The sequence below is a fragment of the Nocardia sp. N2S4-5 genome (assembly GCF_044628355.1).
GTDB classification, from domain to species: Bacteria; Actinomycetota; Actinomycetes; order Mycobacteriales; family Mycobacteriaceae; genus Nocardia; species Nocardia wallacei_B.
The window spans coordinates 2,284,143-2,341,504 of the sequence record NZ_JBIUPM010000001.1 but is presented as its reverse complement, the minus strand read 5'-3'; the positions used below and the strand labels follow the sequence as shown (position 1 = coordinate 2,341,504).

Sequence of the window (57,362 nt, the reverse complement as noted above, 5' to 3'; positions counted from 1 at the left end):
TATGTGCTGAGTTGTGCCCCCTCGGACGATGAGGTTCGAGCCGCGCTGTCGTACTGGCGTGCGCGGCTGCCGCAATTGCCGCCGGGACCGCAACTGCCACTGCGAATCTCACCCGCCGCGGTGGAGCATCCCCGCTTCCGCCGCCGTGAAGCGCGGCTGAAGCCGGAAACCTGGCACCGGATCGTCGCACGTGCCAGGAACTTCGGCGTGACACCGAGCGTGGTGCTGCTGGCGTGCTACACGTGGGTGCTCGGCGGGTGGAGCGCCCAGCGCGACCTGACCGTCACCTTGACCCGCTTCGACCGGCGTGACGTGCACCCCGACATCATGCGGGTGGTCGGCGACTTCAGTTCGCTGCTGCTGGTGGCGGATCGCCCGGCGGAGCGCGAAAGCTGGCTCGCACGCGTCCGCCGATTGCAGGAACAGTTGTGGAGCGACCTGGACCATCAGCAGATTTCCGCGGTGCGGGTACTGCGAGAACTGGCCCGCGACAGCGCGATACCGGCCGAACCCGTACCGGTGGTTTTCACCTCGATGCTGGGAGTGGACGACGAATTGGCGCGGTCGGTGCTATGGCCGGACTACACCCGCACACAGACCCCGCAGGTGTGGCTGGACCATCAGGTCATCGAATTGCCGGACGGTCTGTTGCTCAGCTGGGATTCGGTGGACGAATTGTTCCCCGACGGAATGGTGGACGACATGTTCGCCACCTACCACCGGCTCCTGAACCGGTTGGGTGAGGTGGATTGGGAGCGACCGCTGCACGAGGCGTTACCCGTGTTGCCGCCGCATCAGCGGGTGATTCGCGATCAGGTCAACGACACCGCGGGGCCGGGCGATCTTCCTGGCGGCGGGTTGTTGCATACGGCGATGTTCGATGTCGCGGCGGCGGATCCGGAACGGGTAGCGGTGATCGACGGGGACGCGGTCGTCTGTTTCGGTGAATTGGCCGAACACAGTAGGCGAGTCGCGGGACTCCTGATCGCGCGTGGGGTGCGTCCGGGTGACGCGGTCGCGGTGTCTCTGCCTCGGGGTGCGGTGCAAGTGGCGGCGTTGTACGGCGTCCTTGCCGCGGGTGCCGCGTATGTCCCCGTCGCCAAAGATCAACCGGCGCAGCGTCGTCACGCGATTCTCGAGCAGGCGGGAGTCGCGGTCGTGCTGACCGACGACGCCGGAGAACCCGACCAGCGCTCGGGCGGCGTGCCGGTGGCGGTGATCACCGATGCTCGGCACCACGATCCGGCCCCGGTGTATCGGGGTGTGGCAACCGATCTCGCGTACGTCATCTTCACCTCCGGTTCCACGGGAGTGCCGAAGGGAGTCGAAATCGAGCACGGCAGCGCGGTGAATACCCTGTACGACCTCCGACACCGCTACGACCTCGGTGCGCGGGATCGTGTGTTGGCTGTTGCGGCAGTCGATTTCGATTTGTCGGTGTTCGACTTGTTCGCTGTGTTGGGTGCCGGTGGCAGTGTGGTGGTCGTCGCGGAGGAGGACCGGCGTGATCCGGGCCGGTGGCTGGCGTTGGCGCGGGAGCATGGTGTGACGCTGTGGAACAGCGTTCCGGCCATGCTGGACATGTTGCTCACCGTCGCCGAAGCAGGTCCGGGACTGCCGCCGAGCATGCGGTTGGCGCTGGTGTCCGGCGACTGGGTGGGATTGGACCTGCCGGGCCGTCTCGCCGCCTCGTCCGACCGTTGCCGTCTGATCGCCTTGGGCGGCGCGACGGAGGCTTCGATCTGGTCGAATTTCTTCGAGGTCGACACCGTGGATCCGGAGTGGACGTCGATTCCTTACGGTCGTCCGTTGCGTAATCAGTGTTTTCGGGTGGTGGACGAGTCCGGCAGAGATCGGCCCGATTGGGTACCGGGGGAGTTGTTGATCGGCGGCGCGGGAGTGGCCCGCGGCTATAGAGGCGAGCCCGGCCTCACCGCGGCCGCCTTCTCCGAGTACGCCGGTATCCGCTGGTACCGCACCGGGGATCTGGGCAGATATCGCCCGGACGGCATTCTCGAATTCCTCGGCCGCGCCGACCGCCAGGTGAAGATTCGCGGGCACCGGGTGGAACTCGGCGAGATCGAGCAGGCGATCAGCGCACACCCCGAGGTCCGTCGGGCGATCGCGCTCGCGGTGGGTGAGCGTGCGCGGGCAAGGCTGGTCGCGTTCGTGGAATCCGCTGTGCCCGAGGATCTCCCGCGCTTCCTCGCCGACCGCCTACCCGCCGCCTGGCTACCCGAGTTGATCCCGCTGCTCGACCCGCCGCTGACCGGCAACGGGAAGATCGATCACGCCGCTCTGATACGGCGAGCCGAAACGGCCTTCGCCACAGCCGTTTCCGAGCAGACAGAGCCGATACGTCCGGGCCTGGAAACTCGGATAGCCGAGGTATGGGCGGACCTCGTCGGAGCCCCGCCGGCCGACCGGCACACGAGTTTCTTCGGCGCTGGCGGCGATTCGCTGTCGGCCACCCGACTCGTGAGCCGCCTCGGCCGGGAACTCGGCCTGACCGTGAGCCTCCGCGAATTCTTCGCCGCCCCGACCGTCGCCGGGCTCACCCACAACCAACCACAAACCGGTATCGACCTCGAAGAAGGTGTTCTGTGAACGTCCCCGACCTGGTAACCGACCTACGACAGCGCGGAGTTCATCTCTGGGTCGACGGCGCGCAGCTGCGGTTCCGCGCCCCTCAGGGCGTGCTGACCACCGAACACCGGGACCAGCTGGTGGCGCACAAGCCCGCCGTCCTGGAATACCTCGCCCAGGACCAGTCGGTGATCGACGTGTCCGCCGACACCGCCGCCGCACACGAACCGTTCCCGCTCACCCCGGTGCAGTCGGCGTACCTGATCGGACGCGACCCCACCTACCCGTTCGGGGGCGTGGCGTGCGCGAGCTACCTCGAAATCGCCTATGCCGGTGTCGATCCCGAGAATGTGGAACAGGCGTGGAACGCCCTCGTGCGCCGCCACGACATGCTCCGGGCGACCGTGCACGGCGACGGCTACCAGCAGGTCGCCGCCACCGTGCCGCAATACCGGATCCCGGTGACGGACGCCCGCGGCGCGGACCCGGCCACCGTCGACACCCTGCGTGACCGGCAACGAGACGAGATGCTGGGCCCGGCCACCGCCCCGGACACCTGGCCCCTGTTCGCCCTGCGCATCACCCGCACCGACACCGCGTGCATTCTCCACCTGCTGGTGGAACTGCTGGTGGTCGACGCCGCGAGCGTGCAACTGCTGCTGGCCGAACTCGACGAACTCGTCCACGCGGCCGGGGACGAAGCGGCACTGCGGCCCGCCCCGGAGATCGGCTTCCGCGATTACATCCTCGGTGTGCAGCAGCTGCGCAACGGATCTCGATACCAGCGGGACCGCGCCTATTGGCAGCAGCGGATCGAAACCCTGCCCGCCGCACCGGAACTGCCCACGCGGGCCACCGACGACAGCGCGGGCGCCGAGCCCGGTTTCGACCGGTTACATCAATGGCTGCCCGAATCCGTCCTGGTCGGCCTGGCCCGCAATGCGACACCGCACGACCTCACCCCGTCCGGCGCGGTACTCGCCGCCTACGCCGAGGTCATCGGGCGCTGGAGCCGGAAGCGGCAGTTCACGCTGAATCTGCCGGTGTTCAACCGCCTGCCCGCCCACCCCGAAATCGGTGCGGTGCTGGGCGATTTCACCTCCGTCAACCTGCTCGGCGTCGACCTCGACGAGCAGGACACCTTCGTCGGCCGGGCCCGCGGCATCGCCGCCCGGCTGTTCACCGATCTCGATCATCGATTGTTCGACGGCGTCGAGGTGCTCAGCGAACTGACCCGCCGCGCGGGCAACCCGGTACTCATGCCCGTGGTGTTCACCAGCACCCTCGGCGCCGAGGACGCCGGCGCGCGCGCCCACCGCGGCCGGATCCTGCGCGGCCTCACCCGCACGCCGCAGGTATGGCTCGACTGCCAGGTGACCCCGTACGACGACGGCCTGATGATCGCCTGGGACGTGCGCCGCGACGTGCTGGCCGGGGACACGGCGGCCGAGGCCTTCGCCGCGTTCACCGATCTCGTCACCCGGCTGGCCACCGACCCCGAGGCCTGGACCGAGCAGTACCCGGTCCCGCTGCCGTCCGCTCAGCGCGGCCGCCGCGACGCCTACAACGACACCGACGCCGCGGTGCGGCCGCGCCTGCTGCACGAGCGGGTTCTCGATCGGGCCGACACGGACCCGGACGCGCCCGCGGTATTCCACCGCGACGACGTGATGAGCTTCGCCGAATTGCGCCGCCGCGCAGCGGCTTCCGCCGCCGCCCTCCGTGCGGCCGGTGTGCGGCGCGGCGACCGGGTCGCCGTCTTGATGGAGAAGGGACCCGAACAAGTCGTGGCCGTGCTCGCGGCCCTGCTGGCCGGCGCGGCCTATGTCCCGATCGAGGTGAGTCAGCCGACGGCGCGCAGGGAGCGGATCATCGACCGCGCCGGCGTCGCGGTCGTGCTCACGCAGTCCTGGCTGCGCGACGCGGGTGAGATCCCCGCGACCGTGCGACCGGTCGCCGTCGACCTGCTGCCGGGCATCGACACCGTGCCCGAACTCGCCGGTGATCCGGACGATCCGGCGTACGTCATCTACACCTCAGGTTCCACCGGCGAACCGAAGGGCGTCGTCACCACCCACCGCGCGGCGGCGAACACCCTCGACGACATCAACCAGCGCTTCGGCGTCGCATCCGGCGATCGGGTACTCGGGGTGGCGAGCCTGGCCTTCGATCTCTCGGTGTGGGACATCTTCGGTGTGCTCGCGGCCGGCGGCGCCGTGGTGCTCCCCGAGCAGGACCGCGCGACGGATCCGTCGCATTGGCTGGAGCTGGTGCGACGGCATGCGGTCACCCTCTGGAACAGTGTGCCCGGGCAACTGCAGATGCTGCTCGATGTCCTCGGCGCCACGTCCGGCGCGGACTCGCTGCGCCTGGTCCTGCTGTCCGGCGACTGGATTCCGCTGGACCTGCCCGACCGGATGCGCGCGAACCATCCGGATTTGCAGGTGGTGGGCCTGGGCGGGGCCACCGAGGCCGCCATCTGGTCAATCCACCACCCGGTGCGGCAGATCGATCCGCAGTGGCGCAGCATCCCCTATGGCACCCCGTTGCGCAACCAGACCATGCACGTGCTGGACGACGCGCTGCAGGACTGTCCCGACCATGTCACCGGCGAGATCTACATCGGCGGAATCGGCCTGGCCGAGGGATATCTGGGCGACGACGAGCTGACGGCCCAGCGCTTCCTCCGCCATCCGCGCACCGGCGACCGCCTGTACCGCACGGGCGACCTCGGCCGGTTCCACCCGGACGGACGGCTCGAATTCCTCGGCCGCGAAGACACTCAGGTCAAGATCCGCGGCCACCGCGTCGAATTGGGCGAGGTCGAATCGGCGCTGCGCCGCCATCCCGCCGTGGCCGACGCCGCCGTGGTGGTCAACGGACAGGGCCCCGGCGCGCGGCTGCTCGGCTTCGCCGAGATCGCGGCCGATGGCTCCGGTGACCAGGGTCTCGGCGAGGCGGCCGCGAGCGACGTGCTCGCCACCGCCGAGCACGCCGCCGCCGCGGCGCACCAGGAAATCGACGGCGAAGCGTTCGTCGCGCTGATGCGAGCGGTCGACGAGATGGCCATGCTGTCCATCGCCGCACAGCTCCGCGCCGGCGGCCTGTTCGACGATCGCGAACGCGCGCACGACATCACCGAGCTCGCCGCTGCCACCGGGGTTTCCGAACGCCAGCACGGACTGCTGAAACGCTGGCTGGCGGCCTTGGCGGACGGGGGAGCGGTGGTGCACGATCCGGAAACCGGCCGCTACAGCGACCTGATCGCGGCCGGTCCGCGCGCGGTCGAGGCGGCCTGGCGGCGGATCGATGAGCTGGAGGAGATCGTCGGTTACGGCAGCGAGACCCTGTCCTATATCCGGGCGTGCAGCAGTCGCCTGGACGAGCTGTTGCGCGGCGCTCTCGACGTGCGGGAGTTGTTGTTTCCCGCCGGGAAACCCGGTGCGGCGCATGCTGTTTACCGGACGAATCTGGTGGCGCGCAGCGCGCATCGCATCGTGATCGACACCGTGCGGGAGGTGGCCCGGCGGTCGCCGCACCGGTTGCGGATGCTCGAGGTCGGCGCGGGCATCGCGGGCACGAGCACCGACCTGATCCCGGCGCTGGCCGAGTTCGAGCCGGACTACCACTTCACCGACGTGTCGGAATACTTCCTCGGCGAGGCTCGCAAGAAATTCGCGGACTTTCCGTGGATTCGCTACGGGCGCTTCGACATCAACGCCGACGCGCTCGCACAGGGCTTGCGGCCCAACTCGGTCGATCTCATCCTGTGCGCGAATGTGCTGCACAATTCCCGCAATGCCGACGAGGTGCTGGCGCGGCTGCGCGACTTGCTCGCGCCGGGTGGCTGGCTGGTCTTCCTCGAACCCACCCGGCAGCACAATTACGCGCTGCTGGTATCGATGGAGTTCGAATTCTTCAGCGAACTCACCGCTTTCACCGATGTGCGCGCGGGCACCGGGCAGGCGTTCTTCACCCGCGACCAATGGTTGCGGCAACTCGGCGACGCGGGCGCCGATCACGTGCGCGTCCTGCCCGCCGAGAACGAGCCGCTGGCGGCCTCCGGCCAGGGCGTCTTCATCGCCCGGTTCAAGGGCGAACGGCGCTCGGTAACCGAACAGCAGCTCACCGAGCATGTGGCGGCACTGCTGCCCGACCATATGGTGCCCGGCGAAATGAGTCTGCTCGACGCGCTGCCGCGCTCGGCGAACGGCAAACTGGACCGCAAGGCCTTGGCCGCGCGCGCCGCCGCGGTTCCGGCCGCCGCCGCGGACGCGTCCTTCGTGCCGCCCGCCGACGAGATCGAACAGCGGATCGCGCAATTATGGCAGGAAATGCTCGGCGTTCCGCGGGTCGGCCGCGACCAGAATTTCTATGCCCTGGGCGGTGATTCGCTGCTGCTGTCGCAGATGGTCGGGCGACTGCGGGAACGGGTGCCCGAGGTCGCCGATATCGAATGGCAGGAACTGCTGCGCGATATGCTGCGCAACCCCACCGTCGCCGCGCTCGCCGCCCGCCGCCACCGCGCCGACACCGCCGCGACACCGGCGGCCCGGCAGACGGCGGTGCGGTCGCTGGGCGGCGCGTCCGGGCACGACAGTGGCGCCTGGGTGCTCGTGCACGGTGGCACCGGGACGCTGGCGCCCTACAACGCGCTGCTCCCGTACCTGCGCTCGGCGCACCCCGGGCCGCTGCTCGGCCTCGAGGTAGCCGACCCGGAGCAGTACCTGAATCTTCCGGCGGACACCGTGATCGCCAGGCAGGCAGCGGATTACGCGACGGAGCTGCTCGAGCACGACCGCCGCTTCCGGATCATCGGGTACTCGGTCGGGGGCCTGCTCGCCGCCGAGATCGCGCGCACCCTCACCGAGGCGGGCGCGACGGTGGACGAACTCACCGTGATCGGCTCTTATCAGCCGCCCGCGGTGCACGACGAGCTGCTGATCGAGTACATCTTCGCCCAATCCCTCGGCGTCGACCCGGCCGCGGCGGGATTCCCTTCCGACACAGCGGCATTCGACACCGCGCTGCGCACGATCCTTGCCCGCACCCCCGCACGGGTGCCCGCCGGCGCACTGACGGAGCTGAACGGCGACTCGGCCCCGCTGGCGGCGAAACTCCGGGAACTGGCCGCCGTGTCGCGAGCCGACCGCCTCGCCGCCCTGCACGCCGCCGCCACCGGCGGGACCGGCCCGTACCATGCGGCCGGGCTGCCCCTGGACGAATTCCGCGGGCACTTCGAGATTTTCGCCCACAATCTGCGGGCCATGGGCGCCCACCGCGCGGAACCCTATTTCGGTCCGATCCGCGTGCTACGCAACAGTGATTCGGCGACACTGCTGGGCACTCGCGCGGAGGTGGACGGCTTCTGGTCCCAGATCGCTCTCGGCACGCTCGTCCTCGAGGACATCCCCGGCGACCACCTCACCACCATGGCCGCTCCCCATGCCGCCGCTCTCGCCACCCGAATCACCGCACCCCTCCAACCGTCCGTCTCCCGCCCGTGATCGCGCCGTGCAACGAAGGAAGTACGCAGCGGCCCTGGTCGCGTCAGCGTCGAGTGTCGGTGGAGGGAGTCGTGTTCGAGCGGAGCGCGGCAGCGACGGGTGCAGGGCCGTCGGTCGCGGTGGAGTCGTGACCGAGCGGAGCGGGAAAGCGATGGGTGCCGCATCGGCGGCGGAAACGGTTGTGAGGGAGGAGGAGTCGTGACTGTGGCGGTGCTCGGGGCGACCGGGGTGGTCGGGCGGGCGGCGGTGCGGATGCTTGCCCGGCTCGGTATCGGCGGGCTGCGGGTCGGTGCGCGGGATGTGGCGCGGGCCGAGCGCGCCGCGCTGCCGCCCGGGACCGAGGTGCGGCGGGTGGACGCCGCCGACCCGGAGTCGCTGGCGGAGTTCTGCGCGGGAACGAGGCTGGTGCTCAACTGCGCGGGGCCGTCGTATCTGTTGCTGGATCGGGTTGCGCGGGCGGCACTGTCGGCGGGCAGCGACTATGTCGATGTCTCGGGGGACGGCCCCGCTTATCGGCTGCTCGCGGGGTCGCCGTTGTCGACCGGCGGGCGGACCGCCGTGCTGTCCGCCGGTATGCTGCCCGGCCTCGCCAATGTCGTCCCCAGGGTGCTGGCCGGGGATCTCACCGGGGCTCGGCTGGTCGTCTACGCGGGCGGCATCGAGCCGTTCGCGGCGGCGTCGGCGGGGGATCTCGCCCTGTCCCTCGACAGCTCCGACGCCGCCGATGGGCACTGGTACGGCGAGACCCTGGCCGCGTGGTCGGGTGGCGGCCGGCGGCGCAACGCCCTGTCGGTCCGCGAGGACGTCGAAATCGCCGGGTTCCCCGGCCGGGTGACCACGATGCCGTTCCTGACCGCCGACGCCGAGCGGCTGGCCCGCTCGGCGGGCCTCCGAGAACTGCACTGGCACAACGTCTTCGTGGGCAGTGCGCTGCGCTTGACGCTCACCCGGCTGCGTGGCAGGGTCCCCCGCGACGCCGCGGCGCTGACTCCGATCGTCGAGGAGATCCGTGCGGCGGCCGAACTCGATCTGGCGGGGCTGGATCCGTTCTACCTGATGGCGTTCACCGTCTCCCGCCCGGATCGCACCGACACCGCCGTGCTGCGCGCCCCGAGCAGTTTCGAGTTGACCGCCGCCACCGCCGCGTACACGGTCGACGCCGTGCTGTCCGGGACCGTGGCTCCCGGTCTGCACTACGCCGACGACGTCCTCGACCCCCGCGGTCTGCTCGACGGAGTAGCCGCCCTCGGCGCGCTACCCGTCCGGCAGATCCATGCTCACGCCCACGACGAACCGATGGAGACAGGGAGCCTGTGAACGACTCGCCATACCCGCGACGTCCCGCTTCACCGCCCGCGAAACCGAAAGTCATCGTGTGCGGCACGTCGTTCGGGCGCGTGTATCTGCAAGCGGTGCACCAGGATCCGGAGGTGGAGCTGGCGGGCGTCGTCTCGCGCGGTAGCGCCGCCTCGGCGGAGTACGCGAAAGCCTATGGGGTACCGCACTTTATCGGCGTCGAGCAGGTGCCCGGCGATATCGATATCGCCTGCGTCGCCGTGCGCGCGGGCGCGGCGGGCGGCGACGGCGCGAAGCTGGCCCAGAGCCTGCTGCGCCGGGGAATCCATGTGCTGCAAGAACATCTGCTGCACCCCGACGAACTCACCGACTGCCTGCGCACCGCTCGCGAACACGACGTCTGCTACCGGCTCAACTCGTTCTACCCGCACCTGCGCCCGGTCCAGCTGTTCCTGCACGCGGCCCGGATCCTCCGGGAGCGGCAGCGGCCGTTGCACGTGGACGCCACGGCCGGTAGCCAGGTGGTCTATTCGCTGCTCGACATCATCGGCCGGGCCGTCGGCCGGTTGCGGCCGTGGGCGATCGGTGACCCGGCCGCCCTGCCGCCGGAACTGGCCGCGCTGGCGGATCCGCCGATGCCCTACACCCATTTGACCGCGGTGATCGGGGGCGTCCCGGTGTCGTTGCGGGTGCAGAACCAGATCCATCCGGCCGACCCGGACAATCACGCGCTGCTGCTGCACCGGCTGGCGATCGCCTTCGACAGCGGGGTGCTGACCCTCGCCGACACCCACGGCCCGGTGCTGTGGAGTCCGCGCCTGCACACCGACCGCGACGAGACCGGGCGATTGCGCATGGCCGGACCCGGTACCGAACGCCTGGCGGTGCCCAGCACCGAGACGCTGGATTCGGCTGCGGCGCCGACGTTCCGGGCCGTCTTCGACGAACTCTGGCCGCACAGTGTGCGTGTCGCGCTGGCACAGTTGCGGGCCGATATCGCCGACCCGAGCCGATCCGTCGGCGCGGCGCAGTGGGCGGTGACCGTCACCGCCCTCTGGCAACGACTCACGACCGTCCTCGGCCAGCCCGAACTGATCCGGCCCCCGTCGCCCGCACCGGTGCCACTGCCGGAGTTGCTCGCCGCCCGGCCCTTACGGACCGGAGACCTCCTGTGACCCTCCCATCTCGCGAATCGACCGACCTGCAGGCCTTTTCGGCGGATCCGTACACGACGATGCAGCGTCTGTACCTGGAGAACGGCGCGATCTCGCAACTCGGCACGGGCCCGATGCGCTTCTGGCTCACCCTCGGCGCCGAGGCGTGCGAGTTCATTCTCGCGAACAATCACCTGTTCAGCTGGGAACAGGCTTTCGCGGCGCTGGCTCCGCTGACCGGGCCCGCCGCCCTGCTGGTCAATGACGGCGACCGGCATCGTCGGCTACGCCGCTTGGTCACACCGGCTTTCACCGTCCGCCGGGTCGCCGATCATCTCGAGACGGTCACCCGCCACGTCGAGACGGCCATGGCGGGATGGGCCCCGGGCGATGTCATCGACGTCTACGTCCCGCTGCGCCGGGCGCTGCGGCTGGCGACTCTGGAGAGCCTGTTCGGCGCGGCCGCCATGGACCGCTCCGAGGGTCTGGACGACTGGCTGCACGACATCCACCGCGCCATCGACACCGATGTGCTCGGCGGCGCCATCGAACGCGGCTCCGGCTCACCCGTCTGGCGCCGGGCACTCCTCGCCCGCTCCTCGGTTCACCGCTGGGTCGTCGCCGAGATCGAGCGGCGCGATCGGTCCGAGCCGGGTAGCGACGTCCTCGGCGTGCTGCTGCGCGGGGTAGACGGCGACCGGCTCACGGTCGACGAGATCACCGACCAGCTGGTCAGCCTGCTCGAGGCGGGGGCCGAAACGACTGCGGCGCAACTGTCCTGGATGCTCTACTGCACGATGCGCGAGCGCGCGTTGTGGGCGGATATCCGGGCGGTGGTGTCGAATCCGGTCGCGCTGGACCGCATCGTGTCCGAGACCATGCGGCTCCACCCGGCCACGGCCGTCATCTCACGCAAGGTCGCCACCGAGTTCACGCTGGCCGGGCAGCGGTTCTGTCCCGGAGACCTGTTGCTGTTCAGCCCTTTTCACACCCACCGCGTGCCCTCGGTGTGGCCCGAGCCCGAACGGTTCGATCCCCGGCGATGGGATCCGGGCGCCGAGCGCTATCGCCGTCCGGCACCGTATGAATTTCTGCCGTTCGGGGTCGGCACGCATCGTTGCGTCGGTGCGAACTTCGCCGTAATGGCCGTCAAGGCCGCCTTCGCCGCGCTCGTCGGGCGCGTCGACGGCGAACTACTCACAACGGACGCGCGCCCGGCGGGCCTGATCGGCATGCACCCGAGGGACGGCATCACCGTGCGCATCACGGAAAAGCGCTGAGCTGCACAGGATCACCGCTCACCGGTCGGCGCCGGAACCGTGATGGTGGCGGTAGCGACCCGGCGACATGTCGAATTGCTTCTTGAACGCGTGGGAGAAGGCATAGGCGGTGGCGTATCCGACCTGCTCGGCGATGGCGGACAGGGGATCGGTGGTCTCGCGCAGCAACGCGGCGGCCCGCGTCAGGCGCCACCAGCTCAAATATCCCATCGGCGGCTGGCCCACCAGTGTGGCGAACCGGCGGGTCAGGGTGGCGCGGGAGACACCGACCTCGGCCGCGAGCCGCTCGTTGCTCCAGTGCGCGGCCGGGTCGGTGTGCAGCGCGCGCAATGCGGCGGCGGTGACGGGATCGGTGAGCGCGGCCGACCAGATACCCGTCCCGCTCTTGGTCATCCACGCGCGGATCATATAGACCAGCAACAGATCCAGCAGGCTCGGCACGGCGATGCAGGAACCGGCGCGACGCTGGTCGGCTTCCATCGCGAGGAGGTCGATGGCGGCGCGGAGTTCCGGGTGGTCGCCGAGCCGGGCCGGTAGGTGGATGATCGTCGGCAGCTCCGCCACGAGGGGATGCTGCCCGCGGCGGTCGAGCCGATACTTGCCGCACAAGGCCTCGAATCTAACTGTGCTCGAAGACTTTTCGGCCGCTACTCCCGCGCTCCACTGCTCGAACGGGATGGCCCGCGTCACCGTCGGCCCGTCGGCGAGTACATGCCCGGTTCCATGCGGCAGCAAGATTGCGTCACCGGTTCCCAATGCCACCGGATCACCCTCATCGGGCAGCACCCAGCAGTTGCCCCGCAAGACGATGTGAAATCCCGCACCGGAGTACTGGTCGAGCCGGGTGCACCAGGCGCGCTGGGTGGTGGCGAGCCGGTTCGAGGACGGTTGTCCCAAGCGCACGGCAGCGATCGCGTCACTCAGCACATCCATGGGCCCATGGTACGGACAACGCTCACTGCTGAGTCGATCGAGTATTTATTTGAGCGCTGTACGCATTGAACGGCTCGCAGGCGCGTCCATATCGTCGTCAGTATGGAGAATGCGCAGAGCATGGTGCTGGGTGATGTCGAGATCTTCCGCGTCGTCGAATGGCAGGGCACCTTGATGCCGGGTCCCGAACTGCTGCCCGGCACCACGGATCGGACCTGGCGGGAGAACGCGGACTGGCTGGCGCCGGAGCATTGGGAGCCGGGCACGGGGTTGGTCGTGGGCGCGATCCAGACCTGGGTGCTGCGCAGCGGCGGTCGCACGATCCTCGTCGACACCGGTGTCGGCAACGGCCGCGAACGCCCCAGCCGCGCATTGTTCCACCGCAGGCAGGGCGACTTCCTCGACCGCCTGACCCGGGCCGGTGTGCACCCGCACGAGGTCGATGTCGTGGTCAACACCCACGTGCACGGCGATCACGTGGGCTGGAACACCCACGACGTCGACGGCGAGTGGACGCCGACATTTCCCCACGCGCAGTACCTGATTCCGGCCGCGGACGACGCCTACTACGGTCCCGCGGGCGGCTATGCGGGCGGCCGCCGCCCCGACGACCGACTCCTCTACGAGGACAGCATCGCCCCGATCCACCGCGCCGGACTGGCTGTCCGCTGGGACGACAGCTACCGCATCGACGACAACCTGATCCTGGAATCCGCACCCGGCCATACCCCGGGCTCCTCGGTCCTGCACCTGACGTCCGGCGCCGACCGCGCGATCTTCGTCGGAGATCTGGTGCACAGCCCGATGCAACTGCTCGACCCGTCGCGGAGCAGTTGCTTGTGCGTGGATCCGCGTCAGGCCGCGGCCACCCGCCGCCGAGTCCTCGAACGCGCTGCCGACCAACGGCAATTGGTGATTCCGGCGCACTTCGCCGGGCCGGGGGCGGTGGAAATCCGTCGCGCCGGAACGGATTTCAGGCTCGGCGAGTGGGGGCGCGCAGCACACCGGCCTGCGCGGTGAGTTGCTCGCCGGGCAGGCCGGTCTCCGCGGCCAGGTCGTCGATGCCGAAGGTGTGCCACTCGCTGATGTTCCGGACCACCCTGGCGGGCGCCGCGTCGCCGCTGATTCGCCAGGTCGAAGTGATGCGGATGAGGTCGCCGCCGATCGGCTCGGCCTCGATGGAGCCCTCGTAGGTCAGGTCGCCGATCTGCTCGCGCGCCAATTCCATCCTGGGCATCGCCATGGGACGGGTGACCGGCAGCAGTTCCACCAGCACCGGGGCGCCGGGCGCCAGCCGCGGCAGGACTCGATCCCACAGTGCCCGGCGGTCTTCCGGCCCGATGTGGCCGAGGACGCCGAAAAGCACCAGCGCCGAGATGGTTTCGGGCAGCACCACCGATTCCGCCGATTCCGGCACGATGGTGACCCGGCGCCGCAGGTCCTCGTCGGCGAGCACATCGTGGGTCAGGACCGCCCGCATCGCCGGGGCGGGCTCGCAGGCCAGGATCTTCGCCGACGGAAGCGCCTCGGCGACGATGCGGCAGGTCCGCCCGGTGCCCGCCCCGATGTCGACCACCGGGCCCGCGCCCGGGTCGACCTCGGCCAAGATCTTTCGCAGGGCGGCTTCACCCTCGGCGTGGGCGCGGGGGACCAGGTCGTAGAACTCGGCGACCGGCGAGTAGAAGTCGTCCATGCACATCTCCTGTGGTGTTGCGGTCCAGCGGGACATATTAATGAAAAAGATTATCATTAAGATGTCGCTGGATGCGGTGGTGTCACCGCGAGAGTGTGGCGCGCAGGTCGGTGAGGGTGGCGCGGCGCTGGTAGGCGATCCAGGCGAAGAGTGCGGCGAGTGCCAGCGGGAAGATTCCCATCGCGGGCTCGTCGGCGATGAAGGCCTGGGTGGCGGCGGCGAGCACGGTGAGCACCGACAGGCCCGCGGCGGCCAGGGCGCTGAGCCGGGGCACCATCAGGCCGATCCCGCCGGCGACTTCGACGACACCGATGAAGATCAGCAGCCCGAGCGGGATGGTCAGGTTCTCGGGGGCGTTGTCGGCCAGGGCGGTCGGCATGACGAGTTTCGGTCCGCCCGAGGCGATCACGAAGAACAGGCCGAGCACGATCTGCAGGGTCCACAGGACACGGTTGCCGATCTTGCCGGGGCGGACGGTGGCGGGGGAAACGGTGGCGGTGGTCATGTCTGGTCCTTCTCATCGGTCGCGCCGGGTTGGTAGCGCGTTCACCCCATAGGACGGGGCGCCACCGCGAGAGTCATCGCTACCCACCGAAATTTCGGAACTTCCGCGGGGCGACGCTGTGCGGGTTACGGGGCGTGGTGTGCCGGAAACCCGCAGTGGCGGACGAGTTCCGGGTCACCGAAGACGGTGATGTGGGTGATCGCGCCGGAACCCGTTGTAAGGACGGCGATTCCGAAGGCGGCGTAGGCGCCGGTGTCGTCGCGATGGTAGGCCGCGGCTGCAGGCTGGCCGTTGACAGTGGTGGGGAGCATGCGCCAGGCGCCGGGGGCGTCGAGCACCTGGGTAGCGAGGTAGGCGACGCAGGTGCGTTTGCCGGAGAACCAGGTTCGCGACGGCGGCATCTCGATCACCGCGTCGCGGTGCAGGATGCGTTCGAGCAGGGTGGCGTCGGCGGTTTCGAAGGCCGTGATGTATTCGTCGAGCAGGGCGCGGCCGCGCGGGTCGGTCGGCTCGCTCCGATGTGCCGCGGCGTGGGCGAGACCGCCGAGGCGGGACCGGGCGCGCTGCAGAGTGCTCTTGACCGCGGCGGTACTGGTGCCGAGCAGATCGGCGACCTCGGCGGCCGGGAAGTCCAGCACGTCCCGCAGGATCAGGACGGCGCGCTGGCGTCCCGACAGGTGCTGCAGCGTGGCGATCAACGCGAGCCGGAGGCTGTCGCGGGTGGCGGCCACCGTCGCCGGGTCGTCGGCCGCGGAGGTCACCAGGGCGTCCGGCAGCGGTCCCAGCCACTCGACGCCGTTGTCGCCGGAACCCGGTGTGGCATAAGGGTTCGCGCTCGCGGTATCCAGGCCCGAGGGCAGCACCCGGCGGCCGCGGTGCGCCAGCGCCGTCAGGCACGCGTTGGTGGCTATGCGGTAGAGCCACGTGCGGACCGAGGATCGTGCCTGGAATCCTTCGTAGCCGCGCCACGCCCGCAGGTACGTCTCCTGCACCAGGTCCTCGGCGTCCTCGTGCGAGCCGAGCATGCGATAGCAGTACGCCAGCAGCTCGTGCCGGTACGGCTGCGTGAGGTCGGCGAACTCGGCGTTCGGCGTTCGGTCCTCCGTCTGCACGACGACCTTCCTTTCCGGGACATCGGACTGTAGCGCGGCGGCATACGCAAATTTTTCCCGCGCCACCCGATTCCTTTCCCACCCGGTCCTGGTCCATATCCCCGCAACCCCATACCGGAAGGACCAGACTCATGACCATCACTACGCCGGACCAGGCGGCCCGCACGCTCATCGACGGCCCGCATGCGGCGATTCTCGCGACCGCCAACGCCGACGGCCGACCGCAATCGTCGGTGATCTTCGTGAAGTACGAGGGCGACGCCATCGTGTTCAGCACCATCGAGGGCCGGTTGAAGACCCGCAACATGCGGCGTGACCCGCGCGTCAGCCTGCTGCTGTACGGCCGGGACAACGGCCGCTACGTCGAGGTCCGCGGCCGTGTCGATATCACCGCCGACCCCGACAAGGTGCTGCTGCACGAGATATACAGCCACTACATGAACGGCGCCACCCCGCCTCCCGAACCGGATGCCGAGCGTGTCATCGTGCGGATCACCCCCGAGCGCTTCTACGTCTGGCCACCCGCGAACGACTAGACCCGCCTGCTCTTTCGGCTCGCGCCGGGCGAATCGCGGGCGGCGGTCGAGGTGACCGGTGCCGTCCGCATGCCGTCCGGCGTGGGTCGGGCGTACCCGGAAAGTCCCGCGCTCACTGCGGCATTCGGCCGGCGTCGGTCAGCAAACAGGACAGGACACGCCTGCGGCGCGCGGCGCGGCGACGGCTTGCCGGAAGGCCGGACCGCCGCTATTCTGGGATTTGCTCGAAAGTTACTGAAGTGTCCTGTTTTTGGTATGTGTCCTGTATCGCCCGGCTCAGATTCCCCGCCCAGTCAGCTCCGCACGTCCGGTGACGGCTCCGGCCTCGGATTCGCCATCGTGAGTGCGGCCGATCTCCGAGGATGGACTGAGACTATGACGTTTCTGGCACTCGGCTACCTGCGCACCGACATCTCGCGACAGCGCCAGCAGTGGGACGAAGCGCAAATCCGCAGCCTGGCACGGCGTTTGGGATACAACCTGTGCAAGACGATCGCCTTCAGCCATCGCACCGACGACCGCATGCGGCAGCTGGCGAACGCGGCCCTCGTGGCCCGGGCGGACGCCGTCATCGTCCCCAGTGTCGACCACTTGGACTCCGGCGTGGTTCCCGCCGGACTCGTCGCGGCCACCGACGTCATTACGGTGACTCCGCAGCAAACCTATGCGCGGTGGTCCACGGGCGAATTGCCTTATGCGGGCGGAATGTAGACCGGGCGTCACTTTCGGCCTCGCCAGAAAATGGAGTGAAAACCCGTGAATACCAATAGCATTACCGACGGAACCGAACGAACGATTCTCGAGCACCTGCTCGACCGGAATCGCGAAGCGCTGGTCGAGACCGCCCGCGGACTGTCCGAGGCCGACGCCCGCCGACAGCTGGTCGCGTCGCTCACGACGCCGATCTCCCTGATCAAGCATGCCGCCGCCGCGGAAAGAATTTGGTTCCAACGGTTCTGGGCGGAACTGGACGAATCCGAATGCGATGGCTACGCGCGCCGCGACGAGGGCACGTTCACCGTCGCCGACGACGAATCGCTGGCCGACGTCATCGCCGAGTTCGAACGCGCAAGCCGCCGCTCACGGGAAATCGCGTCCCGATTCGACCTGGACGACACCAAAGACATTCCCCGCGAAGGAAATATCAGTATGCGATGGACCTTGCTCACGATGATTCAGGAGTTCGCCAGGCACGCGGGCCACGGCGACATCCTCCGCGAACAGATCGACAAACCAGTGCGATAGCCGAACTTCAACCGACGCGGCGGCTGAGTTCCGCGATCGCCCGCGCAGATGCGGCAGCGGCAACCGGTGGTCGCGCTCGAGCGGCGGCGAGCAGCGATTTTCCGAGTCGGAGGTGCAAACGTGGATTTGGAGTGGAATAGATCGTTCCGTTCTGTTAGGCTGATGACAACAGGCCGCGACAGGGCGGTCCGGAGGAGAGGCAAGAACGATGAACGAGAACGCTGTGACCGAATGGGCCGTTCTGAACGAGGCGCACGCCGCGCTGCGGCATGCGGTGCGCGGGCTGACGGAGGCGGACCTGCGGCGTCCGACGCCCTGTGCGGAATGGTCCGTGGCGCAGGTGATTCAGCATGCGGCGGGTGACCAGATCGCGTACGCGGCCTTCATCACCGGCGGTCCCGGGCCCGAGGAGAACCCCTTCGCGCCGTCGGGCACGCTCGCCGAACCCGCCGAGGTCGTCGTCGAACGCGCGATGACGGCGGCCGCGGCCGCGTGGGCAACGGTTCCCGCTACGGCCGAGGAGGTTTCGGTGCCCATCCCGCCGAACAAGCTGACCGCCGAGCTGGGCGTCGGAGCCTGCGCGCTCGATGCCGCGGTGCACGCCTGGGATCTGGCCGTCGCGTCCGGGCAGCCGTCGCCGCTCACGCCCGAGCTGGCGAGGCAGTTGCTGCCGGTCGCCCAGGTGCTGGCCGACCCGCTGCGCGGGTTCGCCTTCGCGGAGGCGCTGAGCGGCAACGAGTCCGGCGATGTCGACGCGCTGCTGCGCTACCTCGGGCGCGATCCGCAGTGGCGGGCCTGATCGGGCCGAGCGCTTCCCCCGAGGGCGGGTGCCGGTACTGTGTTTACGGATTCCGAGCACTGTTCATGGGGGAGTAACCATGCCATCGAGACCCACCACCCGCTGGCAGGTGAGCGGCTACCGCTTCCTGGTCCGCCGGATGGAGCACGCCCTGGTGCGCCGCGATGTGCGGATGCTGCACGACCCGATGCGTTCGCAGTCCCGCGCCTACGCCGCCGGTCTCGTGCTCGGCATCGTGGCGCTGGCCGGGTGCGGGGTGCTGGCGCTGCTGCGTCCCCAAGGCTCGATCGGCGACAACAAGATCCTCCTCGGCAAGGACACCGGCCAGGTGTACGCCGTGGTCGACGGCGTCGTGCACCCGGCGCTCAACCTGGCCTCGGCGCGGCTGGCGGTGGGCGAACCCGCCAAGCCCGCCACCATCAAGGAATCCGAACTCGCCAAGAAACCGCGCGGCACCCTGATCGGCATTCCCGGCGCCCCGTCGTCGCTGAACTTCGACACCGGCGGCAAAGGCCGGGCCTGGAGCATCTGCGACGAGATCAAGAACGACGGCTCCAACGCCGTCACCAGCACCGTGATCGCCGGATCCCCGCACCTCGGGGAGAAGGCCGAGACCTTGGATCCCGCCAAGGCGCTGCTGGTGCAGGGCAAAAGCTCGGTGTACCTGATCTACAACAATCAGCGTGCCCGCGTCGACATGACCGAGCGCGCGGTGACGGACGCGTTGAAGATCCGCGGGATGGTTCCGCGCCCAGTCAGCGAGGGCTTGCTGAACGCCATTCCGGAGGTGCTGCCGATCAGCTCGCCGAAGATCGACGATCCGGGCGGCTTCCCGCTCGAGCCCGTGGACGGCCACCGCAACGCCGATGTGGTGCGGGTGAGCAGTGAAAACCAGTTCTACGTGGTGCTGCCCACCGGATTGCAGCCGATCTCACCGCTGACCGCCGACATCATCCGCAACTCCAACCCGACCGCGGGCAACAGCGAGATCACCTCCTACACGCGGTCCAGGGCCAATATCGTCAATACGCTGCCGGTGCAGCAGTACCCGGTGACCGCGCCGGTGATCGTGGAGACCAAGGAACAGCCGGTGGAGTGCCTGTCGTGGAGGCCGCTCGCGGTCGCCAAGGATAAAACCGACGGCGGCATGCGCGCCGAACTGTCCCTGATCACCGGCCGCGCCCTGCCGATCCCGGACGGCGCGCAGCCGGTGCAGCTGGCGCAGGCCGGCACGCCCGGACAGGTCGCCCAGTTCTACACCACCCCCGGATCGGGGATGCTGGTGCAGACCACCGGAATCGAACCGGACAGCCAGCGCAAGGACAGCATGTTCTTCATCGCCGACACCGGCGTCCGCTACGGCGTCAAGGACGGTGAGTCGGCCAAGGCCCTCGGGATGGACGCCGAGAAGGCCACGGCCGAACCCGCGCCCTGGCCGATCGCCGGGCTGCTCCCCGGCGGTCCGACGCTCGGCCGCCAGGAGGCGATGGTGGCGCACGACGGCGTGGCCCCCGACGCCGACCCGGCCCGGCAATTGGTGCGGTCCAGACAGGATCAGCAGTCCGCGGGCCAGAACTGATCCGGCGCCGCCTCAGCGCGGCGGGGACTCCGGCGGCAGCAAGCCGTCGAGCATCCGCCGCGCTGCCGTAGCGGTGTCGTAGCGGGCCGTGCTCTGCGTCCAGTGCGGCAACAGCCGTACGACGGCGGGGAACTCGGCGAGGAGTTCGGGGGTGGCGCCCTCGGTCCAGTGCTCGGGCGGGTGCCCCTCGGCGGCGGCCTGATCGCGCTTCTCCGCGGCGCGGCGGGCCATGAGTTCGCCGAGGGCGAAGCGCCACATCACCCCGTAGAGGACCACCGCATCCTCGTCCGGCGCGCCGAGTTCGTTTGCGGCGCGGACGAATTCGTCGAGTATCCACATCGCCGCGCGGCCGAACGTTTCGCCGGTGACGAGAATGTCCAGTACCCAAGGCAATCGGTGCAGGGTGTCGATGAGGTACACCACGATCGCCACCAGGCGCTCGCGCGGGTCGTCCGGCAACGGCGGCCGCGCCAACTCGTCGGCACGCGCGCTCAGTACCGCGAAGAACAAGGCGTTCTTGGTCGGGAAATGGTGATAGATCGCGGCGACGCTGACGCCGAGTTCGCGGGCCAGTCCACGCATGGTGAAACCGTCGACGCCCGCCGTGGTGAGTAGCTGTGTGGTAGCGGTGACCACGGTCTCGCGGTCGACCCGGATCGGCCGGCCGCGTCTGGGGGTGGCGGTGGGCGGCAAGGCGCTCCTTCCTGCGAATCGAAGCTCTCGACAGCATGGTTAGGGTGTGCTAACTCTATTAAAAATACATGTTCGGAAATTATGAGAGGTTGCTCCTGTGCCCGCACGCGAGTCCGAGCATCCGAAGGCCGTCCTGCTGGTCGTCTTTCTGGTGATGTTCCTGGTGTCCCTGGACCTTTCGATCGTCAATGTGGCGTTACCCGATATCGACGCCGCCCTGGAGTTCAGCCCCTCGGCGTTGAGCTGGGTGATCAACGCGTTCATGCTTCCCTACGCGGGCCTGATGCTGCTGGGCGGGCGGCTGGCCGACCTGACCGGTCGCCGCCGGCTGCTGCTGGCCGGACTCGTCCTGTTCGCGGTGGCCAGTGCCGCCGGCGGCGCCGCGCAGGAAGGCTGGCAACTGATCGCGGCGCGGGCGGTGCAGGGTGTCGCGGCGGCGGTGCTGTCGCCGATGTCGCTGGCGCTGGTGACCTCGGAGTTTCCGGAGGGGCCCGCGCGCTCGAAGGCGATGGCGGTCTGGGGCGGCGCCGGTGCGGCGGGCGGAGCGTTCGGTGTCGTCATGAGCGGTGTGCTGACCGACAACCTCGACTGGCGCTGGGTGATGTGGGTGAACCTGGTGTTCGTCGCCGTCGCGCTGGCCGCCGTCGTGCGGGGCGTGCGGGATACGCCGGTGGCCGGCCGCGGACCGATCGATCTGCTCGGCGCGGTATCGGTCACCGTCGGGATGACGGCGCTCGTCGCGGCGGTCATCTCCACCGAGCGGCACGCGTGGGGGTCGCCGATCGTGCTGGGCTGGTTCGCCGGTGGGGTCGCGGCGCTGGCCGTGTTCGTCGTCGCCGAACTGCGCGCGGCCGACCCGCTGGTTCCGCTGGGCTTCCTGCGGCGGCGGTCGCTGATCGGCGCGACCGTGTTCGGGTTCATGCTGGTGTCCGGGCAGGTCGCCAGCTTCTACTTCGTCTCGCAGTTCCTCCAGCGCGTGCTCGAATACAGTTCCACCGCAACCGGTCTGGCGTTCCTGCCGTTCTGTGTGGGAGTGTTCGTCGGCCTGCGGGCGGCGCAGGGAGTGATCGGCCGTGTCGGGGCCCGGCCGGTCATTCTGGTCGGCGGCCTGCTCGGTGCGCTCGGGTTGCTCTGGTTCGGGCGCGCGACGGAGGCGAGCGGATTCCTCACCGCGGTGCTCGGCCCGTCCCTGGTCTGCAGCATCGGCGTCGGTGCGGCCATGGTTGCCATGGGTGTGGCCGGAGTGTCCGGCGCGGCCGCCGAACAGGCCGGGCTGGCGTCGGGAATTCTCAACAGCTCACGGCAACTCGGTGGTTCGCTCGGCCTCGCGGTGCTGGTGACCGTCTCCGGCAACATCATCGGTGACTCGCAGGCGAAAACCGATCTCGCGCACGGCTTTACCACCGCACTGACGATCGCCGCCGGGCTGCTGGCCGTCGGCGCCGTCGCCGCGGCGGCCATCCTCCCCGGCCGATCGGCGCCCGCCGAAACGCCGGAAACCCCTGCGGCGGTACCGGTGCCGGACCTCGCCGAGTAGTGATGAGCTAGGCGAGATGCTCGACGGTGACGGGCTCGATACCCTCGGCCGCGGGCAGGTCGAAGCCGAATACCTGGCCGTAGAAGCTCAATTCGGCGTCCAGCGCCCGGCGAATGTTCTCCGCGCGCCGGAAGCCGTGTTGCTCGCCCTCGAAAACGAGGTAGGCCACCGGAATCCGGCGCGCCCGCAGCGCGTCGACGATCATCTGCGACTGATTGGGCGGCACCACCGGATCCGCGCTGCCCTGCAACACGATCAGGGGCTTGCGGAACCGGTCGACGTGATGAATCGGCGAACGCTCGCGGTAGACGTCGCGCTCGGCCGGATACTCGCCGATCAGGCGGTCGAGGTATCGACTCTCGAACTTGTGGGTGTCGACGGCGAGCGCCTCGAGATCGGCGATGCCGAAATGGTCCGCCCCGGCGGCGAAGGGAGTGTCGGCGCGGGCCAGCGCGGCCAGTGTCGTATAGCCACCGGCGGAGCCGCCCCGGATGGCGAGCCGACCCGGATCGACCCGGCCGCGTTCACTCAGCCAGCGGGCCGCGGCGACGCAGTCGGCCACGTCCACCACACCCCACGCGCCCTCGAGCAAGGCGCGATAGGCGCGACCGTAACCCGTGGATCCGGCGTAATTGACGTCGACCACGGCGAATCCGCGGCTGGTCCAGTACTGGGTCTGTGGTGTCAGCGCGGGCAGTGCGTGCGAGGTCGGGCCGCCGTGCATGACGACCAGCAGCGGCGGCAGTTCCCCGGCCGGGCCGCCGTAGCGGCTGTTCGCGGGCGGATAGAACAGGGCGTGCGCGGTGCGCGGCGCACCGGTGCGGTCCACCGACGGAAAGGCGATCGGCTCGGGCACCGAGACCGAGGCGGCGTCGAGGCCGATCTTCCGGGGCGCGCGCAGGGTCTCCACTCGTGGTGTGCCACTGCCGAATTCGATGCGGTAGATACCGAGTTCGGTGGTGGGGGTGGCCGCCACGACGACAACGGCGTCCGCCGCGGCGCGCTCGACCGCGGTGATCACGGAGAAGGGTAGGTCGAGGTCGAGGACGGAGCCGTCGGCGCGGCGCAGTCCGAGGCCGTCGTAGCCGTCGCGCCAGCGGGCGAACACGATGCCGCCGTCGGCGAGCACCGTGTAGCGGGCCGACCCCAATTGCCAAGCGGGCATGCCGATCTCGGCGTCCAGCTCGATCACCGGGGTGACCGCGGCGCCGGGCGCCCAGCGGTAGAGATTCCACCACCCGCCGCGATCGGACAGGAACAGCAGCGAGCCGTCGGCCTGCCAGCGCGGCTCCAGGACCGACTCGCCCGGCCCGCCGGCCACCACGGTGTCCGCGCCGGTCGCGAGATCGCGCACCCGCAGCACGGTGTCGTCCCACGGCATGGACGGGTGGTCCCACGACACCAGGGCGAGCGCGCTCCCGTCGGGGCTCAGCCGGGGCGCGGCGACGAAGTCGGGTCCGCTCACCAGGACCTCCGGCCGCGACGAATGATCGGCGGGCAGCCGCACGATCTCGTTGCGCACATCGACCGCGCCGCGTCCGCCGTCTGGATGGCGCTCGCGGACGGCCACGAGGGTGGCGCCCGCGGGATCGAGGTCGCCGTCGCCGTACCGGTCGCCGCGCGGCGTCTCGGGGACCGGGGTCAGCGGGACCGCCGCGCCGCCGGGTTCGAGCCGGTACAGCCGCTGATCGGCCCAGTTGGCGAACCACAGCACGCCGTCGCGGACCCACCAGGCCGCGCCGCCGTATTCGTGCACAGCGGTGCGCGCGTCCATGCCTTCCGGCAGGAGGTCGGTGACGGTGCCGTCGGCGGCGCGGCGCACGATCTGGGTCCGGCCGCCCTCGGTGGGACGACCCTCCGACCAGTAGACGTCGGCGCCGTCCACCCGCACATCCCACAGCCGCACCGCGGCGCTGACGACGAATTCGGAGGTGATGGGTGTCGGCCACGAGCCGAAGGGCAACTCGGTGATGGTCACCGGGCCAGGTTAGTCGCGCCGCTCGGCGCGGGCACGAGGTGACGGGTGTGGGCGTAGACCGCGGCGTGTACCCGGTCACGGACGCCGAGTTTCGACAACACGTGGGAGACATGGGTTTTGACGGTCTGCTCGCCGATGCCGAGCAACTCGGCGATCTCGGGGTTGGTGTGGGCGCGGGCGATCAGCAGCAGGATCTCGTGCTCGCGGGCGGTGAGGGCCTCGGCTTCCGGCGCGGGCGGGAAGGGGTCGTCGCCGTGGGCCAGGCGGGTGACCAGGCGGCGGGTCAGTCGCGGGTCGATCAGGTCGTCCTGGTGCGCGGCCCGGCGGATGGCCGTGACGAGCCGATCGGCGGGCAGGTCCTTGGTGAGGAATCCGCTGGCGCCGAGACGGACTGCGCGATAGAGGTTTTCGTCGGTGGCGTGGTCGGTGAAGGTGAGCAGCCGGGTGCCGTCGGCGAGGGTCGGGTCGGCGGCGAGGGCGTCGTCCAGGCCGGGGGTGTCCAGATCCAGGACGGCGACATCGGGCCGCAGTCGCCGGAGGTCGGCGGGTGCGGTGGCCGCGCCGACCTCCGCGACGCAGTGCAGGTCGGTCTGGGTCCCGACGACCGCTCGTACGCCGGACCGGAATACGACCTGATCGCCCGCGATCAGCACCGAGATGGTGGAGGTCCGGGCAGTGGGCGGGGGAGCGGTGTCGCATCGGTCGCACGTCGTCGGCTGTCCGGCCACATCGCCGGGAGACCTTGGCGTGGCGCCGTTTTCGCGCTGACCCAGCGTGCTGTCGGTGTGGCCCGCGATCGTGGTGTCGGCGTGCGCGCAGCCCGCCGTGAGCATCGTGGCGGTGGCCGCGAGCGCGAGGGAGGACGCCGCCCGGGCCAATAGGCGGCGCGAGGAATTGCTGGCCATGGTCGTCCGACTGCCCCTCCGGTTCAGCGCAGGAAGCCGGTGTAGTTCCTGCTCATCAGCTGGCTCTCGATCTGCTTGATCGTATCCAGGCCGACGCTCACCACGATAAGCGTCGAACTGCCCGCGAACATCAGGCTCTGCGCCGAACCGGTCGCGCCCAGGCCCAGCACCACATTCGGCAGCACCGCGACCATGCCCAGATAGAGCGAGCCGGGCAGCGTGATCCTGCCGAGCACTTGGCTCAGATAGTCGGCCGTCGGCGCGCCGGGGCGGTAGCCCGGGATGAAGCCGCCGAATTTCTTCATCTCGTCCGCGCGCTCCTGCGGGTTGAAGGTGATCGCGACATAGAAGTAGGTGAAGAACAGGATGAGCGCGAAATAGACGGCGATGTACACCGGGCTGCTCGCATCGGCCAGATAGCGTTGCACGATCGCCTGCCATCGGCTCGAACCATGTTGTGCCAGTTGTGATACCAGGTTCGGCAGATACAGCAGCGAGGACGCGAAGATCACCGGAATCACCCCGGCCTGGTTGACCTTCAACGGCAGATACGTCGAGGAGCCGCCGTACATCTTGCGGCCCACCACGCGCTTGGCGTACTGCACCGGAATCCGGCGCTGGCCCTGCTCGACGAAGATCACCGCCACGATCACCAGGAACGCGCCGAAGCAGACCAGGCCGAAGATCAAGCCGCCCTTGCTGTCCAGAATGGCGGTACCCTCGCCGGGGATCCGGGCGGCGATACCGGCGAAGATCAGCAGCGACATGCCGTTGCCCACACCGCGTTCGGTGATCTGCTCGCCGAACCACATCACCAGCGCGGCGCCCGCGGTCATCACCAGCACGATGATGATCATCCCGAAGATGCTGTCGTCGGCGAGGATTCGCTCCGAGCAGTTCGGCAGGAGACGCCCGCGTCCAGCGAGCGCGACCAAGCCCGTAGCGTGCAGGATCGCCAGCGCCACCGAGAGATACCGCGTGTATTGGGCGATCGCGGCCTGCCCGGTCTGGCCCTGCTTGCGCAGCTCCTCGAAACGCGGAATGACGACGGTGAGCAGTTGCGTGATGATGCTCGCCGTGATGTAGGGCACGATGCCGACCGCGAACACCGACAGTTGCAGCATCGCGCCGCCGGAGAACAGGTTGATCAGCTGGTAGATTCCGGCGTTCTCCCCGCCGGACAGCTGATCGACGCAGTGCCGGATCGCCCGGTAGTCCACGCCCGGCGACGGCAGTGCGGCCCCGAGGCGGTACAGCGCGATCAGGCCCAGCGTGAAGAGGATCTTCCGCCGCAGGTCCGGAGTCCGGAAAGCCGATACCAAGGCGGAAAGCACAGATCCTCCTCATGCACGATGGTCACGAGGTCCTGACGCTACGGAGCGACGCGCCTTCCGACGTCGCCCGCGAGATCGACTTCTCCCTCCCCCGACAGCGGGAGACGCACGCGCTCAGGCAGACCCGTTCCGCCGGAGCAGGGCTTGTAGCGAGGTCAGCCCTTCGCGCCGATGAGTTGCCGGTAGCACGTATTTCGGGTGAGGAGGGCGGTGTGGGGGCCGGTGTCGGTGATCCGTCCACCCTCGAGGAGTACGACGGTGTCGGCTTCGCGGATGGTCGACAGGCGGTGGGCGATGACCAGGAGGGCGCACTCCTGCCGGACCGCCTGGATGGTGACGTGCAGGGCTCGCTCGGTTTCGGCGTCGAGCATGGCCGTGGGTTCGTCCAGCAGCAGCAGCGTCGGACGCCGGATCAGTGCGCGTGCCAAGGCCACGCGCTGTCGTTCGCCGCCCGAGAGGAGTACGCCGTGCTCGCCGACCGAGGTGTCGAGGCCGCGCGGCAGCCGGGCCACGAGGTCGTCGAGACCGGCGAGCTTTATCGCGCGCTCCAGATCGTCGTCGGCGAGGCCGGGCTCCCGGTAGGTGAGATTGTCTCGGAGACTTCCGAACAGCAGTGGCGCGTTCTGTTCCAGCAGGCTGATGTCCGAGCGCCATTCCCGGCGCGGCCGATCGCGGTGCGAACGGCCGTTCAGCAGAATGTCACCGCCATCCGGTTCGTAGAATCTGCTCACCAAGGAGAACACCGTGGATTTTCCGGCGCCCGAATGGCCGACCAGGGCTACGTGGCCGTGTGCCGGTACCGAGAAGGTCACGCCGTCGAGAACGCTGCGCTCGTCGTAGGAGAAACGCACGTCCCGGAATTCGAGGGCGAAAGGAGCTTGCCCCGAAGGGTTTTCGACCGTCGTGCGCGCCGGGCCGAGGTCGTCCTGTTCCTCGGCGGGCAATTCGAGGGTCGACGCTATCCGGCTGAGCGCGCCCAGTGCCCTTTGCAGGTCGACGGAGCCGTTGAACAGATCGCCGACCGGAATCAGCAGGTTCATCGCGAGCAGCATCATCGATACGAGACTGCTCAACTCCATCTGCTGATGCGCCACCCGGATGCCGCCGACGAGCAGTGACACCACGAACGAACCCGTCACCGCGAGCTGTATTGCCGGATTTCCCAATGCTTTCAGTCGGGCGGCCCGCACCCCGGCCGAGAATGCCGCGCGGGCCAACTCGGTCAAGCGCTCGTGCTCGCGCTCCTCGGCATTGTTGACCTTCACCGTGCGCAGGCCGGTGAGCGCGCGCTCGATATCCGCCGAGAGCGCACCGACACTCTCCTGCAAGTGCGTCGAGGCCGCCTCGATTCTCGTCATCACCAGCAGCAGCGCACTCGCTGCCACGCCGACGGTGACGATCACGATCGAGAACAACACCCAATCGAGGTAGATCATCACCGCGACGGTTCCCACGAGCGTGATCGCGCCGGTGAGTATCTGCACGAGGCTGGTCCCGACGGCATTCCGGACCACCGTGGCGTCCAATGTCACCCGCGAGATCAGATCCCCGACCCTGAGTGATTCGAGCGTCGGAATCCGCAGCCGCAGCAGATGGCCGACCAATCGGTCACGGACCGTCAAAAGGACTGACTCGCTGGATCTTTCGAGAATGTACAGCCCACCGGTATCGGTCACGGCATGCAGCAGATAGGCACCGACCAACACGGCCAGAGACCACCCGATAGCCTCACCCGCCACCGCATCCCGGACAACCCGCCCGGCCAACAGCGGTTGCGCCAACGACAACCCGGTCCCCACCAGCAGCAGCGCCGTCGCTGTCAGCAGTGAATTCCTCTGCGGCGCAACCAATTCGAGCAATGCCCGAACCCGACGCAGCCAAGAATCCCCATCGTCGATCATCGCTTTCCCCCCAACAGCCATGTCTCCCACCACAACCGACAAGGTAGCCGACCGGCGGAGTCGGCCACGACGAATATCTACGCCCACGGGTGGGAGAAGAGGTGCGTACAGTGGGAGACGTGAGCATCGACACCGAGGACTTCCTCAGGGTGTGGGGCGCCCCGACATACTCGCAAGCTGTCACCTCGGATCGTTTCGATCAGTTCGCGGACCTGGTGCCCGACCTTCTCTCGACCTTCTGGCGTGAGTTCGGGTTCTCGGGCTTCGGGAACGGTCTGTTCTGGTTGTGCGATCCGGTCGCGTGGCAGCCCGCCGTCGACGCGTGGACCCGCGATCTCGAGCTGGAAATGGGTACCGACCGGTGGCTGGCCGTCTGCCGGAGTGCGTTCGGGCGGATGCAGCTCTGGGGCCGGCGCACGGGGATGAGTTTGACCATCACGCCCTACCGCGGTCGGGTGTCGCAGGGTTTGTGCCTGCTCCCGCATTGGGAGGCGCGTTGCGGGCGGACCGTGTCGAGATCGTCGACGCGGAGGTTCACTTGCGGCTGCTGAGCGATATCACTCCGCGCCTGGTGATGAACGATGCGCTGCGGCGGCCGCTCTGACAGCAGGTGAACGGGCGAGTGGCGTTCGGATCAGGACTGGCGTAGTCGGGCGAGTAGGGGATCGAGTTGGTCGGCGAGGGTTCGGTAGGTGTGCATCCATCCGCTGCTGACCGCGATCTCGCACAGTGGGCCGGTGGCGGCGAACAGTATCGATAGGTCGGGCAGTCGGCTGTAGTCCTCATGCTGGAGGCGTGCGGCGTGGTCGGCCAGGTCGTCGAGTATTTCGGGCTCGTCGGCGTAGCGGGACTGCCAGGTCAGGTCCTGCGGTCCCGACGTCACCACCGCGCGCACCTGCGTGAGGATGCTCAGGACCGCCGCCACCTCCGAGTTCACCTGAACAGCATCACACGACCATGACCACCGGGCGGCAGTGCGGGCTTGACCTTGTCACTGTGACAAGGCCTTCACTGGGTTCCGGAGGTGGTTCCCATGGAAACGACACACGGAAATACACAGGACGCCCGGCTGACGGCCGGGTTGGCGGCCGCGAATTCGTCGACACGGCTGGCGGCGGCGCTGGCCATCGGCACGCGGGGTGACGCCGGGTTCGCGGAGGCGCTCGTGGCGCGGTGCGCGATCGAGCCGGACTTCTTCGTGCGCGACATGCTGACGTGGGCGTTGACTCGGCTGCCGACAGACAGCACGATTCCGAGGCTGCGCGCCGAACTCCGGTCCGAGCGGGCGCAGGCTCGCAGCCAGGCGTTGCATACGCTGTCCAAGATCGGGGACGCCACGGTGTGGCCGGCGATCACGCGATCGTTGCTGCGCGACGCCGACGACGAGGTCGCGCGCAGTGCGTGGCGGGCCGCGGTCGTGCTCGTGCCGGACGACGAAAAGGAAAGGCTGGCAATCGAACTGGTTACTCAACTGGGGCGCGGTGACCGGGAGGTACGGCTGAGTCTGAGCCGTGCCCTCGCCGCGCTCGGCGAGGTGATCGAGCCGGTCCTGCGGACGGCCGCGGCCGGCGCCGACCCGGATGTGCGTGCGCATGCGCGCGCGACGGAGCGGCTCCTGCACGACCCGGATGCCGGGTTCGATCTCGCCGTGGACGAGGCGCGGCGGGTGGTCGCGCTCGGCCCGGAGCGGGCGGAGTCGTCCCCGTGCTGATCGGCGAGGTGGCGCGGCGTTCGGGCGTGAGCGCCCGGATGCTGCGCCACTACGACTCGCTCGGGCTGGTGCGGCCGACCGGCCGCACGGTGGGCGGCTATCGCGAGTACGCCCCCGAGGACATCCGGCGGATCTTCCACGTGGAGGGGCTGCGGTCGCTGGGACTGTCGCTGAACCAGATCCGCAGCGCCCTCGACGATCCCGGATTCACCGTCGCCACGCTGGTCGGCGACCTCATCCGCCGGTCCGAGGAGCGACTGCACCGGGAACGCGAACTGCTCGACCGGCTCCGGGCGGTCGATGCGGCCGAGCCCGCCGACTGGCAGGACGTCCTGCGCCTCGTCGCGCTGCTGCACGGCCTGGGGTCCCGCGATGCCGCCCGGCGGCAGCAGACCGTGCTGGCGCCGGCCGAGGACGCCGCGGTACCCGCCGAACTGCTGGCCGAAGCGATCCTCGCCGAATCGGACGCGAATGTGGCCGGGGCGCTGCGCTGGGCACTCGCGCGGACCGGCGACGACGGTGTGGCGACCGTGGCCGCCGGGATGAGTTCCCCGGACGCCGACGTCCGGCGGCGTGCGATCCTGGCGCTCGCCGAACTCTCCGGCGACCGAGCCACCGCGGCGCTCACCGACGCCCTCGCGGACGACGACGCGACGATTCGCCGACACGCCGCCCTCGCGCTCGGCGCACGCGGCGACACCCGGGCCGTACCGGCACTCGTCGCCACGATCGTCGCGGGTCCCAACGACGTCGAGGCGGCCGAATTGCTGGGCATGCTGGCGGCGGATCCCGTATGGGCACAACGCATCATGTCCGCATTGACTGCCGAGCTCACCGCGGAGACCGCCGACTCGGCCGCCCGGATCCGCCTCACCCAGGCCCTCGCCGAGATGCCCGGAACCATCGCGGGGGACACCCTCCGGCAACTGACCCACGACGCCGACCGCGCCGTATCCCTGATCGCCAGGGCAATCGTGAGCATGCCGGAACAGTCCTGAGATTCCGCGGCCGCCCTGTTCTGTAGACCCCCGGGTTCGGCGCCGGCCGGACGGGTATGTGGCGGTTATGCCTACTTCTCTGCGGCGGGCCGTGAGCACGCGTCTGCTGTATTTCTTCATCCTGGGCGATGTGCTCGGGGCGGGCGTGTATGTGCTGATCGGGTCGGTGGCAGCGGCGTCGGGAGGCGCGGTGTGGTTGCCGCTGGCGATCGCGCTGGGGCTAGCGACACTCACCGCGGGGTCGTATGCCGAACTCGCGACGAAATATCCGCGGGCGGGTGGTTCGGCGCACTACGCGACCCTGGCGTTCGGGCCCGCGGCGGGATCGCTGGTCGGGTTCTGCATGCTCGCGGCCGGGGTGGTGTCGGTGGGCGCGCTGGCGCGGGCGTTCGCGGGGGAGTATCTGCAGGCGCTCGTGTCAGCGCCGACGGCCGCGGTGATCGTGGTGTTCCTGGTCGCGCTGGCGCTACTCAACATCCGCGGTATCAAGGAGTCGCTGCGCGCCAACGTCGCGGCGAGCCTGATCGAACTCGGCGGGCTGCTGCTCATCATCGGGCTGGGGGCCTGGCTGCTCGTGCGGGGTGACGCCGATCCGGGCAGGCTCACCGAGGTCGGGACCGCCGAGCGCGGCGCCGTCCCGGCGGTGCTGGCCGGAACCGTGCTCGCCTTCTACTCTTTCGTCGGTTTCGAGACCTCGGTGAATCTCGCCGAGGAGGTTCGCGATCCCCGGCGCTCCTATCCCACCGCCCTGTTCGGCGCGCTGCTCACCGCGGGCGCGGTGTACGTGCTGGTGGGAGTGGTCGCCAGCGCCGCTGTACCCACGGACGAACTCGCGCGGTCCAGCGGTCCCCTGCTCGAGGTGGTGCGGCGCGCCGGTGGCGTGCCCGAACGGCTGTTCAGCGTGATCGCGCTGGTCGCGGTGGCCAACGGGGCGCTGCTGACCGGCATCATGGCCTCGCGGCTCGCCTACGGCATGGCCCGCGACGGGCTGTTGCCGGCGGTCCTGACCCGCCTGCTGCCCGGTCGGCGCACACCGTGGGTGGCCGTGGTCGCGACGTCGGGCGTCTCGCTCGTCCTCGCGCTCACCGGCGAAGTCGCCGCGCTGGCCGAGACTCTCGTGTTGCTGCTGCTCGTCGTGTTCGCGGCGGTGAACTGCTCGGTGCTGTTACAGCGGCGGCACCCGGTCGATACCGACCATTTCCGCGTCCCTACCGTCGTCCCGTGGCTGGGACTCGCCTCCTGCCTGTACCTGTTCACGCGGATCGACGCCGCGGTCTGGGCGCGCGGGCTGATCCTGGTCGGCCTGGGCGTCCTGCTCGCCGTCGTGAACGCGGCGCGGGCCGCGCGGGGCAGCGGGCCGAATTCCCCTGACGGACAAGGAGATCGACGTGGCCGAGACAACGGTGGACGAGGTGCTGGCGGAGCTGGCCGCGCTCGCGGATCCGAAGGTGCGGCGGGTCAACGAGAAGCACGGTGACGATCACGGCGTGAATCTGACCCAGCTGCGCGCGCTCGCGAAGCGGCTGAAAACACAGCAGGACCTGTCGCGCCGGCTGTGGCAGACCGGCGACTCGGCGGCGCGACTGCTGGCACTGCTGATCTGCCGCCCGAAGGCATTCGACCGCGACGAACTGGACGCCATGCTGCGCGCGGCACGCACGCCCAAGGTGCACGACTGGCTGGTGAACTATGTGGTGAAGAAGCATCCGCAAGCCGAAGACCTGCGCCTGGCCTGGACCGCTGACCCCGACCCGGTCGTCGCGAGCGCCGGCTGGGCGCTGACGACGGAGCGCGTGGCGAAGCAGCCCGCGGGCCTCGACCTCGCAGCGCTACTCGACGTCATCGAGGAGGAACTGAAGGACGCTCCCGATCGCCTGCAGTGGGCGATGAACCACTGCCTGGCACAGATCGGCATCGAGCACGCCGAGCACCGTGCCCGCGCCATCGACATCGGCGAGCGCCTGCAGGTGCTCGCGGACTACCCGACGCCGCCGAACTGCACGTCTCCGTTCGCGCCGGTCTGGATCACCGAGATGGTGCGGCGACAGGACACGAAGTAGAGCGGGGACGGTAGCCGGACGGGCATGTCACCGGTAGCGTGACTACGGGACCACGCGCGGGGTGAGTGTGCTTGGCCGACAGGACTGTTCGAGGGAAGGCGGCGGTATGGACCCGCGGTTCCATTTGGATGACACCATCGACATGAACACGCCCAGCATCGCGCGGATGTACGACTACGTCCTCGGCGGCGGCGCGAACTTCGAGACCGACCGGCAGGCCGCGGACGCGATTCCGGAGGGAATGCCCGGCAGCCGGGAGTGGGCGCGGGCGAACCGGTTGTTCGTCGGCCGGGCCGTCACCGCCCTGTGCGAGCTGGGTTTCGATCAGTTCCTCGATCTCGGCTCCGGTGCTCCCACGGTGGGTAGCCCGCACGAGATCGCGTTGCGGCACAACCCCGCTGCCCGGATCGCCTATGTCGAACGCGAGCCGGTGGCCGTGGAATACGCCAACAAGATGCTCGCCGATCAACCGCAGGTCTCGATGACCTGGGCCGACCTGCGCGATATCGACAGCGTCCTGGCCGCGCCGGGCGTCGCGGGCCTGCTCGACTTCCGGCGACCCGTCGCGGTGCTCGCCATGGCCGTGCTCGACCTGCTCGAGGATGTCAGCCCCGTCGAGCTGACCGCCGCGTACCGCGATTCCTGCAGTGGCGGTAGTGCCCTGGGCCTTTCGCACGCCGTCGGGCTGACCCTGACCCTCGAACAGCAGGAACAGGTGCTGTCGGTCATGCGGCGCACCAACACTCCCGGCGCGGGCTTCGGCACCGTCGAGGATGTCGCCGCGTTGCTGGACGGCTACACCGTGCTCGAGCCGGGCATCGTCCCGGTAGGCGCCTGGCGACCGCTGGACCCGATCGACGAGGCGGTGGCGCGGCGCGCGAACTACGTCGGCGCCGTGGGCATCAAGGCGTAACCGCCTCCCCGGCGATTTAACAGGCCCGACCAGGCCTGATTTGGGAAAACTCACAGTGTGGGTGAGGGCTGTCTCAGGTGTGGTGACAGACCCCGCAACACTCGCTGGGAAGGCCCCTTGACGATAGCTACGCTGTGCGAGTTCATCCGACTCGAGGACGAGGTCCGTGAAAACCCTTCTGGCAGTTCTAGCTACCGCGCTCGTCAGCACCGCGGTGCTGGCCACCCCACCCGCCACCGCGGCACCCGCACCCCCGCCGCAACCCGGCGCCCCGGCACCCTCCCCCCTGCAGGAATGGATCGACAACACCATCCCCGCACCCCCACTCGACCCCGCACCCCCCTCCGCCCCCACCCCCGAACACCTCACCGGAACAGACCAGACCACCCTCTGGAAATCGGTCCTGTCCACCCCCACCGGAGACCCCACCTTCGACACCTGGCCCCCCGGACTCGACACCCTCACCCCCGGCCACATCATCGAAACCCGCGACGTCACCGCGTCCGTCGCGATGCGGATGGCGACGCCGATCCGGCGCGCGCTGCTGCTGAAGTTCCGGTCCACCTCGGCGACCGGCACGCCGTCGTTCGGCACCGCGACGCTCATCACCCCGGCGGCGCAGTGGACCGGTCCCGGTCCGCAGCCGGTGCAGGTGAACGCGCTGCCGATCAATTCGCTCGGCTCGCACTGCACCCCGGGATATCAGATGTCCCACGGCCTGCTGGAGAAGCCCAACACCGATCTCACGGTGTTCATGCCGTCCATCTGGTGGGCGCTCGGCCAGGGGCACGCGGTCCTGGTGCCCGATCACGAAGGCCCCCTGATGGCCTACGCCGAGCCCAACGTCGCCGGGCACGTGATTCTCGATTCGATTCGCGCCACGCGGACGGTGGACGAGAATGTGTTCGGTGACAGCCGTTTCGTGGTCAGCGGCTACTCGGGCGGCGCGATCGCCTCGTACGCGACGGCGATGCTGCTCGACGAGTACGCGCCGGAACTGGCGGAGGTCGTCGCGGGTGCGGCCGCGGGCGGGCTGGTCACCGACAACAGGAATGTCGCCCACCGGTTCAACGGCAACATCTCCTCCGGGATCCTGCTGTCCGTGGCGCTGGCCGTGGCCCGCGAGCACCCGGAGATGCTGCAGTACACGAATCATCTCGCGCAGTGGGTGGCGTCCTCGCCGATCAAGGACATCTGCGGCGATGCCGACGGCCCGCTCGGCGTGGTCGGCTTCCCGATGGATGTCGTGGCGAATGTCGGTAATTCGCTCGACGGCCCGTTCGCCGACGAGATGTTCGCCCGACTGGACCTCGCCGACCGTAAATCGGCTGTGCCGCTGTACATCTACCACGGCGCGCACGATCCGTGGATTCCGCTCGACGACGCCCAGCGCACGCACCGGCAGCAATGCGGCCGCGGCGTCCCGGCCGTCTTCCGCGTGGTGCCCGGCGAGCACCTGATCGGTTACGCCACCGGCTCACCGGGACTCGACGACTGGCTCCTCGCGCGGTTGCGCGGCGAACCGGCGCCGCGCGAATGCTGAGCGGCACAACGGAATAGGTAACTGCGAAAGCGCCCACCCGGCCGCTCGTCCGTCGTGACGAGTGCGGCGGGGTGGGCGCTGAACTATCGGGCTACGCGCATTCGTTCGGCGCGGGCTCCCCGCGCAGCCGGGCGTCGATCCAGTCGGTGGATCCGCCGCCGCCGTTGAGCATGGCGGAGACGTGTTCGCCCGGCACCGTGCGGAAGACGGCCGGGACGCCGAGACCGCACTGCTGCCGGTACATCTGCTGCGGGCCCTGGATCGGAATCCAGAAATCGTCGGCGCCGTGGTAGATGTACAGGGGCACAGCCGATTTGCGGTCGGTCAGGTCGGTCAGCCGCTCGATGTGCGCGGCGATATCGCTTTCGAGCGGATGGTCGATGTTCGCCGCCACTTCCATCGGGATACCCACCGCGCCCAGCGGCCCGTCGGCCTCGCCGCAGATGTTCTTCAGTGGCGAGGTCGCCACCCACTGCGCGAGATTGTTCATGTACTGCAGCATTTCGGGGTGCTCGCGGGCGATCGCCAGCGATACCGAGAGCAGGATTCCGGAGGCGCTGCGGCCGTTGAACACGTGCGCCACCGCGCCGTAGTCGGTCACCAATCCGCCCACGGACGCGCCGACGAGCACATCCGCCAGTTCGGGCGCGTACTCGGGCAGCAGCATCGCTGTCGCGTACGAGGCGATCGATCCGCCCGAGTAGCCGCTGACCGCGAAACGGCTGTCCCCGAACTCTTCCGGGAACAGCGATCGGACGGCCCGCATGGAATCGAGGGTCATGTGCCCGGCGACCGTGGGCTCGGCGTAGGCCACCAGCGGGCCCTCGTGGTCGGGCACCAGGATGGCGTGGCCCTTGTTCAGCGCCGCCGCCACGTCCGGCAGGAAGACATTGATGCCGCTGTTGTCGCGACGGCCGTGCGCGATCGTGTAGCCGGGGGTGCACCGCAGGCCCAGTGCGTTGATCGGCATGGTGTCCACCTGGACCGGCCGCGGGTCCGGACCCGGCCACGCGACGGCGGGAACGAGGAAGGTCGCGGTGCCGAACGAGGGGGTTCCGGTCGCCGAGGTGGACCGGAATTTCACCAGCAGCGCCCGTTCGATCGGCGCGTTGACCAGCGCGGCCGCAGACGCGGTGACGTCGCGGGTTTCGATGATGTGGCCGGGGGTGAGGGTGTCGAGTCCGGGGGGCCAGGTGTCGAAGGTGGGGTCTCCGGTGGGGGTGGACAGGACCGATTTCCAGAGGGTGGTCTGGTCTGTTCCGGTGAGGTGTTCGGGGGTGGGGGCGGAGGGGGGTGCGGGGTCGAGTGGGGGTGCGGGGATGGTGTTGTCGATCCATTCCTGCAGGGGGGAGGGTGCCGGGGCGCCGGGTTGCGGCGGGGGTGCGGGTGCCGCGGTGGCGGGTGGGGTGGCCAGCACCGCGGTGCTGACGAGCGCGGTAGCTAGAACTGCCAGAAGGGTTTTCACGGACCTCGTCCTCGAGTCGGATGAACTCGCACAGCGTAGCTATCGTCAAGGGGCCTTCCCAGCGAGTGTTGCGGGGTCTGTCACCACACCTGAGACAGCCCTCACCCACACTGTGACCGGCTCCAACAGGGCTGTGATCGCTCATCACGACGCGTTGCGCGCGGTTCGCACGGCTGACAAGTGTCCGATGTCACGCGCCGCGGCGCGGGCGCCGGGCCGGGGCGCGCGCCGCGGGCATGCCGAAGATTTGCCCGGGTGTCGGCCGGCGGGCTAGCCGAGTTCCTCCTGCGAGGAGACGACGACCCCGTACAGATCGGAGATGGTGGCCAGGGCGCTGTGATGCACTTGGTCGGCCGTCAGGTCGGCGCCCGCGACGGGCAGCGAGCGAGTCGCCGTGGCCTCCGCGACCACCGTGGGCCGGTTGCCGCGCAGGAAGGCGCCCTGCGCGGTGAACGTCACGCACATGTGCGTCATCCAGCCCGCGATCACCACGTCCCCGCCCGCCGGAACGTGCGTCTCGAGATCGGTGTCGTGGAAGGCGTCCGGGGCGTGCTTGACCACGACGGGCTCACCCTCGATCGGCGCGAGGCGGGGATGGATCGCGCCGATCTCGGAGCGGATGTCGTAGGGCGTGCCGGGCCCGCCGTCATGGATCACGTGCACCACCCCGGCGCCTTCCCGGCGTGCGCGCTCGAGCAGGCGAGCGGCGGCCTCGAGCGCGGCTTCCCAGCCGTCGAGTTCCATCACGCCCCGGGTGTAGGTGTTTTGGAAGTCGATCAGGAGCAGGGTCGAATCGGCCAGTTTCGCCGGCGTCTGGTCGAGGCCGTGGACTTCGCGCAGGGTGGTTCGGGACATGGGAAAACCGCCTGGAAATAGTAGGGAGGGGGAGCGGCGCGCGGGGTGCGTCGGCCGTGATCACCACGGTATGCACCGCCGCGGATGTCGGCAATGACGTATAACATGCAGATACCGACATCCTCGGGCGAAGGAGTTTCCGTGCCGCACCTGCCGCGCCGCCGTATCGTCATCGTCGTCTTCGACGGCGCGGACCTTCTCGATATCACCGGTCCCCCAGAGGTTTTCGGCCTCGCTCGGCGCGAGACCGAGGAGGCGGCGGGTTACGAGGTCGTGCTGGCCGCGCGCACCCTGGACCCCGTCACCACCGGAGCCCGCGTGCGGATCCTGCCCGACATCACCTTCGACTCCGCCGCGGCGGAGCCCATCGATACGCTCGTCGTGCCGGGTGCCGTCGAGACCGACGGCGCGGGCCGGGTCCGCCCCGTCATCGATCCCGATCTGGTGGCCTGGGTGCGCAAGCTCGCCGACCGCGCGCGCCGGGTCGCCTCCGTGTGCGTCGGCGCCCACCTGCTCGCCGCCGCCGGGCTCCTGGCGGGCAAGCGCGCCACCACGCACTGGTCGACCGCTCGCCAACTGGCCCACGACCATCCGGAGATCGAGGTCGACGCCGACCCGATCTTCATCCGGCACGGCGACGTCTGGACCGGCGCCGGAATCAGTGCGTGCCTGGACCTTTCGCTCGCCCTCATCGCCGACGACCTGGGCGAGGACGTCGCCCTGCGGGTGGCGCGGCAGCTCGTCATGTACCTCAAACGCCCCAGCGGGCAGAGCCAGTTCAGCATCCCGCTGGATCAGGTCTCCACCACCAGGCGCATCGAAGACCTGCGCCACTACATCCTGCGCCACCTGGCCGAGCCGCTCACCGTGGCCGACCTCGCCGCGTACGCCCACGTCAGCGACCGTCACCTGACCCGGCTGTGCAAGACCGAACTGGGCACGACGCCGCACGCCTACATCGAATCGCTGCGCGTGGAACAGGCTCGCCGCGAACTGGAAAGCTCCGATGAGACGCTCGACCGCATCGCCGCCCGGTGCGGCTTCGGCACCACCGACACCCTCGTCCGAGCCTTCCGCCGCCGGCTGAACACCACCCCGACCGACTACCGCCGCCGATTCCGGACGACCACACCGCCGCGCGTAACCGCCTCCTGACGGTTCAGTCGGTGATCCAGGCCCGCAGCTTGTCCGGGTTGCGGATCGCCCAGATGCGGGTGATCCGGTCGTCGGCGATGTCGAAGGCGTAGACCGAGACGATGGCGCCGTTCTGCTGCGCCACCAGGCCGGGCTGGCCGTTCACCGTGCGTTCCACCAGGGTGACCTCCGGGGCGCGGGCGGCGATCTCGATCCAGGTGCGGGCGATCTGCTCGCCGCCGTCGATCGGGTGCAGGAAGGCCGGTGCCAGGCCGCCGCTGTCGGCGGTCGCGGTGGCGTGCGGGTCGAGCAGGCCGATCAGCGCCTCGATGTCCCGGGTTTCCCAGGCCCGCTTGAAATCTCGGACCACCTGGGCGCGTTGCGGTGTCGCCGGGCCCGGCGCGGTGCGCAGGCGGCGGCGGGCGGAGGAGGCGAGCTGGCGGCAGGCCGCCGGAGTGCGCCCGACGATGCCGGCGACCTCGGCGAAGGAGTAGCGGAATACGTCGTGCAGCACGAATGAGACCCGCTCGGCCGGTGTCATGGCGTCCAGCACGACGAGGAAGGCCATGCTGATCGACTCGTCGAGGGTGACCCGGTCGGCCGGATCGGCGGGCGCCGGACCGCCGAGCCAGTCGGCGCGGTCGGGCACCGGCTCCGGAATCCATTCGCCCACATAGCGTTCGCGCCGGGCGCGCGCCGAGCCGAGCAGATCGAGGCAGATGCGACTGGCGACGGTGGTCAGCCATGCGCCCGGTGTCGCGACCTCGCGCCGCTGCGGTTCCGACAGCGCGTACCAGCGTGCGTAGGTCTCCTGCACCACGTCCTCCGCCTCGGCCAGCGAGCCCAGTAGCCGGTAGGCGAGATTGATCAGCTGGCGGCGCTCGCTGATCACCGCGCGTAGGTGCGGGTCGGTCATGGTTCGGCTCCTTCGGTCGATGCGGCCCTCACCGATACGACGAAATGGCGACCCGGACTGTGAGGCGGCCTGACATTCCGGCGGGCCGCGTCGTCGGAAGGTCGTGACACATTCAGCAGAGCAGGAGTTCCGGCCATGACGAATATCGGCATCATCCTCGGCAGTACCCGGCCCAACCGCAACGGCCCGCAGGTCGCCCGGTGGGTCCGGGACACGGCCGCGCGGCGCGGCGACGCCGAATTCGAGTTGATCGATCTGATCGACCACCCGCTGCCGCATCTGGACGAGCCCGTGGCCCCGATGTTCGGGCCGTCGGCCCATGAGCACACCCGCGCCTGGGCCGCGCGGATCGCCCCGTTCGACGGGTTCGTGATCGTGACGCCCGAATACAACCATGGCGCGCCCGGCGTGCTGAAGAACGCCATCGACCACCTGTACGCGGAGTGGGTGGACAAGGCGGTCGGGTTCGTCTCCTACGGGGTCAGTGGCGGCGTGCGCGCGGCGGAGCAGTTGCGGCTGGTGTGCGGCGGACTGGGTATGGCCGTCGTGGGCCGCCAGGTCGCCCTCTCGGTGCTCACCGATTTCGAGAACTACACCACCTTCGTGCCCGGCGACCAGCACGAGACGGCCCTGCACGCGCTACTGGATCAGGTCATCGCCTGGACCGACGCGCTCGCGCCGCTCCGGCAGGCCGACCGGATCGACCCGGTAGGAGCCCGATCATGATGAGCCACAACGACTTCCGGTCACTCGCCGATCACGTCGAGATCGAGGCGCTGCGGGCCGCGTTCCCCGACGCGGTGATGATGCGCGACTTCGACCGCCTGGCGGCATTGTTCACCGACGACGCGGTGCTGCGGATTCCCGACGCGCGCATCGAGGTCGCCGGTCGCGCCGCACTCCGCGACACCATGCCGCGCATGCAGGACGCCTGGGAGTACTTCGTCCAGCACACCCATCCCGGCGTGACCGAGATCGAGGGCGACACCGCCACCGGCCGCGCCCACATCTGCGAGTTCGGCCGCCTGCGCGGCGGCAGTTCGCATCTGAACTACGCCATCTATCACGACCGCTACCGGCGGACCGCCGACGGCTGGAAGTTCGCCGAACGCACCTACGAGATCCGCTATCTCGACAACTCGCCCCTGCCGGGCTCCCCGCCGGGCGCCGACGGCATCGACGTGGACGCCATCACCGGTCAGGGGTGACGCTACGAATGCCCCGTGGACGGTACCGCGGGGCATTCGTCCGGCGCGGGCTCGCCCCGTAACCGTTGATCGAGCCAATCGATGGCGCCCGGGAAACCGGCGAGCAGGCCGATGACATGTTCGCCGGGCACCTGCCGGGAAACGGCGGGAATTCCCCGCGCGCACTGCTCCCGATACAGGGCCTGGGATTGTTGGGCGGGAATCCAGATGTCGTGCGCGCCGTGATATATATACAGCGGCGCACCGGATGTGCGATCCCGCAGATCCGATTGCCGGAAGATTCGATCCGCGATATCGCTGCCGAGCGGATCGGCGGTATTGGCGGCGACCTCGATCGGAATTCCGGTGACGCCGAGCGGGCCGTTGCTGTCGCCGCAGGTGTCTTTGATCGGCGAGGTCGCCAGCCATTGCCCGAGATGGTTCATATACCGCAAGATGTCCGGGTGCTCGCGGGCCATCGCCGCGGCCACCACCAGCAGAATGCCGGAGGCCATATTCCCGTTGAAAGCGTGCGCGATCGCGCGGTAATCGGTGACGAGTCCGCCCACCGCCGCGCCGACCAGTACTCCGGCCAGTTCGGGCGCGTACTCGTGGAGCAGCATGGTGGTGGCGTAGGCGGCGATCGCACCGCCGGAGTAACCGCCGACGGCGAACCGGCTGTCGCCGAACTCGTCGGGCGCCACGGCCCGCGTCGCGCGGACGGCGTCGAGCACGACGTGCCCGGCGACGGTCGGTTCGGCGTAGGACATCCACGGGCCCTCGTGATCGGGGATCAGCACCGCGTATCCGCGACTCAGCCCCCACCAGGTGGTGGGCGGGAACAGATCACCGGCGCTGAACTTGCTGTGCAGGCCGTGTGCCATGGCGTAGCCGGGCGTGCAGCGCAGCCCCAGCGAGTTGATCGGCAGGGCGTTGATCAGAACCGGGCGGTCGCCTCCGCCGGTCCATTCGGCGGCGGGGATCACCAGCGTCGCCGTGCCGAACGACGGCACGCCCGACGCGGCGGTCGTCCGGAACTTCACCAGGAGCGCGCGCCGGATCGGCACCACCGACAGCGGCGCGGCCGTCGCCGTCACGTCCCGCCATTGGATGATGTCGCCGGGGTCGCGCCCGTCGAGGTCGGCGGGCCAGGTGTCGAAGATCGGATCGTTCGCCGGTGGCGACAGCACGCCCCGCCACAGCGCCGACAGTTCCGGCGTCAGCTCCGCGCCGGGCGGCGACGGCGCCTGCGGCAGCAGCGGCGGCGGGACGGTGCGATCGATCCAGTCCTGAAAACCGTTCGGGGAGGCAGGTTCGCCCTCGTCCGCGCCCGCGGGACCTTGTTGTGTCAGCAGGAGACATGCGGCCAGCAGGCCGACCGTAATTGCTCGTAATGATCTCGATGGTCCCCACATAGTTTGCGCGCTCCCGGCCTCGGACGGACACCACCCTCGCCTATCCGGACTCACGGTAATCGCCACATATGTGTCCACCTAACGCACACGCGGATTCGGTGGACATCACGGTCGGAGCGGAAACCGCGTGAGGATATAGCACTGCGGTTGCTGGACGCTCCACGAAATCCGCCGTTGTGGCATCTACCCGTGCACACCGCGCCCGGTTACCGAGAATTCTCAGAACCGTGGGCGGAATCTTGCCGGTTCGCGTGCGCGCGGCCTAGCGTCGGCGCAGTCGGGTTCCGGCAGGGAGGTCGTCGTATGAGTGTCCGCGCACGGCAACGCCCGGTCCGCCGCGCGTACCCGGGGCGGCTGGCCGTGCTGTGCTGCGCCGCCGCGTTGACCTGTGCGAGCGGCCCGGCGGCGGCCGACCCCGCGCTCGACACACCGGTGCCAGTGCGCGCGCTGGCCGCCGCGGAACCGGCCGACGACGGCTCCCGCCTGCTCACCGCCGTGCAGGGTCCGGGCCGCGTGGTCGACCTGACCGTGCACTCCGCGGCCATGGGACGCCCGCTGACCGTCGAAGTCCTTCCCGCAGCGGATATTTCGCAACCCGCGCCGACGCTGTATCTGCTCAACGGGGTCGACGGCGGCACCGATACCGGCGACTGGCGCGACGGCAGCAACTGGCTGACGAAGACCGACGTGGCCGAGTTCTTCGCCGATAAACAGGTCAACGTGGTCATCCCGATCGGCGGTGGGGGCAGCTTCTTCGCCGACTGGCGCGCCGACGATCCGGTGCACGGCCGGCAGCGTTGGACCACCTTCCTCACCCGTGAACTGCCGCCGGTTATCGACTCGGCCTTCCACGGCAGCGGCGCCAATGCCATCGCCGGTCTGTCCATGGCGAGTATCTCGGTATTCCAGCTGGCGCTGGCCGCGCCGGGGCTGTTCCGCGCGATCGGCTCCTACAGCGGCTGTGCGCGCACCAGCGACCCGATGGGTCAGGTCATGGTCGACGCCATCGTCACCGCCCGGCGCGGCAATACGCTCAATATGTGGGGGCCGCCGACCGACCCCGCCTGGGCGGCCAACGACCCGTACCTGCACGCCGCCGAACTGCGCGGCACCGCTCTCTACGTGGCCAGCGGCAACGGCGCGCCGGGCCCGCTGGACACCCTCGCCGGACCCGGTATCCACGACAACCCGGTGAAACTGATCGATCAGCTCGTCATCGGCGGACTGCTGGACGCGGTGGCCGGGCGTTGCACCGCGCAGTTGCGAGACAGGTTGCGGGAGCTGGACATTCCCGCGACCTTCGACCTACGACCCAACGGCACACATTCGTGGGGCTACTGGCAGCAGGATCTGCACACTTCGTGGCCGGTGCTCGGCGCGGCCCTCACGGAGTAGATGGGCCGCCGTCGTCAGCGCACGGTGCCGTCGACCATCGGCAGCGTCCGCATTCGCGGCCATGCCCGCGACCACGGCTCGCTCGGAAACCCGCAGTGCCACAGGGTGACTCCACGGTCGACGCTGGGGAACCCGAGCCGCTCGTCGATCCGCGCCACGGGCGTGGCCGCCGCGAACTCCGTCCGTAGCGCCGTGCGTGGATCGTCGACTCCGACGTAGAGCACGGTCGAGGCGCTGTCCGGCGGGGGACCGAAGTAGCCGTAGCCACGGTTGGGGCTGTACACGCGGGGGAGGGTGTCCGAGCCGAATCGTTCGAGAGCCGCGGCCTGCCAATAGTTCTGGGTGACGATCACCAGGTCGCGGCGTTCCTCGGGTGGTATGCGGCGCACCGCCTCCGTGACCGTCGTGACCAGCCGGTCCCAGCCGCTCGAGCCGTAAAGTCGGCTGCGCCAATCGATCTGGGAGTACTTGTCGGTCGGCTCGGTCATCCGGGCGGTGGGCAGCGGCAGCACCAGCACCGCGGTCACGGTCACCGCGGTGGCCAGCGCCAGGAGCCCGGCGCCGGCCGCCCGCACGCGCCGGGACAGCTCACGATCGCCCAGGTACACCGCACCGGCGGCGAACAGCCCGGGAAAGGCCCCGGCCACGAAGTACGGCCGCAGGCCGCCGGCGACCACGCCGACCAATCCGATCGCGACCATCGGGATCACGAAACGGTAGTGCCGCAACCGATCCCAGCGCAGTCCGGCCCACATGCCCACCAGCAGCAGCAATCCCAGCGGCCCGGTCACCTGGACGATCTGCATCGGCATGCCCGCCAGGCCGCTGGTCGCGAGTTGCTCCGCGCGGACCACCGCGCCCATCGCCAGCTGCGGCCAGCCGTGGGCCTGCTGCCACCGCACGGTCGGTATCGCCGAGGCGACCAGTAGCGCCGACCCGCCCCACCAGGCCGGGCGCCGCAGCATGTCGCGGGGGCCGAAGACGGCCACGCCCACCGTCAGACCCGCCCACACGATCGGAACGAGCCACTTCACCTGAAAGTCCACGGCCGCAACCAGTCCGGCCAGCAACAGCAGACGATCGGAGCGGGTGCGCACCCAGCGGATCCACAGCCACGCCACGAGCCCGGTCAGTGTCACGTCGACGGCGAAGGTGCTCAGCATCGCCGACTGTGTCACCGCCATGGGCGTGGCGGCGTACGCCGCGGCCGCCAGCGCCTGCGGCCCTCGACCGCCGCCGAACTCCTGCGCGACCGCCGCGCTGAGCAGAATCGCCACCACGGTCAGCAGCACCGCGGGCAACCGTAGCAGCACCGCCGAACCCGGAGCGAGGAGATCCGCGGCGGCCGCCAGCAGCGGCACGACCGGCCCTTGATCGGCATACCCGAACGCCGGACGATGGCCTGCCGCAATGAAATACAGTTCGTCGCCGCCGAGGGGATAGCGCCCGACCCGAGCGGTGAACAATGCCGCCGCGAGTGCGGCGACGAGGCCGGCCTCGCGCCAGGCGAAAGGCGGAACCGCTGCGGGCGCGGACCGCGCCCCGGCCGGGGCAGCGACGACCGTACTGCGGTCCCGCGCGACGACATCGCTGTCCGGCATAACGTTTCCTCCCCAATTCGGATGTGCGAAAGCACCTAAATTCCGGTCCGAAATCATTCGGTGTGCACACGATGACGACGTGTCGGCGAATCACACCGGCGCGCTGCCTCACCAGTGCCCGTGCGATGCCGAAAAGCGAAGTGCCAGAGAAGTACTCGGAAATTTCTCGCGGTGTGATCGTAATACTCCCGTGATGACCGGAGAACGGGCCGAGCCGAAAACCTGCCACCACACAACCTGTCGCCACCGCGGCTGTGAGGGTGCACCACGCGCGAAACGGCCCTCCTCACAGGCTGTCCGCTGGCATGATGGTCCGCCGATGTGCCTCGAGATGGACCAGTGACGGTATCGAGCAGGCAGGAACAGCGATGCGAGACAGGATGTCACCACGTCAGGTTCGGGTCGCGGGAACCGGCCGGTCCCTGCGCAGACCCGAACCCGTTCGCGGGCAACGGATCACACATACCCTGCATCGGGTACTGGTCTGGAAGGGCTGGACGAACCTCGTCGCGATGGCGACCACGATCGCGGCGATCGGCGCCCTGTGGTTCACGGGGCAGTCCTTGCGCGCGACGAAGGATCAGTACGCGCTGTCGCAGCAGACCGTCGTCACCGATCGTGTGCACAAGGCCGTCGAACACCTGACCGTCGACAAACTCGAGGCCCGGCTGTCCGCCGTCTTCCTGCTGGAACGGCTGGCCAAGGATTCTCCCGCGGACCACTCGACGATCTATTCGATCCTGGCGTCGTATGTGCACACCCAATCGCCGGTGTGGAAGTGCCGGCTCGTGGGCAAGCCCGGCGAGCCCGGCAGGCTGGAATACGATGTGCAGACCGTGATCACGGTGATCGGCCGGCGCTACACCCCGTACGACACGGCGACAACGGAGATCGATCTCGGCGAGACCTGCCTGATCGGTGCGCGCCTACGGGGAGCCGACCTGCACCGGGTCAATCTGGCCGGAACGAATCTCGCCGGCGCCGACCTCAGCGGCGCGAATCTGACCGGCGCGAATCTCGCAGGGGCGGATCTGTCGAACGCGCGCTTGGACGGCGCCGACCTCACCGGCGCAAATGTGGCTGGCACCATCCTGTCTCGCGGCCCGGGCACGTAGGTCCCCGGTGCCAGGGACTCCGGACACCGACATTACGGCCGCGGGTGGCCAATAGGTCCGAAACGGTTCATCTGGGTTTTGTTGTCGCGGAAGGTCATCGGTGTCACGCTGGGTGACGTGGCTATGTCCGAGCGGACCCTCCGGGCCGGATACGCCGAGATCACACCGGCGTACCGACTCCTCGATATCGTGCACGCCACCGCACTCGCCCGCGCCGAACGGCGGCTGCAGCGTGAGTTCACGATCCTGTTCGACGCCAACACCATTCACCGTTTCCTGCACGACTCCTACGCGCAGATCGGGGCGCAGGCGCCGGTGAAGCTCTACCTGCCGCTGCTGGCCGAGCGCTTCGCCCGCCAGCAACTGCACGCCCGCGCCAAGGTGGAGGGCCGCGTCGAGCACGCCATGCCGGTGGTGCTGTTCCTCTGCACGTTCAACGCCGGCCGCTCGCAGATGGCGCTGGGCTTCTTCGAGCACTATGCGCAGGGCCGGATGCTGGCCTGGTCGGGCGGATCGGAACCGAGCGGCGCGCTCAACCGGGCGGCGGTCGCGGCCATGGCCGAGGTGGGCATCGACATCTCCCACGAATTCCCGAAGGCCTGGACCGACGAGATCATCCGGGCCGCCGACGTCATCGTCACCATGGGCTGCGGCGACCTGTGCCCGCAGTTGCCCGGTGTGCGGCACGAGGATTGGATCGTGGACGATCCGGCCGGATTGCCGGTGGCCGAGGTGCGGCCCATCCGCGACGAGTTGCGCTGTCGCGTGATCGACCTGCTGACCGGCCTGGGCCTCACGATCGCCGCGTGACCGCCGCGCACTCGCCGGGCTAGCGGGACGACCGTGAGGAATCCGGCTTGATGCGGCCGTGCTGCACCAGGACCGAGAATGCGACCGCCTTGCTGATGCAGTTGTCCGTCCCGCAATTCAGGTGCCGTTGCATCACGCGATGCGCCTCGCCCACCGTCAACGGGTGGCCCGGCGGCCGATGCATCGAAGAGGGTAGCCACGTGTCCTCGGAAGGGATTTTCCGGCGGGCCGAGGTGGTGTTCCGCGCCGGTGCGCCGGGTAATTTCCGGCGGCGGCCGTCGGCGCGCAGAGCGACCATGTTTATCGCGACGAATGCCGCCAGCAGTGTTCCGGCAACCGCGATGACGGAGAGGGGCCAGTGGAGCATGGCATCGTTCACCTTCTTCCGTGTGGAACGAACTCGACCACCAGTCTCCCGCCCGTGTCACGGCGACCCCTTCTCGGGCATGGGAATGCGCTGTCGCTGAATATTCACTCGCCCGGCGAATCCGGTGCAACTTTCAACTATTCGGATTGATTCACCGCGTGGCGAACTCGGCCAAACGAGTGGATACCACTTCGGGCTGCCCATTGTTCTGATGCTCGGCGGCGGTGAGTACATCCAGGTGGTTGTAGCCGGGCAGAAATATCTGTGTATCGCGTGGATTGCCGGATTCGGCCACCGGGATTCCGCCGCTGCCGTGAAAAGTGAGTGCGGGATGGCGGCCGACGCCGTCGGGGTGCAGGTGCCGCGCCGCGATCGAGGGCGCGGTGCCCTGCTGCAGATCCAGCGCCAGGCGCGACGGGAAGTACCACTCGGTGAAGTCCAGCGGCGGCTCGCAGAGGCTGCGCGCGAGCTGGTCGATCGACGTCACCTCGCTGCCGGGTGTGGTCGCGCCGCCGGGTTCCGCGCCGACGGCGTCGTAGTCGATCCAGTGGTACACCGTCTGCGGGTCGAAACGCGTGGGGGAGACCTTGGGCGCGTCACCGAAGAAGTTCATGGCGATCGGGCTGCGCGCCACCGCGTCCGGCAGCGGAAAGTTCTTGGCGCCCAACGGACCACCGGCGACGAAGCCCGCGCTGGCCTGCAGGAAGCCCAGCGGTTGGGAATTGTCGTCCAGCAGCGCGCCGAGCACGGCTTCGTTGGTGGCCGACAGCGTCCGCACGTCCGGGCTGCCGGTGGCGAACGCGACCGGGTCCTGCGAGAGCAGGGTGCGCAAGGTCAGGGCGATGTTCGGATTGTCGGGCAGGCGACGGACCAGGTCGTTCACGCCCTGCGGGGACAGCCGGGCGGCGAGCCCCGCCAGGGCCAGCAGGTTGGTCGTCTCCGGATTGATCACCGCCGGCAGCGCGAGCACCGGGAGTGCGGTGTCCAGTTGCAGTGACAGACCCTCCAGGCCGGCGGCCACGGCCGGGGGCGGCGACGGAAACTCGAAGCCGCGCAACGAGATTCCGGCCCTGATGCTGGTGTCCAGCGCGAAATGCCCGCCGCACTGGCGGTATCCGGCGTCGTCGGTGGTGGCGGGATCGCCGTCGAAGTCCCAGCCCGCGAAGTAGCCGGTCAGGAATCCGCCCAGGGAGTGCCCGCCACACAACACCTTCCGCTCGCGCAGTGACTGGTCGGGCAGTTCGAGGCGCAGCAGGTCGTACTCGTCGCGCAGGGTCTGGGCAAGGCCTTGGTCGCGCAGCCAAGCCGTGGTGTCACCGGAGGCGTATCCGGCGAAGCGGCGGCCGTCCACCGGCGCGCCGTGGAAGTAGTAGTCCGTCGCGCTGTCGATCGAGCCGGAGCGCAGGGCGGCCCGGGTGCCGGTGTGGTCCTCGAGGCAGTTGGAGCGGCGGTCCAGCGCCCAGAACTCGATGTGCGCGCCGCGTTCGGCCGCCCGCGCGACCGTGTTGCGCGCGACGCTGTCGAAGGCGCCCGCGCCCTCGAAGATGCCGGGCTGCGCGACCAGGACGCGATCGGCGTCGGCCGCGTCCGCCGGCCCGTCCACCGAGCGCCAGCGCAGATACGACAGGCTGTCGCAGGCCGCGGGATGAGCGGGGGCCGCGGCGGGCAGCGGCACCGTCCGGGTCACGACGGTCGCGACCACCGAGGTCACCGGCGCCGAAGAGGTGTAGCCGAGCTCCGTCCGCCCCGGGTCCGCCGTGGCCACCGCGTGCCCGCCCAGGCAGCACACGGCGAGCACCACACACAGCCCGCCCGCCCGATTCTTCCGCGACATCCGACACTCCTTCGCCGACCGGTGACATCGAACCGGACCGCGACGCGCGGCAGGACAGGTGTGGCCGACATGGTCACCATTCACAACAACGTGCCGAAAATGTTGCGCCGGAACACAATTTCCGTCCGGCGCATTTCGTCGCGGACCTCCCTGATTGCCTTCCGCGGACGGGGGAATGGCTCTCGACATGGCACTGTTCGTGGGCACCTCGGGATGGCAGTACGCGGATTGGCGCGGCGTGTTCTACCCCAAGGGCGTCGCGCAGCGGCGCTGGCTGGAGCATTACGCGCGCTCGTTCGCCACGGTGGAGCTGAACGCCGCCTTCTACCGGCCGATGCCGCGCACGAGTTTCGAAGGCTGGCGCGCACGCTCTCCCGGCGATTTCGTCATGGCGGTCAAGGCGACCCGGGTGCTGACCCACAATCGGCGGCTGCTCGATCCGGAGATTCCGCTCGAGCGGATGATCGAGGCGGCCCGCGGCCTCGGCGACAAGCTGGGACCGCTGCTGATCCAGTTGCCGCCCAACCTGCCCGCCGCGCCGGACCGGCTGGCCGCGGCGCTGCGCCTGATCCCCGGCGATCTGCGCGTGGTCGTCGAGCCGCGCCACGAGACCTGGTGGACCGACGAGGTGCGCGCCGTGCTGGAACGCCACAACGCGGCGCTGTGCTGGGCCGACCGGCTGGACCGGCCCGTCACACCGCTGTGGCGCACCGCGGACTGGGCCTATTTGCGCTTCCACGAGGGCACCGGCACGCCGTGGCCCTGCTACGACGAGCGTGTCCTCGCCGACTGGGTGCGGCGGCTGGACGAGACCTGGGACGAGACCCGGGACATCTACGTGTATTTCAACAACGACCCCGGCGGCGCGGCCATCCACAACGCCATCCGCTTCGCGGACCTGGCCCGCGCTACCGGCAGACCCGTGACCCGCACTCCCGCGCCCCTGCCCCCGGCCGTCGACCCGCCGGAGGTGTCCCGGGAGTGGAATACGCCCTGGTGACCGCGCCTACGGCCGCACCGATGACCTGGCTCGCGCGAGTTCGGTGATCGCGCTGGTGGCATGCCGGTCGAAACGCTCCCGCGAAATCTCCAGGGCGCCGTCGAGCCAGGGCCGGTACAGGAACGCCATCGCGCCGAAGATGGCATGCGCGTTGAGGCGGATGTCGGTCTCGTCGGCGGGACTGCGGTGCTGTTCGGTGCCGGCGAGGCTCAGGGCGATGGGCGCGGTGAACTCGACCACGAGTTCGTTGCCGCGCTCCCCGAGAACCCGCGTCGCCTGCGACTCCACGAACATGATGCGGCCGCGGCGCGGATCCTCGTCCATGTAGTCGGTGAAGCGCGCGACGACGTGCGCGAAGATCTCGCCCGGGTCGGGCGGGGCGGTCGTGAGCGCGGCGATCAGCCGGTCGCGGGCGCCCAGCACGACCTCGTCGAGCACCGCCAGCTGCAACTCGTCCAGGTTGGTGAAACTCTCGTAGAAGTACCGCTCGGTCAGGCCCGCGGCGCGGCACACCGCGCGCATCGACATGCCCGCCGCGCCGACGCTGCCCATCAGCTCCAGTCCGGCGTCGAGCAACTGCCGGCGGCGGGTCGCGGTGCGGTCGGCGGGTTCGCGGCCCCGCCAACGTCGCGACTCGCCCCGGGGTTCCTCGGTGGCGGTGGGCATGGCCCGCATCCTCTCACAACCTCGGGCCCGATAAATGTTGACATCACATGCTGTTGACATCATGTGATGTCGACAACTAATCTTCGGAAATTCCCGTGTGATCGGAGCTCACACACAGCTCCACGGCACATTCGGTGTAGCGAGCGTTTCGAGGAGAACGCAATGAAGTTCGGGCAGGCGGCACAATCGCTGGTGTTGAACGTTCTTCGCCCCGGCGGGCTGCTGTCCGCGGTGCAGATCCAGCGGCAGGCTCGCTTGACCAGCTGGAGCACTCGCGCCGCACTGGCACGGTTGCAGGCACGGGGTCTGATCGTCGCGATCCCGTACAAGGGCTGCTGGCAGATCAGCGATCGCGGGCGCGTGACCCCGACGGGTTCGAGGTGAGCCGGTGGCTGCGCTACGGCCGCTGATGTTCGGCTATCTCTGTGACCATCTGGTGGACGACCCGGCCCGCTGGGACGCGCTCATCGCGGAGACCGCGGCCGCCGCGGGCTGCGATCTGGGCGAGGTCTTCCATGAGCAGCGGATGGATTCCGGCCTGCTCCCGCCGCAGTTCCTGGCGCTGATCGACGCGTTGCGCCGCGCCGACGCCCACGTCGTCGCGATACCGGCCGGGCACCTCAGCGGTCACGCGGTACCGGAGATGTGCCTGGTGGATCGGCTGAGGGACGCCGCGGGCACCCGCATTCACGAGATCCGCGAGAGGTCGCTCGCCGGCTGAGCCGCCGCTTCGCTAGTCCGCCGCGCGTGTCTCGGCGCGGCCCGACATGTGCACCAGGATCAGCCCGACGGCCGCCAGCAGGAAGTTCTGCAACGCCGCCGAGGACGCGTTGACCTGCTTGTTCGCCCACATCCGGAACCATTCGCCGCCGATGGTGAGGAAGCCGCCCGCGAACAGCAGCACCGCCATGGTCCAGCCGAGGCTCGACAGCTTGGCCGCCACCGCGGTCCGCGCCGCATTGCGGCCCGCCAGCGCCCACCAGCCCGTGCCCGCCGCGGCGAGCAGCACGAACGCGATCAGATACTCCCAGATCACCACGAGGATGTAAGCGATGAGCAGGACCGTGCCGTTGGTGATCGCGCGCCAGTCCGTGCCGGAATGGTGAATGGTGGCCTGCATCGACAGCACGGCCTCGACCCCGCGCCGATTGGTATCGGTGTCGATGCAGTTGGTGACGGCGACGATCAGGTAGTACAGCCCGGTGATCGTCGCCAGCACCGTCACGGCCGTTTCCCTGCTCCCGGCCATGTCGAGGAATCGCTTACCGCTGAGACTCAATGTCGCCACCTGATTCGACGGGTACCGCTGGAAGGACGGCCGTATCGTACGTCGAAGCGAATCCTCGCGCCATCGGAACGCATTTCGCGCGGCTCGGGATGCTTTGTCGCACAGCGGGTCCGGTGTACGAGGTTTGGCCGCCGCCGCTGCGGATATGCCGGTGCGGACCCGGTCTCGCCCGGGTACGACTGTGGCGGCGCACGCGGAGGGCGGTGACATGACGGCGGACGATCGCGATCGCTCCCGCGAGACAGTGGTGGTCGGCATCCTCGCCGACCCCGACCTCCCCGCCCGGCTGGCCCGGGACCTCGGCCACGCCCTGCCCGGCGTGCTGGCGAACCGCGTCGACGACCGGGTCACCTGGCGGACCGAAGTGGTCGACGATCCGTTCGAGGCCATGTATCCCGACTACGACCGACTGGTGGACAAGGCACACGAACGCGTCCGCACCACCGAGTGGGACCTGGCGTTGTGCGTCACCGATCTGCCGTTGCGCGGCCCGCGCGGGTTCGTGATGGCCACCGTCGACATCGACTCCCGGGTCGCACTCGTCTCCCTGCCCGCGCTCGGCGGCCTGCGATTGCGCCGCCGCCTCACCGACCTGGCGGCGGCCCTGACCGCCCGGATGGAACCCGGCTATCGGCCGGAGACCGGCCTGCTCCAGGACCTCACCCGGCAGCTGGGCTCCCGCGCGGTGCGCGTCGAACGGGCCCGCACCGACCACGAGGTCCACGTGCTCCGTTCCCCGCAGCTCGGGACGGCGCACCTGCTGGCCGGGATGGTGCGGGCGAACCGGCCGTGGCAATTGCTGGTCGGCTTGTCCACGGCACTGGCCGGCGCGATCGCGGGCACCGCGTTCGGGGTGCTCTACTCCTCGATCTGGCAGCTGGCCACCGCGCTGGGCCCGGCTCGCCTGGCGGGGAGCACCGTCGCCGCCCTGTCGGTGCTGACGGTGTGGATCATCGCCGGGCACGGTCTCTGGGAACGCGACGAGAACGTCGGCGCCACAAGCGATCCGGACCGGCGGCTGCGCAACGCGGGCACCGTCGCCACGGTCCTGGTCGGTAGCGCGGCGTTCTTCGCCACCCTGTACCTGCTCACCCTGGCGGCCGTATTGCTCGTCATCCCACCGGATTTCCTCGGCAAGACCCTCGGGCATTCGGCGGGCATTCGCGACTATCTGACGATCGCCCTGACCGCGACGATTCTCGGCACCGTCGCCGGGGCGGTCGGCTCCGGCTTGGAGGACGATACGACGGTGCGCAAGGCGGCCTACAACCACCGCCGCCGAGAGCGCTACCGCTGGGTCGAGCAGCGCGGCGAGAGCTGACTCGCCGCCCGCACCCGGCGCGAGATCGCGGCGGTCGCTGCCGGTTCGCTGCCCGGCGAATGAGCCGGGCGGCGCGGGGTATTCGGCCCGCATGACACAGCACACGCTCGCCCCCGGTGACCAGCTCCGGATCACGCGACCGTGGGGGTCGCGCACACCGTACGGGCCGGGGCAGGACTGGCCCGAACGGGTCGACATGTGTCTCACCGATGGCCTGACCGAAGCCGATGTCGAGCGATGGGTGCCGTCCGCGTCGGTGCTGCACTCCAACGGCGACGCCTTCGACATCGCCGTGCGCGACGGCCGCATCGTCGGCGTCCGCGGTCGCGCGGGCGACCGGATCAATCGCGGCCGACTCGATCCCAAGGACCTGTACGGCTGGCGGGCCACCGCGTCACCGGACCGGCTCACCACGCCCCTCGTCCGGGACGGCGACCGGCTGGTTCCCTGCGATTGGGACACCGCCCTGGACCGGATCGTCGCCCACACCCGCGAACTGCTCGAGACGCGCGGCCCGGAGGCGATCGGCTTCTACACCAGCGGGCAGCTGTTCCTCGAGGAGTACTACACGCTGTCCGTCGTCGCTCGCGGCGGCATCGGCACCAACCATGTCGACGGCAACACCCGGCTGTGCACGGCCACCGCGGCGGAGAGTCTGAAGGAGTCGTTCGGCTGCGACGGTCAGCCCGGCTCCTACACCGATATCGACCACGCGCAGGTGATCGCCCTCTACGGGCACAATGTCGCCGAGACCCAGAGCGTGCTGTGGTCGCGGATCCTGGACCGGCTCGCCGGTCCGCGACCGCCCGCGCTGGTCGTCGTCGACCCTCGCCGGACTCCGGTCGCCGAGCAGGCCACGGTGCACCTCGCGCCGCTGCCCGGAACCAATATGGCGCTGATGAACGCCCTGCTCCGGGAACTGATCGTGCACGGCTGGACCGACCGCGCCTACCTCGACGCGCACACGATCGGATTCGACGACCTGGTGCGAACGGTCGCCGAATGGACGCCGGAGAAGGCCGCGGCCGTGTGCCGCGTCGACGCCGACGACATCCGGCACGCGGCGCGGCTGCTGGGCACGGCCGACCGGCTGGTGTCGACCGTGCTGCAGGGCTTCTACCAATCGCATCAGGCCACCGCGAGTGCGGTGCAGGTCAACAACATTCATCTGGTGCGGGGCATGCTCGGCGCGCCCGGCCGCGGCGTCCTGCAGATGAACGGCCAGCCGACCGCGCAGAACACCCGCGAATGCGGCGCCGACGGCGACATCGCCGGATTCCGCAACTGGGCCAACCCCGACCACATCGCCGAGCTGGCGCGGGTGTGGAACGTCGACTCCGGCACGCTGTCGCACGACGGCCCGCCGACCCACGTCATGAAGATGCTCGAACTCGCCGAATCCGGTGCGCTGCGCATGCTGTGGGTGTCGGCGACCAATCCCGCTGTCTCCCTGCCGGAATTGGCGCGGGTGCGTCGAATACTGGCTCAGCGGAACCTGTTTCTGGTGGTGCAGGACATCTTCCCCACGGAGACAACGGCATTGGCCGACGTCGTGCTCCCGGCGGCGGCCTGGGGCGAGAAGACCGGCGCCTTCACCAACGCCGACCGGACCGTGCACCTGTCGGAGCGGGCCGTCGATCCACCCGGGCAGGCCCGGTCCGACATGGACATCTTCGTCGACTTCGCCCGCCGGCTCGGCCTGCGCGACCGGGACGGGAACCCGTTGCCGGCGTGGACGACACCCGAGGCGGCGTTCCGGGATTGGCAGCGCTGCAGCGCGGGGCGGCCGTGCGACTACAGCGGGCTCGACTACGACCGGCTGCGCGCGGGCGGCGTGCAGTGGCCCTGCACGGCGGATCGTCCGGGCGGCACCGAACGGCTCTACGCCGACGGCCATTTCTTCGCCGCCCCCGACAGCTGCGAGAACTACGGCAAGGATCTGGTCACCGGCGAACCCGTCGACGCGGCCACCTATCGGGCCCGGAATCCGCACGGTAAGGCCATGATCAAGCCCGCTCCCTATCTGGAACCACCGGAACCACCGAGCCCGGAATACCCGATGGCACTCATCACCGGTCGCACGCTCTATCACTTCCACACCCGCACGAAGACCGGCCGCACGCCGCAGTTGCAGGCCGCGGCGCCCGAGGTCTGGGTCGAGATCTCGGCCGCCGACGCCCGCGCCGCCGGGATCGGTGAGACGGACCTGGTCGAGATCACCACGCCGCGCGCGAACCTGCGCGCTCGGGCCCGGCTGTCCGCGATCCGGCCGGGTGTGGTCTTCGTCCCGTTCCACTACGGCTACTGGGACGCCGAGGACCGCGACCATGACCGTGCGGCCAACGAACTGACCCGCACCGACTGGGATCCCGCCTCGAAGCAGCCGTTGTTCAAGACCGCCGCGGCCCGCATCCGCCGCGCGCCCGCGCACTGACTCGCCCGGCGGCGTACCGGTTGGTTGCCGGATCAGCGGGTACGCGCAGGAAGACGGACCGCGCACGATCACGACCGAAGGAGGCCGAGATGACGGCGAACGACCCCGACCCCCACGGCGGCAGCGACACTCGCAATCTCACGGCGGTCGCGCTGGTGTGCACCTTGAAACGCTCCCCGGACCCGTCCAGCAGCGATCTCCTCGCCGAGCAGGTGCTCGCCGAACTGGCCACACACGACGTCGCGGGCTCGGTGGTACGGGTCGCGGACTACGACGTCCGGCCCGGCATCACCGCCGACGAAGGCGACGGCGACCAGTGGCCGCAGATCCGCGAGCGCGTCGCCGCGGCCGATATCGTGCTGATCGCCACGCCCACCTGGGTCGGGCACATGTCCTCGATCGCGCAGCGGGTGCTCGAGCGTCTCGACGCCGAGTTGTCGAACACCGACGACGCGGGCCGCCCGGCGATGTACGACAAGGTCGGCCTCGCCGCGATCGTCGGCAACGAGGACGGCGCGCACAAGATCGCGGCCGACCTGTTCCAGGCGCTCGGCGACATCGGATTCACCATCCCCGCGCAGGGTTCGACGTATTGGAACGACCAGGCCATGGGCGGAACCGATTACAAGGATCTCGACAGCACGCCCGAAGCGGTCGCGAAGACGACCGCCACGCTGGCGCGCAACGCCGCGCATCTGGCCCGCCTGCTGCGCGCCGACGGATACCGGTAGCCGCACGACGAGGGAGGGACCATGGACACC

General features: G+C 69.4%; 51 protein-coding genes and 1 pseudogene (2 of these 52 cut by a window edge). 33 read left to right on the top strand and 19 right to left on the bottom strand.

The genetic code is table 11. From position 1 onward, the window contains the following. The 5 genes from ACFMRZ_RS10310 to ACFMRZ_RS10290 all read left to right on the top strand — a co-directional run. On the top strand, positions 1-2,607 hold the 3' end of the coding sequence (locus tag ACFMRZ_RS10310; RefSeq protein WP_400178907.1) for an amino acid adenylation domain-containing protein. 7,065 nt of this gene lie to the left of the window's left edge; 2,607 of the gene's 9,672 nt are visible here — the last part of the coding sequence; its start codon lies off the left edge, out of view; its stop codon occupies positions 2,605-2,607. Continuing rightward, positions 2,604-8,093 (top strand): amino acid adenylation domain-containing protein, encoded by a 5,490-nt coding sequence (locus ACFMRZ_RS10305; RefSeq protein ID WP_400178906.1) that lies wholly within the window; start codon positions 2,604-2,606, stop codon positions 8,091-8,093. Before ACFMRZ_RS10310 ends, ACFMRZ_RS10305 begins: the two co-directional genes overlap by 4 nt. Positions 8,094-8,291: 198 nt before the next feature. Next, positions 8,292-9,410 carry a saccharopine dehydrogenase NADP-binding domain-containing protein gene (locus ACFMRZ_RS10300; protein WP_400178905.1) on the top strand — a complete coding sequence of 373 codons (1,119 nt, stop codon included), beginning with the start codon at positions 8,292-8,294 and terminating at the stop codon, positions 9,408-9,410. Next, complete coding sequence (locus ACFMRZ_RS10295; protein ID WP_400178904.1) at positions 9,407-10,564, top strand: Gfo/Idh/MocA family oxidoreductase; 1,158 nt, start codon at positions 9,407-9,409, stop codon at positions 10,562-10,564. The genes ACFMRZ_RS10300 and ACFMRZ_RS10295 overlap by 4 nt, the downstream gene beginning before the upstream one ends. Next, complete coding sequence (locus ACFMRZ_RS10290) at positions 10,561-11,823, top strand: cytochrome P450 (RefSeq protein WP_400178903.1); 1,263 nt, start codon at positions 10,561-10,563, stop codon at positions 11,821-11,823. The genes ACFMRZ_RS10295 and ACFMRZ_RS10290 overlap by 4 nt, the downstream gene beginning before the upstream one ends. An 18-nt stretch (positions 11,824-11,841) precedes the next feature. Here the strand turns inward: ACFMRZ_RS10290 and ACFMRZ_RS10285 are convergent, their stop codons facing one another. Continuing rightward, positions 11,842-12,756, bottom strand: a complete 915-nt coding sequence (locus tag ACFMRZ_RS10285) for an AraC family transcriptional regulator (RefSeq protein ID WP_400178902.1) — start codon at positions 12,754-12,756, stop codon at positions 11,842-11,844. A 102-nt stretch (positions 12,757-12,858) separates the two neighbouring features. On the opposite strand from ACFMRZ_RS10285, the gene ACFMRZ_RS10280 reads away from it, so the two are divergent. Continuing rightward, the gene (locus ACFMRZ_RS10280; protein WP_400178901.1) at positions 12,859-13,776 is read left to right on the top strand and encodes an MBL fold metallo-hydrolase; all 918 of its coding nucleotides are present in this window, start codon (positions 12,859-12,861) and stop codon (positions 13,774-13,776) included. Here ACFMRZ_RS10280 and ACFMRZ_RS10275 read toward each other — a convergent pair. The 3 genes from ACFMRZ_RS10275 to ACFMRZ_RS10265 all read right to left on the bottom strand — a co-directional run bounded on the left by ACFMRZ_RS10275 (position 13,730) and on the right by ACFMRZ_RS10265 (position 16,066). Then, positions 13,730-14,449: a class I SAM-dependent methyltransferase gene (locus tag ACFMRZ_RS10275; protein ID WP_400178900.1), complete on the bottom strand. Its 720-nt coding sequence runs from the start codon at positions 14,447-14,449 to the stop codon at positions 13,730-13,732. The two genes, ACFMRZ_RS10280 and ACFMRZ_RS10275, sit on opposite strands and share 47 nt — an antisense overlap. Before the next feature lie 82 nt (positions 14,450-14,531). Continuing rightward, positions 14,532-14,954 (bottom strand): DoxX family protein, encoded by a 423-nt coding sequence (locus tag ACFMRZ_RS10270; protein ID WP_400177833.1) that lies wholly within the window; start codon positions 14,952-14,954, stop codon positions 14,532-14,534. Positions 14,955-15,079: 125 nt separating this feature from the next. Next, positions 15,080-16,066, bottom strand: coding sequence for a sigma-70 family RNA polymerase sigma factor (locus ACFMRZ_RS10265; RefSeq protein WP_400178899.1), 987 nt, complete (start codon positions 16,064-16,066; stop codon positions 15,080-15,082). A 131-nt stretch (positions 16,067-16,197) separates the two neighbouring features. On the opposite strand from ACFMRZ_RS10265, the gene ACFMRZ_RS10260 reads away from it, so the two are divergent. The 5 genes from ACFMRZ_RS10260 (at position 16,198) to eccB (ending at position 20,225) form a co-directional block, all read left to right on the top strand. Continuing rightward, a complete protein-coding gene (locus ACFMRZ_RS10260; protein WP_400178898.1) occupies positions 16,198-16,602 on the top strand; it encodes a PPOX class F420-dependent oxidoreductase in 405 nt (134 codons plus the stop codon). Between the two features lie 375 nt (positions 16,603-16,977). After that, positions 16,978-17,313 carry a hypothetical protein gene (locus tag ACFMRZ_RS10255; RefSeq protein ID WP_280274470.1) on the top strand — a complete coding sequence of 112 codons (336 nt, stop codon included), beginning with the start codon at positions 16,978-16,980 and terminating at the stop codon, positions 17,311-17,313. 45 nt (positions 17,314-17,358) lie between these two features. Continuing rightward, entirely contained in the window at positions 17,359-17,847 is a 489-nt protein-coding gene (locus tag ACFMRZ_RS10250; protein WP_400178897.1) for a DinB family protein, read from the top strand. A 208-nt stretch (positions 17,848-18,055) separates the two neighbouring features. After that, a complete protein-coding gene (locus ACFMRZ_RS10245) occupies positions 18,056-18,646 on the top strand; it encodes a TIGR03086 family metal-binding protein (protein ID WP_400178896.1) in 591 nt (196 codons plus the stop codon). Positions 18,647-18,725: 79 nt separating this feature from the next. After that, on the top strand, positions 18,726-20,225 hold the full coding sequence (eccB, locus tag ACFMRZ_RS10240) for a type VII secretion protein EccB (protein WP_400178895.1): 1,500 nt from the start codon (positions 18,726-18,728) through the stop codon (positions 20,223-20,225). A 12-nt stretch (positions 20,226-20,237) separates the two neighbouring features. Here the strand turns inward: eccB and ACFMRZ_RS10235 are convergent, their stop codons facing one another. Further along, positions 20,238-20,918 (bottom strand): TetR/AcrR family transcriptional regulator, encoded by a 681-nt coding sequence (locus ACFMRZ_RS10235; protein ID WP_400178894.1) that lies wholly within the window; start codon positions 20,916-20,918, stop codon positions 20,238-20,240. Positions 20,919-21,015: 97 nt separating this feature from the next. Here ACFMRZ_RS10235 and ACFMRZ_RS10230 point away from each other — a divergent pair, with 97 nt between their 5' ends. Further along, positions 21,016-22,455 (top strand): MFS transporter, encoded by a 1,440-nt coding sequence (locus ACFMRZ_RS10230; protein ID WP_400178893.1) that lies wholly within the window; start codon positions 21,016-21,018, stop codon positions 22,453-22,455. Between the two features lie 7 nt (positions 22,456-22,462). On the opposite strand, the gene ACFMRZ_RS10225 is transcribed toward ACFMRZ_RS10230, so the two are convergent. The 4 genes from ACFMRZ_RS10225 to ACFMRZ_RS10210 form a co-directional block, all read right to left on the bottom strand. Beyond that, the gene (locus ACFMRZ_RS10225) at positions 22,463-24,433 is read right to left on the bottom strand and encodes a S9 family peptidase (protein ID WP_400178892.1); all 1,971 of its coding nucleotides are present in this window, start codon (positions 24,431-24,433) and stop codon (positions 22,463-22,465) included. After that, positions 24,430-25,338, bottom strand: coding sequence for a LuxR C-terminal-related transcriptional regulator (locus ACFMRZ_RS10220; protein ID WP_400178891.1), 909 nt, complete (start codon positions 25,336-25,338; stop codon positions 24,430-24,432). Before ACFMRZ_RS10220 ends, ACFMRZ_RS10225 begins: the two co-directional genes overlap by 4 nt. Before the next feature lie 23 nt (positions 25,339-25,361). Further along, positions 25,362-26,672 (bottom strand): preprotein translocase subunit SecY, encoded by a 1,311-nt coding sequence (gene secY / locus ACFMRZ_RS10215; protein ID WP_400178889.1) that lies wholly within the window; start codon positions 26,670-26,672, stop codon positions 25,362-25,364. A gap of 155 nt (positions 26,673-26,827) precedes the next feature. Beyond that, complete coding sequence (locus ACFMRZ_RS10210; RefSeq protein ID WP_400178888.1) at positions 26,828-28,573, bottom strand: ABC transporter ATP-binding protein; 1,746 nt, start codon at positions 28,571-28,573, stop codon at positions 26,828-26,830. 89 nt (positions 28,574-28,662) lie between these two features. On the opposite strand from ACFMRZ_RS10210, the pseudogene ACFMRZ_RS10205 reads away from it, so the two are divergent. Then, a pseudogene (locus ACFMRZ_RS10205) lies at positions 28,663-29,001 on the top strand (GAD-like domain-containing protein); the annotation flags it as partial. Continuing rightward, complete coding sequence (locus ACFMRZ_RS10200; RefSeq protein WP_400182820.1) at positions 28,896-29,177, top strand: T6SS immunity protein Tdi1 domain-containing protein; 282 nt, start codon at positions 28,896-28,898, stop codon at positions 29,175-29,177. The pseudogene ACFMRZ_RS10205 and the gene ACFMRZ_RS10200, both read left to right, overlap by 106 nt. A gap of 30 nt (positions 29,178-29,207) precedes the next feature. On the opposite strand, the gene ACFMRZ_RS10195 is transcribed toward ACFMRZ_RS10200, so the two are convergent. Beyond that, complete coding sequence (locus tag ACFMRZ_RS10195) at positions 29,208-29,510, bottom strand: hypothetical protein (RefSeq protein WP_400178887.1); 303 nt, start codon at positions 29,508-29,510, stop codon at positions 29,208-29,210. A 96-nt stretch (positions 29,511-29,606) separates the two neighbouring features. Between ACFMRZ_RS10195 and ACFMRZ_RS10190 the strand changes: the two genes are divergently transcribed. From ACFMRZ_RS10190 to ACFMRZ_RS10165, 6 genes are all read left to right on the top strand, one after another. Continuing rightward, the gene (locus ACFMRZ_RS10190; RefSeq protein ID WP_400178886.1) at positions 29,607-30,284 is read left to right on the top strand and encodes a HEAT repeat domain-containing protein; all 678 of its coding nucleotides are present in this window, start codon (positions 29,607-29,609) and stop codon (positions 30,282-30,284) included. Next, positions 30,278-31,282 (top strand): HEAT repeat domain-containing protein, encoded by a 1,005-nt coding sequence (locus ACFMRZ_RS10185; RefSeq protein ID WP_400178885.1) that lies wholly within the window; start codon positions 30,278-30,280, stop codon positions 31,280-31,282. The genes ACFMRZ_RS10190 and ACFMRZ_RS10185 overlap by 7 nt, the downstream gene beginning before the upstream one ends. Before the next feature lie 67 nt (positions 31,283-31,349). Continuing rightward, the gene (locus tag ACFMRZ_RS10180) at positions 31,350-32,759 is read left to right on the top strand and encodes an APC family permease (RefSeq protein ID WP_400178884.1); all 1,410 of its coding nucleotides are present in this window, start codon (positions 31,350-31,352) and stop codon (positions 32,757-32,759) included. Then, positions 32,671-33,342, top strand: coding sequence for a DNA alkylation repair protein (locus ACFMRZ_RS10175; protein WP_400178883.1), 672 nt, complete (start codon positions 32,671-32,673; stop codon positions 33,340-33,342). The genes ACFMRZ_RS10180 and ACFMRZ_RS10175 overlap by 89 nt, the downstream gene beginning before the upstream one ends. 106 nt (positions 33,343-33,448) lie before the next feature. Next, positions 33,449-34,255 carry an SAM-dependent methyltransferase gene (locus ACFMRZ_RS10170; RefSeq protein ID WP_280273632.1) on the top strand — a complete coding sequence of 269 codons (807 nt, stop codon included), beginning with the start codon at positions 33,449-33,451 and terminating at the stop codon, positions 34,253-34,255. Between the two features lie 166 nt (positions 34,256-34,421). Beyond that, the gene (locus tag ACFMRZ_RS10165; RefSeq protein WP_400178882.1) at positions 34,422-35,798 is read left to right on the top strand and encodes a lipase family protein; all 1,377 of its coding nucleotides are present in this window, start codon (positions 34,422-34,424) and stop codon (positions 35,796-35,798) included. A 91-nt stretch (positions 35,799-35,889) separates the two neighbouring features. Here ACFMRZ_RS10165 and ACFMRZ_RS10160 read toward each other — a convergent pair whose 3' ends face one another. Both ACFMRZ_RS10160 and ACFMRZ_RS10155 read right to left on the bottom strand, forming a co-directional pair. Further along, positions 35,890-37,263 carry a lipase family protein gene (locus ACFMRZ_RS10160; RefSeq protein ID WP_400178881.1) on the bottom strand — a complete coding sequence of 458 codons (1,374 nt, stop codon included), beginning with the start codon at positions 37,261-37,263 and terminating at the stop codon, positions 35,890-35,892. Positions 37,264-37,533: 270 nt separating this feature from the next. Further along, entirely contained in the window at positions 37,534-38,118 is a 585-nt protein-coding gene (locus ACFMRZ_RS10155; RefSeq protein ID WP_400178880.1) for an isochorismatase family protein, read from the bottom strand. Positions 38,119-38,259: 141 nt separating this feature from the next. On the opposite strand from ACFMRZ_RS10155, the gene ACFMRZ_RS10150 reads away from it, so the two are divergent. Further along, positions 38,260-39,273, top strand: a complete 1,014-nt coding sequence (locus tag ACFMRZ_RS10150) for a GlxA family transcriptional regulator (protein ID WP_400178878.1) — start codon at positions 38,260-38,262, stop codon at positions 39,271-39,273. 4 nt (positions 39,274-39,277) lie between these two features. Here the strand turns inward: ACFMRZ_RS10150 and sigJ are convergent, their stop codons facing one another. Next, the gene (gene sigJ / locus ACFMRZ_RS10145; RefSeq protein ID WP_400178877.1) at positions 39,278-40,168 is read right to left on the bottom strand and encodes an RNA polymerase sigma factor SigJ; all 891 of its coding nucleotides are present in this window, start codon (positions 40,166-40,168) and stop codon (positions 39,278-39,280) included. Positions 40,169-40,303: 135 nt separating this feature from the next. On the opposite strand from sigJ, the gene ACFMRZ_RS10140 reads away from it, so the two are divergent. Next, positions 40,304-40,894, top strand: coding sequence for an NADPH-dependent FMN reductase (locus ACFMRZ_RS10140; RefSeq protein WP_400178876.1), 591 nt, complete (start codon positions 40,304-40,306; stop codon positions 40,892-40,894). Continuing rightward, a complete protein-coding gene (locus ACFMRZ_RS10135; protein WP_280275101.1) occupies positions 40,891-41,376 on the top strand; it encodes a nuclear transport factor 2 family protein in 486 nt (161 codons plus the stop codon). Before ACFMRZ_RS10140 ends, ACFMRZ_RS10135 begins: the two co-directional genes overlap by 4 nt. Positions 41,377-41,378: 2 nt before the next feature. Here the strand turns inward: ACFMRZ_RS10135 and ACFMRZ_RS10130 are convergent, their stop codons facing one another. Continuing rightward, positions 41,379-42,770: a lipase family protein gene (locus ACFMRZ_RS10130; protein ID WP_400178875.1), complete on the bottom strand. Its 1,392-nt coding sequence runs from the start codon at positions 42,768-42,770 to the stop codon at positions 41,379-41,381. 303 nt (positions 42,771-43,073) lie between these two features. Between ACFMRZ_RS10130 and ACFMRZ_RS10125 the strand changes: the two genes are divergently transcribed. Next, complete coding sequence (locus ACFMRZ_RS10125; RefSeq protein ID WP_400178874.1) at positions 43,074-44,165, top strand: alpha/beta hydrolase; 1,092 nt, start codon at positions 43,074-43,076, stop codon at positions 44,163-44,165. A 14-nt stretch (positions 44,166-44,179) separates the two neighbouring features. Here ACFMRZ_RS10125 and ACFMRZ_RS10120 read toward each other — a convergent pair whose 3' ends face one another. Beyond that, a complete protein-coding gene (locus ACFMRZ_RS10120) occupies positions 44,180-45,766 on the bottom strand; it encodes a glycosyltransferase family 39 protein (RefSeq protein ID WP_400178873.1) in 1,587 nt (528 codons plus the stop codon). Positions 45,767-46,278: 512 nt separating this feature from the next. Between ACFMRZ_RS10120 and ACFMRZ_RS10115 the strand changes: the two genes are divergently transcribed. Then, positions 46,279-46,881, top strand: coding sequence for a pentapeptide repeat-containing protein (locus ACFMRZ_RS10115; RefSeq protein ID WP_400178872.1), 603 nt, complete (start codon positions 46,279-46,281; stop codon positions 46,879-46,881). Positions 46,882-47,004: 123 nt separating this feature from the next. Then, on the top strand, positions 47,005-47,691 hold the full coding sequence (locus tag ACFMRZ_RS10110) for an arsenate reductase ArsC (protein ID WP_400182819.1): 687 nt from the start codon (positions 47,005-47,007) through the stop codon (positions 47,689-47,691). 19 nt (positions 47,692-47,710) lie between these two features. Here ACFMRZ_RS10110 and ACFMRZ_RS10105 read toward each other — a convergent pair whose 3' ends face one another. Next, on the bottom strand, positions 47,711-48,058 hold the full coding sequence (locus tag ACFMRZ_RS10105; protein WP_280275096.1) for a hypothetical protein: 348 nt from the start codon (positions 48,056-48,058) through the stop codon (positions 47,711-47,713). Between the two features lie 151 nt (positions 48,059-48,209). Further along, the gene (locus tag ACFMRZ_RS10100) at positions 48,210-49,892 is read right to left on the bottom strand and encodes a hypothetical protein (protein WP_400178871.1); all 1,683 of its coding nucleotides are present in this window, start codon (positions 49,890-49,892) and stop codon (positions 48,210-48,212) included. A gap of 175 nt (positions 49,893-50,067) precedes the next feature. On the opposite strand from ACFMRZ_RS10100, the gene ACFMRZ_RS10095 reads away from it, so the two are divergent. Next, complete coding sequence (locus ACFMRZ_RS10095; protein WP_400178870.1) at positions 50,068-50,892, top strand: DUF72 domain-containing protein; 825 nt, start codon at positions 50,068-50,070, stop codon at positions 50,890-50,892. A 6-nt stretch (positions 50,893-50,898) separates the two neighbouring features. On the opposite strand, the gene ACFMRZ_RS10090 is transcribed toward ACFMRZ_RS10095, so the two are convergent. After that, complete coding sequence (locus tag ACFMRZ_RS10090; RefSeq protein ID WP_400178869.1) at positions 50,899-51,558, bottom strand: TetR/AcrR family transcriptional regulator; 660 nt, start codon at positions 51,556-51,558, stop codon at positions 50,899-50,901. A 162-nt stretch (positions 51,559-51,720) separates the two neighbouring features. On the opposite strand from ACFMRZ_RS10090, the gene ACFMRZ_RS10085 reads away from it, so the two are divergent. Continuing rightward, the gene (locus ACFMRZ_RS10085) at positions 51,721-51,942 is read left to right on the top strand and encodes a hypothetical protein (protein WP_280275092.1); all 222 of its coding nucleotides are present in this window, start codon (positions 51,721-51,723) and stop codon (positions 51,940-51,942) included. 4 nt (positions 51,943-51,946) lie between these two features. Next, positions 51,947-52,279 (top strand): hypothetical protein, encoded by a 333-nt coding sequence (locus tag ACFMRZ_RS10080; protein WP_280275091.1) that lies wholly within the window; start codon positions 51,947-51,949, stop codon positions 52,277-52,279. A 12-nt stretch (positions 52,280-52,291) separates the two neighbouring features. On the opposite strand, the gene ACFMRZ_RS10075 is transcribed toward ACFMRZ_RS10080, so the two are convergent. Next, a complete protein-coding gene (locus ACFMRZ_RS10075; RefSeq protein ID WP_400178868.1) occupies positions 52,292-52,837 on the bottom strand; it encodes a DUF2165 domain-containing protein in 546 nt (181 codons plus the stop codon). A 217-nt stretch (positions 52,838-53,054) separates the two neighbouring features. Between ACFMRZ_RS10075 and ACFMRZ_RS10070 the strand changes: the two genes are divergently transcribed. From ACFMRZ_RS10070 to ACFMRZ_RS10055, 4 genes are all read left to right on the top strand, one after another. Further along, positions 53,055-54,167: a hypothetical protein gene (locus ACFMRZ_RS10070; RefSeq protein WP_400178867.1), complete on the top strand. Its 1,113-nt coding sequence runs from the start codon at positions 53,055-53,057 to the stop codon at positions 54,165-54,167. A 91-nt stretch (positions 54,168-54,258) separates the two neighbouring features. Next, positions 54,259-56,601 (top strand): molybdopterin oxidoreductase family protein, encoded by a 2,343-nt coding sequence (locus ACFMRZ_RS10065; RefSeq protein WP_400178866.1) that lies wholly within the window; start codon positions 54,259-54,261, stop codon positions 56,599-56,601. A gap of 89 nt (positions 56,602-56,690) precedes the next feature. Further along, positions 56,691-57,332 carry a flavodoxin family protein gene (locus tag ACFMRZ_RS10060; RefSeq protein WP_400178865.1) on the top strand — a complete coding sequence of 214 codons (642 nt, stop codon included), beginning with the start codon at positions 56,691-56,693 and terminating at the stop codon, positions 57,330-57,332. Positions 57,333-57,353: 21 nt separating this feature from the next. Beyond that, positions 57,354-57,362: the 5' portion of a CinA family protein gene (locus tag ACFMRZ_RS10055; protein WP_280275087.1), read on the top strand. 456 nt of this gene lie beyond the right edge of the window; the window shows 9 of its 465 coding nt (coding positions 1-9); it begins with the start codon at positions 57,354-57,356; the stop codon falls past the right edge of the window.

What these genes read in the sequence shown, in the direction of transcription:
- ACFMRZ_RS10285 (WP_400178902.1), bottom strand. Translation starts at nt 12,756, where the DNA reads ATGGATGTGCTGAGTGACGCGATCGCTGCCGTGCGCTTGGGACAACCG.
- ACFMRZ_RS10280 (WP_400178901.1), top strand. Translation starts at nt 12,859, where the DNA reads ATGGAGAATGCGCAGAGCATGGTGCTGGGTGATGTCGAGATCTTCCGC.
- ACFMRZ_RS10275 (WP_400178900.1), bottom strand. Translation starts at nt 14,449, where the DNA reads ATGGACGACTTCTACTCGCCGGTCGCCGAGTTCTACGACCTGGTCCCC.
- ACFMRZ_RS10270 (WP_400177833.1), bottom strand. Translation starts at nt 14,954, where the DNA reads ATGACCACCGCCACCGTTTCCCCCGCCACCGTCCGCCCCGGCAAGATC.
- ACFMRZ_RS10260 (WP_400178898.1), top strand. Translation starts at nt 16,198, where the DNA reads ATGACCATCACTACGCCGGACCAGGCGGCCCGCACGCTCATCGACGGC.
- ACFMRZ_RS10255 (WP_280274470.1), top strand. Translation starts at nt 16,978, where the DNA reads ATGACGTTTCTGGCACTCGGCTACCTGCGCACCGACATCTCGCGACAG.
- ACFMRZ_RS10245 (WP_400178896.1), top strand. Translation starts at nt 18,056, where the DNA reads ATGAACGAGAACGCTGTGACCGAATGGGCCGTTCTGAACGAGGCGCAC.
- eccB (WP_400178895.1), top strand. Translation starts at nt 18,726, where the DNA reads ATGCCATCGAGACCCACCACCCGCTGGCAGGTGAGCGGCTACCGCTTC.
- ACFMRZ_RS10220 (WP_400178891.1), bottom strand. Translation starts at nt 25,338, where the DNA reads ATGGCCAGCAATTCCTCGCGCCGCCTATTGGCCCGGGCGGCGTCCTCC.
- ACFMRZ_RS10210 (WP_400178888.1), bottom strand. Translation starts at nt 28,573, where the DNA reads ATGATCGACGATGGGGATTCTTGGCTGCGTCGGGTTCGGGCATTGCTC.
- ACFMRZ_RS10190 (WP_400178886.1), top strand. Translation starts at nt 29,607, where the DNA reads ATGGAAACGACACACGGAAATACACAGGACGCCCGGCTGACGGCCGGG.
- ACFMRZ_RS10180 (WP_400178884.1), top strand. Translation starts at nt 31,350, where the DNA reads ATGCCTACTTCTCTGCGGCGGGCCGTGAGCACGCGTCTGCTGTATTTC.
- ACFMRZ_RS10170 (WP_280273632.1), top strand. Translation starts at nt 33,449, where the DNA reads ATGGACCCGCGGTTCCATTTGGATGACACCATCGACATGAACACGCCC.
- ACFMRZ_RS10155 (WP_400178880.1), bottom strand. Translation starts at nt 38,118, where the DNA reads ATGTCCCGAACCACCCTGCGCGAAGTCCACGGCCTCGACCAGACGCCG.
- sigJ (WP_400178877.1), bottom strand. Translation starts at nt 40,168, where the DNA reads ATGACCGACCCGCACCTACGCGCGGTGATCAGCGAGCGCCGCCAGCTG.
- ACFMRZ_RS10140 (WP_400178876.1), top strand. Translation starts at nt 40,304, where the DNA reads ATGACGAATATCGGCATCATCCTCGGCAGTACCCGGCCCAACCGCAAC.
- ACFMRZ_RS10135 (WP_280275101.1), top strand. Translation starts at nt 40,891, where the DNA reads ATGATGAGCCACAACGACTTCCGGTCACTCGCCGATCACGTCGAGATC.
- ACFMRZ_RS10130 (WP_400178875.1), bottom strand. Translation starts at nt 42,770, where the DNA reads ATGTGGGGACCATCGAGATCATTACGAGCAATTACGGTCGGCCTGCTG.
- ACFMRZ_RS10125 (WP_400178874.1), top strand. Translation starts at nt 43,074, where the DNA reads ATGAGTGTCCGCGCACGGCAACGCCCGGTCCGCCGCGCGTACCCGGGG.
- ACFMRZ_RS10120 (WP_400178873.1), bottom strand. Translation starts at nt 45,766, where the DNA reads ATGCCGGACAGCGATGTCGTCGCGCGGGACCGCAGTACGGTCGTCGCT.
- ACFMRZ_RS10115 (WP_400178872.1), top strand. Translation starts at nt 46,279, where the DNA reads ATGGCGACCACGATCGCGGCGATCGGCGCCCTGTGGTTCACGGGGCAG.
- ACFMRZ_RS10110 (WP_400182819.1), top strand. Translation starts at nt 47,005, where the DNA reads ATGTCCGAGCGGACCCTCCGGGCCGGATACGCCGAGATCACACCGGCG.
- ACFMRZ_RS10105 (WP_280275096.1), bottom strand. Translation starts at nt 48,058, where the DNA reads ATGCTCCACTGGCCCCTCTCCGTCATCGCGGTTGCCGGAACACTGCTG.
- ACFMRZ_RS10100 (WP_400178871.1), bottom strand. Translation starts at nt 49,892, where the DNA reads ATGTCGCGGAAGAATCGGGCGGGCGGGCTGTGTGTGGTGCTCGCCGTG.
- ACFMRZ_RS10095 (WP_400178870.1), top strand. Translation starts at nt 50,068, where the DNA reads ATGGCTCTCGACATGGCACTGTTCGTGGGCACCTCGGGATGGCAGTAC.
- ACFMRZ_RS10090 (WP_400178869.1), bottom strand. Translation starts at nt 51,558, where the DNA reads ATGCCCACCGCCACCGAGGAACCCCGGGGCGAGTCGCGACGTTGGCGG.
- ACFMRZ_RS10085 (WP_280275092.1), top strand. Translation starts at nt 51,721, where the DNA reads ATGAAGTTCGGGCAGGCGGCACAATCGCTGGTGTTGAACGTTCTTCGC.
- ACFMRZ_RS10070 (WP_400178867.1), top strand. Translation starts at nt 53,055, where the DNA reads ATGACGGCGGACGATCGCGATCGCTCCCGCGAGACAGTGGTGGTCGGC.
- ACFMRZ_RS10065 (WP_400178866.1), top strand. Translation starts at nt 54,259, where the DNA reads ATGACACAGCACACGCTCGCCCCCGGTGACCAGCTCCGGATCACGCGA.
- ACFMRZ_RS10060 (WP_400178865.1), top strand. Translation starts at nt 56,691, where the DNA reads ATGACGGCGAACGACCCCGACCCCCACGGCGGCAGCGACACTCGCAAT.